This window comes from Sinorhizobium psoraleae, from assembly GCF_013283645.1.
GTDB classification, from domain to species: Bacteria; Pseudomonadota; Alphaproteobacteria; order Rhizobiales; family Rhizobiaceae; genus Sinorhizobium; species Sinorhizobium psoraleae.
On sequence record NZ_JABEKV010000001.1, the window covers coordinates 1,754,343 to 1,808,397 of the forward strand.

The 54,055-nt window shown below is 63.6% G+C and carries 57 protein-coding genes and 1 pseudogene; 19 read left to right on the top strand and 39 right to left on the bottom strand.

Features of this window, described 5'->3' with window-relative positions; genetic code table 11:
- Positions 1–280: 280 nt before the first annotated feature.
- Positions 281–943 (top strand): pentapeptide repeat-containing protein, encoded by a 663-nt coding sequence (locus tag ILFOPFJJ_RS08235; RefSeq protein ID WP_173510197.1) that lies wholly within the window; start codon positions 281–283, stop codon positions 941–943.
- Positions 944–1,325: 382 nt separating this feature from the next.
- On the top strand, positions 1,326–2,123 hold the full coding sequence (locus tag ILFOPFJJ_RS08240) for a DUF1194 domain-containing protein (protein ID WP_246299497.1): 798 nt from the start codon (positions 1,326–1,328) through the stop codon (positions 2,121–2,123).
- A gap of 150 nt (positions 2,124–2,273) precedes the next feature.
- Here ILFOPFJJ_RS08240 and ILFOPFJJ_RS08245 read toward each other — a convergent pair whose 3' ends face one another.
- A complete protein-coding gene (locus ILFOPFJJ_RS08245) occupies positions 2,274–3,725 on the bottom strand; it encodes an aminotransferase-like domain-containing protein (RefSeq protein WP_376741389.1) in 1,452 nt (483 codons plus the stop codon).
- A 198-nt stretch (positions 3,726–3,923) separates the two neighbouring features.
- On the opposite strand from ILFOPFJJ_RS08245, the gene ILFOPFJJ_RS08250 reads away from it, so the two are divergent.
- Positions 3,924–4,787 carry a DMT family transporter gene (locus ILFOPFJJ_RS08250; RefSeq protein ID WP_173510020.1) on the top strand — a complete coding sequence of 288 codons (864 nt, stop codon included), beginning with the start codon at positions 3,924–3,926 and terminating at the stop codon, positions 4,785–4,787.
- Between the two features lie 69 nt (positions 4,788–4,856).
- Positions 4,857–6,245: a M20 family metallopeptidase gene (locus tag ILFOPFJJ_RS08255; RefSeq protein WP_173510021.1), complete on the top strand. Its 1,389-nt coding sequence runs from the start codon at positions 4,857–4,859 to the stop codon at positions 6,243–6,245.
- A 122-nt stretch (positions 6,246–6,367) separates the two neighbouring features.
- Here the strand turns inward: ILFOPFJJ_RS08255 and ILFOPFJJ_RS08260 are convergent, their stop codons facing one another.
- The 3 genes from ILFOPFJJ_RS08260 to ILFOPFJJ_RS08270 all read right to left on the bottom strand — a co-directional run bounded on the left by ILFOPFJJ_RS08260 (position 6,368) and on the right by ILFOPFJJ_RS08270 (position 9,064).
- Positions 6,368–6,940, bottom strand: coding sequence for a dienelactone hydrolase family protein (locus ILFOPFJJ_RS08260; RefSeq protein ID WP_312032691.1), 573 nt, complete (start codon positions 6,938–6,940; stop codon positions 6,368–6,370).
- A 365-nt stretch (positions 6,941–7,305) separates the two neighbouring features.
- Positions 7,306–7,935: a TerC family protein gene (locus tag ILFOPFJJ_RS08265; RefSeq protein ID WP_173510023.1), complete on the bottom strand. Its 630-nt coding sequence runs from the start codon at positions 7,933–7,935 to the stop codon at positions 7,306–7,308.
- Positions 7,936–8,215: 280 nt separating this feature from the next.
- The gene (locus tag ILFOPFJJ_RS08270) at positions 8,216–9,064 is read right to left on the bottom strand and encodes a glycosyltransferase family 2 protein (RefSeq protein WP_173510024.1); all 849 of its coding nucleotides are present in this window, start codon (positions 9,062–9,064) and stop codon (positions 8,216–8,218) included.
- 140 nt (positions 9,065–9,204) lie between these two features.
- On the opposite strand from ILFOPFJJ_RS08270, the gene ILFOPFJJ_RS08275 reads away from it, so the two are divergent.
- From ILFOPFJJ_RS08275 to ILFOPFJJ_RS08285, 3 genes are all read left to right on the top strand, one after another.
- Entirely contained in the window at positions 9,205–9,942 is a 738-nt protein-coding gene (locus tag ILFOPFJJ_RS08275; protein ID WP_246299499.1) for a glycosyltransferase family 2 protein, read from the top strand.
- A 161-nt stretch (positions 9,943–10,103) separates the two neighbouring features.
- Positions 10,104–10,595, top strand: a complete 492-nt coding sequence (locus ILFOPFJJ_RS08280; RefSeq protein ID WP_173510025.1) for a hypothetical protein — start codon at positions 10,104–10,106, stop codon at positions 10,593–10,595.
- Between the two features lie 305 nt (positions 10,596–10,900).
- The gene (locus ILFOPFJJ_RS08285; protein ID WP_173510026.1) at positions 10,901–11,134 is read left to right on the top strand and encodes a hypothetical protein; all 234 of its coding nucleotides are present in this window, start codon (positions 10,901–10,903) and stop codon (positions 11,132–11,134) included.
- A gap of 251 nt (positions 11,135–11,385) precedes the next feature.
- Here the strand turns inward: ILFOPFJJ_RS08285 and ILFOPFJJ_RS34965 are convergent.
- Positions 11,386–11,586 (bottom strand): annotated as a pseudogene (locus ILFOPFJJ_RS34965) (DUF1194 domain-containing protein); the annotation flags it as partial.
- Between the two features lie 55 nt (positions 11,587–11,641).
- Positions 11,642–13,108 carry an MFS transporter gene (locus tag ILFOPFJJ_RS08295; RefSeq protein ID WP_246299500.1) on the bottom strand — a complete coding sequence of 489 codons (1,467 nt, stop codon included), beginning with the start codon at positions 13,106–13,108 and terminating at the stop codon, positions 11,642–11,644.
- Positions 13,109–13,239: 131 nt separating this feature from the next.
- Between ILFOPFJJ_RS08295 and ILFOPFJJ_RS08300 the strand changes: the two genes are divergently transcribed.
- Positions 13,240–14,142, top strand: a complete 903-nt coding sequence (locus ILFOPFJJ_RS08300; RefSeq protein ID WP_173510028.1) for a LysR family transcriptional regulator — start codon at positions 13,240–13,242, stop codon at positions 14,140–14,142.
- 45 nt (positions 14,143–14,187) lie between these two features.
- On the opposite strand, the gene ILFOPFJJ_RS08305 is transcribed toward ILFOPFJJ_RS08300, so the two are convergent.
- From ILFOPFJJ_RS08305 to ILFOPFJJ_RS08330, 6 genes are all read right to left on the bottom strand, one after another.
- A complete protein-coding gene (locus tag ILFOPFJJ_RS08305; RefSeq protein WP_173510029.1) occupies positions 14,188–14,406 on the bottom strand; it encodes a hypothetical protein in 219 nt (72 codons plus the stop codon).
- Between the two features lie 188 nt (positions 14,407–14,594).
- Entirely contained in the window at positions 14,595–15,386 is a 792-nt protein-coding gene (locus tag ILFOPFJJ_RS08310) for a phosphotransferase enzyme family protein (RefSeq protein ID WP_173510200.1), read from the bottom strand.
- Positions 15,387–15,573: 187 nt separating this feature from the next.
- Entirely contained in the window at positions 15,574–15,984 is a 411-nt protein-coding gene (locus tag ILFOPFJJ_RS08315; protein ID WP_246299502.1) for a hypothetical protein, read from the bottom strand.
- Between the two features lie 267 nt (positions 15,985–16,251).
- Positions 16,252–17,004, bottom strand: a complete 753-nt coding sequence (locus tag ILFOPFJJ_RS08320; RefSeq protein WP_173510030.1) for an SDR family NAD(P)-dependent oxidoreductase — start codon at positions 17,002–17,004, stop codon at positions 16,252–16,254.
- Positions 17,005–17,099: 95 nt separating this feature from the next.
- Positions 17,100–17,513: a cupin domain-containing protein gene (locus tag ILFOPFJJ_RS08325; protein WP_173510031.1), complete on the bottom strand. Its 414-nt coding sequence runs from the start codon at positions 17,511–17,513 to the stop codon at positions 17,100–17,102.
- A gap of 82 nt (positions 17,514–17,595) precedes the next feature.
- A complete protein-coding gene (locus ILFOPFJJ_RS08330; protein WP_173510032.1) occupies positions 17,596–18,348 on the bottom strand; it encodes an SDR family oxidoreductase in 753 nt (250 codons plus the stop codon).
- A gap of 599 nt (positions 18,349–18,947) precedes the next feature.
- Here ILFOPFJJ_RS08330 and ILFOPFJJ_RS08335 point away from each other — a divergent pair.
- On the top strand, positions 18,948–20,534 hold the full coding sequence (locus ILFOPFJJ_RS08335; protein ID WP_173510033.1) for a winged helix-turn-helix domain-containing tetratricopeptide repeat protein: 1,587 nt from the start codon (positions 18,948–18,950) through the stop codon (positions 20,532–20,534).
- A gap of 52 nt (positions 20,535–20,586) precedes the next feature.
- On the opposite strand, the gene ILFOPFJJ_RS08340 is transcribed toward ILFOPFJJ_RS08335, so the two are convergent.
- From ILFOPFJJ_RS08340 to ILFOPFJJ_RS08380, 9 genes are all read right to left on the bottom strand, one after another.
- A complete protein-coding gene (locus ILFOPFJJ_RS08340; protein ID WP_173510034.1) occupies positions 20,587–21,396 on the bottom strand; it encodes a DUF1194 domain-containing protein in 810 nt (269 codons plus the stop codon).
- Between the two features lie 197 nt (positions 21,397–21,593).
- Positions 21,594–22,844 carry a bifunctional alpha/beta hydrolase/OsmC family protein gene (locus ILFOPFJJ_RS08345; protein ID WP_173510035.1) on the bottom strand — a complete coding sequence of 417 codons (1,251 nt, stop codon included), beginning with the start codon at positions 22,842–22,844 and terminating at the stop codon, positions 21,594–21,596.
- A 125-nt stretch (positions 22,845–22,969) separates the two neighbouring features.
- On the bottom strand, positions 22,970–23,698 hold the full coding sequence (locus tag ILFOPFJJ_RS08350) for a hypothetical protein (RefSeq protein ID WP_173510036.1): 729 nt from the start codon (positions 23,696–23,698) through the stop codon (positions 22,970–22,972).
- A gap of 445 nt (positions 23,699–24,143) precedes the next feature.
- Complete coding sequence (msrA, locus tag ILFOPFJJ_RS08355) at positions 24,144–24,650, bottom strand: peptide-methionine (S)-S-oxide reductase MsrA (RefSeq protein WP_173510037.1); 507 nt, start codon at positions 24,648–24,650, stop codon at positions 24,144–24,146.
- On the bottom strand, positions 24,651–25,094 hold the full coding sequence (gene msrB, locus ILFOPFJJ_RS08360; protein WP_173510038.1) for a peptide-methionine (R)-S-oxide reductase MsrB: 444 nt from the start codon (positions 25,092–25,094) through the stop codon (positions 24,651–24,653).
- 107 nt (positions 25,095–25,201) lie between these two features.
- Positions 25,202–26,077: a LysR family transcriptional regulator gene (locus ILFOPFJJ_RS08365; protein ID WP_173510201.1), complete on the bottom strand. Its 876-nt coding sequence runs from the start codon at positions 26,075–26,077 to the stop codon at positions 25,202–25,204.
- Between the two features lie 196 nt (positions 26,078–26,273).
- The gene (trxB, locus tag ILFOPFJJ_RS08370; RefSeq protein ID WP_173510039.1) at positions 26,274–27,272 is read right to left on the bottom strand and encodes a thioredoxin-disulfide reductase; all 999 of its coding nucleotides are present in this window, start codon (positions 27,270–27,272) and stop codon (positions 26,274–26,276) included.
- Between the two features lie 55 nt (positions 27,273–27,327).
- Positions 27,328–27,483: a DUF1127 domain-containing protein gene (locus ILFOPFJJ_RS08375; protein ID WP_100674904.1), complete on the bottom strand. Its 156-nt coding sequence runs from the start codon at positions 27,481–27,483 to the stop codon at positions 27,328–27,330.
- Positions 27,484–27,541: 58 nt separating this feature from the next.
- Entirely contained in the window at positions 27,542–28,066 is a 525-nt protein-coding gene (locus ILFOPFJJ_RS08380) for a YkgB family protein (RefSeq protein ID WP_173510040.1), read from the bottom strand.
- 252 nt (positions 28,067–28,318) lie between these two features.
- On the opposite strand from ILFOPFJJ_RS08380, the gene ILFOPFJJ_RS08385 reads away from it, so the two are divergent.
- On the top strand, positions 28,319–28,933 hold the full coding sequence (locus ILFOPFJJ_RS08385; protein ID WP_173510041.1) for a TetR/AcrR family transcriptional regulator: 615 nt from the start codon (positions 28,319–28,321) through the stop codon (positions 28,931–28,933).
- Positions 28,934–29,010: 77 nt separating this feature from the next.
- Here ILFOPFJJ_RS08385 and pdhA read toward each other — a convergent pair whose 3' ends face one another.
- The 5 genes from pdhA to ILFOPFJJ_RS08410 all read right to left on the bottom strand — a co-directional run bounded on the left by pdhA (position 29,011) and on the right by ILFOPFJJ_RS08410 (position 32,505).
- Positions 29,011–29,979, bottom strand: a complete 969-nt coding sequence (gene pdhA / locus ILFOPFJJ_RS08390) for a pyruvate dehydrogenase (acetyl-transferring) E1 component subunit alpha (protein WP_173510042.1) — start codon at positions 29,977–29,979, stop codon at positions 29,011–29,013.
- Positions 29,980–30,034: 55 nt separating this feature from the next.
- Positions 30,035–30,229, bottom strand: a complete 195-nt coding sequence (locus ILFOPFJJ_RS08395) for a hypothetical protein (protein WP_173510043.1) — start codon at positions 30,227–30,229, stop codon at positions 30,035–30,037.
- A 124-nt stretch (positions 30,230–30,353) separates the two neighbouring features.
- The gene (locus ILFOPFJJ_RS08400; protein ID WP_173510044.1) at positions 30,354–31,265 is read right to left on the bottom strand and encodes an NAD-dependent epimerase/dehydratase family protein; all 912 of its coding nucleotides are present in this window, start codon (positions 31,263–31,265) and stop codon (positions 30,354–30,356) included.
- Positions 31,266–31,611: 346 nt separating this feature from the next.
- Positions 31,612–32,067, bottom strand: a complete 456-nt coding sequence (locus ILFOPFJJ_RS08405; RefSeq protein WP_173510045.1) for a carboxymuconolactone decarboxylase family protein — start codon at positions 32,065–32,067, stop codon at positions 31,612–31,614.
- Between the two features lie 15 nt (positions 32,068–32,082).
- The gene (locus ILFOPFJJ_RS08410) at positions 32,083–32,505 is read right to left on the bottom strand and encodes a cupin domain-containing protein (protein ID WP_173510046.1); all 423 of its coding nucleotides are present in this window, start codon (positions 32,503–32,505) and stop codon (positions 32,083–32,085) included.
- Between the two features lie 120 nt (positions 32,506–32,625).
- On the opposite strand from ILFOPFJJ_RS08410, the gene pdxR reads away from it, so the two are divergent.
- The gene (gene pdxR / locus ILFOPFJJ_RS08415; RefSeq protein WP_173510047.1) at positions 32,626–34,032 is read left to right on the top strand and encodes a MocR-like pyridoxine biosynthesis transcription factor PdxR; all 1,407 of its coding nucleotides are present in this window, start codon (positions 32,626–32,628) and stop codon (positions 34,030–34,032) included.
- 210 nt (positions 34,033–34,242) lie between these two features.
- Positions 34,243–34,896 carry a glutathione S-transferase family protein gene (locus tag ILFOPFJJ_RS08420; RefSeq protein WP_173510048.1) on the top strand — a complete coding sequence of 218 codons (654 nt, stop codon included), beginning with the start codon at positions 34,243–34,245 and terminating at the stop codon, positions 34,894–34,896.
- A gap of 57 nt (positions 34,897–34,953) precedes the next feature.
- Here ILFOPFJJ_RS08420 and ILFOPFJJ_RS08425 read toward each other — a convergent pair whose 3' ends face one another.
- Positions 34,954–35,514: a P-loop nucleotide/nucleoside kinase family protein gene (locus ILFOPFJJ_RS08425; protein WP_173510049.1), complete on the bottom strand. Its 561-nt coding sequence runs from the start codon at positions 35,512–35,514 to the stop codon at positions 34,954–34,956.
- Positions 35,515–35,800: 286 nt separating this feature from the next.
- Between ILFOPFJJ_RS08425 and ILFOPFJJ_RS08430 the strand changes: the two genes are divergently transcribed.
- The 4 genes from ILFOPFJJ_RS08430 (at position 35,801) to ILFOPFJJ_RS08445 (ending at position 40,623) form a co-directional block, all read left to right on the top strand.
- Entirely contained in the window at positions 35,801–36,913 is a 1,113-nt protein-coding gene (locus ILFOPFJJ_RS08430) for an acyltransferase family protein (RefSeq protein ID WP_173510050.1), read from the top strand.
- Between the two features lie 54 nt (positions 36,914–36,967).
- A complete protein-coding gene (locus tag ILFOPFJJ_RS35960; protein ID WP_312032685.1) occupies positions 36,968–37,387 on the top strand; it encodes a low affinity iron permease family protein in 420 nt (139 codons plus the stop codon).
- A gap of 301 nt (positions 37,388–37,688) precedes the next feature.
- The gene (locus tag ILFOPFJJ_RS08440) at positions 37,689–39,743 is read left to right on the top strand and encodes an SMc04171 family calcium-binding repeat protein (protein WP_173510051.1); all 2,055 of its coding nucleotides are present in this window, start codon (positions 37,689–37,691) and stop codon (positions 39,741–39,743) included.
- 490 nt (positions 39,744–40,233) lie between these two features.
- Positions 40,234–40,623, top strand: a complete 390-nt coding sequence (locus tag ILFOPFJJ_RS08445) for a YkvA family protein (protein WP_173510052.1) — start codon at positions 40,234–40,236, stop codon at positions 40,621–40,623.
- 92 nt (positions 40,624–40,715) lie between these two features.
- Here the strand turns inward: ILFOPFJJ_RS08445 and ILFOPFJJ_RS08450 are convergent, their stop codons facing one another.
- Positions 40,716–41,123, bottom strand: coding sequence for a RidA family protein (locus tag ILFOPFJJ_RS08450; RefSeq protein ID WP_173510053.1), 408 nt, complete (start codon positions 41,121–41,123; stop codon positions 40,716–40,718).
- Between the two features lie 246 nt (positions 41,124–41,369).
- Between ILFOPFJJ_RS08450 and ILFOPFJJ_RS08455 the strand changes: the two genes are divergently transcribed.
- Entirely contained in the window at positions 41,370–42,266 is an 897-nt protein-coding gene (locus tag ILFOPFJJ_RS08455; RefSeq protein WP_173510054.1) for a LysR family transcriptional regulator, read from the top strand.
- Positions 42,267–42,443: 177 nt separating this feature from the next.
- Here ILFOPFJJ_RS08455 and ILFOPFJJ_RS08460 read toward each other — a convergent pair whose 3' ends face one another.
- From ILFOPFJJ_RS08460 to ILFOPFJJ_RS08490, 8 genes are all read right to left on the bottom strand, one after another.
- A complete protein-coding gene (locus tag ILFOPFJJ_RS08460) occupies positions 42,444–43,514 on the bottom strand; it encodes a D-alanine--D-alanine ligase family protein (protein ID WP_173510055.1) in 1,071 nt (356 codons plus the stop codon).
- Positions 43,515–43,647: 133 nt separating this feature from the next.
- Positions 43,648–44,340, bottom strand: a complete 693-nt coding sequence (locus tag ILFOPFJJ_RS08465) for an SCO family protein (protein WP_173510056.1) — start codon at positions 44,338–44,340, stop codon at positions 43,648–43,650.
- Positions 44,341–44,342: 2 nt separating this feature from the next.
- Positions 44,343–44,828 (bottom strand): c-type cytochrome, encoded by a 486-nt coding sequence (locus tag ILFOPFJJ_RS08470; RefSeq protein ID WP_173510057.1) that lies wholly within the window; start codon positions 44,826–44,828, stop codon positions 44,343–44,345.
- Positions 44,825–44,950, bottom strand: coding sequence for a hypothetical protein (locus ILFOPFJJ_RS35965; RefSeq protein ID WP_282438575.1), 126 nt, complete (start codon positions 44,948–44,950; stop codon positions 44,825–44,827). Before ILFOPFJJ_RS35965 ends, ILFOPFJJ_RS08470 begins: the two co-directional genes overlap by 4 nt.
- Before the next feature lie 9 nt (positions 44,951–44,959).
- The gene (locus ILFOPFJJ_RS08475) at positions 44,960–45,400 is read right to left on the bottom strand and encodes a DUF411 domain-containing protein (RefSeq protein ID WP_173510058.1); all 441 of its coding nucleotides are present in this window, start codon (positions 45,398–45,400) and stop codon (positions 44,960–44,962) included.
- A gap of 19 nt (positions 45,401–45,419) precedes the next feature.
- Positions 45,420–46,919 (bottom strand): multicopper oxidase family protein, encoded by a 1,500-nt coding sequence (locus tag ILFOPFJJ_RS08480; protein ID WP_173510059.1) that lies wholly within the window; start codon positions 46,917–46,919, stop codon positions 45,420–45,422.
- Between the two features lie 220 nt (positions 46,920–47,139).
- Positions 47,140–47,553, bottom strand: coding sequence for a hypothetical protein (locus ILFOPFJJ_RS08485; protein ID WP_173510060.1), 414 nt, complete (start codon positions 47,551–47,553; stop codon positions 47,140–47,142).
- A gap of 166 nt (positions 47,554–47,719) precedes the next feature.
- The gene (locus ILFOPFJJ_RS08490; protein WP_173510061.1) at positions 47,720–48,670 is read right to left on the bottom strand and encodes a LysR family transcriptional regulator; all 951 of its coding nucleotides are present in this window, start codon (positions 48,668–48,670) and stop codon (positions 47,720–47,722) included.
- Positions 48,671–48,769: 99 nt separating this feature from the next.
- On the opposite strand from ILFOPFJJ_RS08490, the gene ILFOPFJJ_RS08495 reads away from it, so the two are divergent.
- Positions 48,770–49,657 (top strand): NmrA/HSCARG family protein, encoded by an 888-nt coding sequence (locus tag ILFOPFJJ_RS08495; protein ID WP_173510062.1) that lies wholly within the window; start codon positions 48,770–48,772, stop codon positions 49,655–49,657.
- A 397-nt stretch (positions 49,658–50,054) separates the two neighbouring features.
- Here the strand turns inward: ILFOPFJJ_RS08495 and ILFOPFJJ_RS08500 are convergent, their stop codons facing one another.
- Positions 50,055–50,894 (bottom strand): alpha/beta fold hydrolase, encoded by an 840-nt coding sequence (locus tag ILFOPFJJ_RS08500; protein WP_173510063.1) that lies wholly within the window; start codon positions 50,892–50,894, stop codon positions 50,055–50,057.
- Positions 50,895–51,026: 132 nt separating this feature from the next.
- Between ILFOPFJJ_RS08500 and ILFOPFJJ_RS08505 the strand changes: the two genes are divergently transcribed.
- On the top strand, positions 51,027–51,941 hold the full coding sequence (locus ILFOPFJJ_RS08505) for a LysR family transcriptional regulator (protein ID WP_173510064.1): 915 nt from the start codon (positions 51,027–51,029) through the stop codon (positions 51,939–51,941).
- Between the two features lie 459 nt (positions 51,942–52,400).
- Here the strand turns inward: ILFOPFJJ_RS08505 and ILFOPFJJ_RS08510 are convergent, their stop codons facing one another.
- Both ILFOPFJJ_RS08510 and ILFOPFJJ_RS08515 read right to left on the bottom strand, forming a co-directional pair.
- On the bottom strand, positions 52,401–52,943 hold the full coding sequence (locus ILFOPFJJ_RS08510) for an ATP-binding protein (protein ID WP_173510065.1): 543 nt from the start codon (positions 52,941–52,943) through the stop codon (positions 52,401–52,403).
- 35 nt (positions 52,944–52,978) lie between these two features.
- The gene (locus tag ILFOPFJJ_RS08515; RefSeq protein WP_446677092.1) at positions 52,979–54,022 is read right to left on the bottom strand and encodes a methyltransferase; all 1,044 of its coding nucleotides are present in this window, start codon (positions 54,020–54,022) and stop codon (positions 52,979–52,981) included.
- Positions 54,023–54,055 lie beyond the last annotated feature (33 nt).

Below are 54,055 nucleotides of genomic sequence, written 5' to 3' on the forward strand. Positions count from 1 at the left end.
CTCGGCGTGCCGCGAGCGCTCCCGGTATGCGTCCGGACGCGCGCACGGTCTTGACGAAGGCGATCATTGCGTGTCTTTTCTGTCGGGCAATGATCGGTGTAACGCCTTGAATTGCTGGAAAATTCTTTTTGTTACGAGGCGTTGGAGCAACAGGATGGACATCGCGGGCAAGACGTCGGGAGGCTCGACCGGTTTGATTTCGCGAGCAGGAGGAGCGGGCGATTCGACGACGGGCCGTGCATCGTCGCTCGTGCTTGGGGCGGCGGCGCTCGTCGTTGCAATGGCGGTCTCGACCTTCGCCGGCCATGCTCAGAATGCGGACTGCAAGAGCTCCACCGGACCGGAAACGGACTGGCATGATTGCAACAAGCGGCAGCTCATGCTCGGCGGCAGCGACCTGCAGGGGAGCAACCTTGCCAATACCGATTTCACGCTCACCGATCTCAGGCGGGCCATGCTTCGTTCGGCAAATCTCGAAAAGGCGACGCTGGTGCGCGCCTCGCTCGCCGGCGCCGTCGCGGACAAGGCGAATTTCACCAGGGTCGAGGCCTATCGCGGCAATTTTTCCGGCATTTCCGCCGAGGGCGCGTCCTTCGTCAGCTCCGAATTGCAGCGCACCGATTTCACGCGCGCGCGCCTGACAGGCGCCGATTTCGAGAAGGCCGAACTCGGCCGCGCCGATTTCACCGAGGCCGTGCTGACGGGCACCAAATTTTCGATGGCCAATCTCTCGCGCGCCAATCTCAGCGGCGCGATCTTCGAAGGGCCGATCGATTTCGACCGCGCCTTCCTGTTCCTGACCCGGATTGAAGGCCTCGACCTTTCGGCCGCGACCGGGCTTGAACAGGCGCAGATCGACCTCGCCTGCGGCGACGCATCGACCAAGCTCCCGGCCGGCCTTTCGGCGCCGGCCAAATGGCCTTGCCCGGCCGACGACGATTGAGGGGCATTGCCGGTCGTTGCCGAAGCCGCGACGTGGGTCGAGCGGGCTGTAGCGCCATCCACATTGTTGTTTGGCGCCGGGCCTTTCCTCTTGTTCGGTCATCCTCGGGCTTGATCCGAGAATCTCGCTCGCGGGCGTCGTCGGCTGGCCTGTGCTTGATCCTCGGGGCAAGCCCGTGGTGACTGTGGATGACGGAGAGTGACGGCGTCAGTTACGCTAATCGCGATTGCGGGGCCGTATCACGCTCAGCGTCGGAAGCGCGGAAATCGCCCTCTCGGCCGGACGGGCCGGCCTGTTGAGATCAATGCGTGCTTCCTGAAATTTGAGGATAATATCACATCGTAATCCAGCGTGGATTTGCGTCGCGCCAAGGTGACCTGCGATGATGAAACGCCGATGGCCGCTTGCTGCTGCTCTCTGCCTCCTCGGCGGAGCCGGGTCCGCCGACACCGTTGCCGTCGATCTCGAACTCGTCATCGCGGTCGACGTCTCCTACTCGATGGAAATGGAGGAGCTCCGCGTCCAGCGAGCCGGCTATGTGGAGGCGTTCCGCAGTCAGGAGGTGATCAAGGCACTGCGCGGCGGGCCGCGAGGCAGGATTGCCGTCACCTATGTCGAATGGGGTGGCAAGGCGGTTCAGGTCGTACCCTGGACGCTGCTCCACGACGCTGCGAGCGCGCGGGAATTCGCCGAGACCTTGCAGCGTCAGCCGCTGAGACGCATCGCCTTCACCTCGATCTCCAATACGCTCGCGGTCGGCCGGACGCTTTTCCGGGCCAGCCCCTTTCGCACGAACCGCCGCGTCATCGACATATCGGGTGACGGGCCTAACAATGCCGGAGCGCCGGCACCACTCGCGCGCAACAACACCATTGCCAAGGGGATCACCATCGACGGACTCCCGGTCATGCTGAGGAGCGCGCCGGATACGGCATCGATCGCGGATCTCGACGTTTATTACCGGGAGTGCGTTATCGGCGGTCCCGGGGCTTTCCTGTTGAAGGTGAAGCACATCGACGAGTTTGCCGCGGCGATCCTCGCCAAGCTCGTCATCGAGATTTCCGGGCTGAAGGTGAGCCGCTACGGGCCGGATGAGCCAAAGCCAAGTCCTGTCCAGTACGGGCAGCCCTATAATTGCTTCATCGGCGAGGAATTGCAGGAGCGCTCGATCGGCCGGTAGATCGCTTCATCACAGGACACGACGGCAGCTGAATGCTGCCTACTGCATGTTTCCTTAAATCGTAGCCGATTTAAGGATAAAAACATGCAGCAATTCAAAGTGCTACAGCGACCTTTGCGCGTCTGATAAGACGCACTTCAGTTCGTGTGCTCATGCTCGAACCAAAGAAACTCGCGACGTCCGCCTGTCGATCGCTCGTCCAAGCGTCTCAAACACGCGATCGTCCAGGCATTGCGAAACGTTGAACCGCATGAACTCCTGAGCCGACTGGGAAAGGCTGAAGGCGTTGCCGGGCGCGAGCACCACGTTCTCCGCCAGAGCCTCCCGGGCAATGTCGGCGGCGTCGAGCCCCGAGGGCAAGCGGCACCAGAGAAACATGCCGGACTGCGGCTCCAGCCAGGGTTCGATGCCGAGCTTTCTAAGCCTGGAGCCGGTTTCGGCCATTGCGCGTGAGAGCCGCGCGCGCAGCCCCTCCATGTGCTTGCGATAGCCGCCGTCCCTCAGCACGTTGTAGGTGAGCTCAGCCGACAGGCGTCCGCCGCCGAACGATGTCGCGATCTTGAGGTCCACCAGTCCGTCGATCCATTCCGGGCGCGCGGCGATGAAACCGCAGCGCGCCGAGGCCGACAGGGTCTTCGAGAAGCTGCCGATATGGACGACGCGGCTCAGACCATCGAACGCCGCCAGCCTTGGCGCGGGCGTGTGCTCGAAATCGGCAAAGATGTCGTCCTCGACGATGGTCAGGTCGAACTGGTCCGCAAGCTTCAAGACCCGATGGGCAACGACGGGAGATAGCACGGCGCCGGTCGGATTGTGGATGGCGGAATTGGTGATGTAGAGGCGCGGCCGGTGCTCGGCGACCACCTGGGCGAAAGCTTCGATGTCCGGCCCCGTCGGCGTATATGGCACGCTGACGATCCTGGCGCGGTGGGCGCGCAGCAGGGCGTGGAAGTTGAAGTAGCACGGGTCGTCGACAAGCACGGTATCGCCCGTTTCGAGAAAGAAACGGCACAGGAGATCGATCGCCTGCGTACCCGACTCCGTGAGCATGATCCAGTCGGGCGGCGCTTCGATGCCGCGCTCGATCATGCGCCGCGCGAGCAACTGGCGGAGCGGCGGAAAACCGAGCGGTGTCCCGTAGTCGGTAAGTGCGGCGTCGCCTGCCCGCGACAGGCCGCGCAGGCCTCTCCGCAATGCCGCCTCGGGCATCCATGAAGGAGGAAGCCAGCCGCAGCCGGGCTTGAGCGTCTGGTCGCTGCTTTCGAGCGATTGCCGGGAGATCCACAGCGGATCGATCGCGCGATCGAGCCGGGGGCCGATCTCGGCAAGGGCGAGGGGCGCCACCTGCCCGGAGACATAAAAGCCGGAGCCCGGCCTCGAAGCGATGACGCCTTCGGCGACCAGGCGTTCATAGGCGTCCACCACGGTCGAGGTCGAGACCTGCATGGTCGTGGCGAAGGCCCGGACCGAGGGCAGCTTGCCCCCCGGCGTCAGGCTGCGGTTGGCAATGCGTTGCCGGATGGCGTTCATCACCGCCGTGATGCGCGTTCCGCCGCCTGCACCCGTTGCTGTAGCGCCCATCCGTACTGCTCCCTGAAGCACAACAGTTTTGTCGAACTGTACTGGATTGTCTCTGGCGGCGCCAGAGCGCCACGCGTTCATATGAACGTGCAAAGGACGCTCTGGAACTTTGGGGCCAGAGCATCTCCTCTGCTTTCAATGCTTCCGCTTGAAAACAGAATGCTCCGGCGGCTTCAGCGGATACCGGCAAAAGAAGCAGGCCGGAAAAGGGAACGACCCATGGATAAGACGACGACCGGATGGATAAACGGCTTTCTCGGGGTGCTGATCTTCAGCGGCTCGCTGCCGGCGACGCGGGCAGCCGTGCTCGACTTCGACCCGGTGTTCCTGACCGTCGCCCGGGCCGCGATCGCCGGCCTCCTTGCCCTCTGCCTCCTGGTTGCCTTCAGGGAGAAGCGGCCCGCCGCCGACCAGTACCTCTCCCTGGCAGTCGTCTCGCTGGGTGTGGTCGTCGGGTTTCCCCTGCTGACCGCGCTGGCGCTCCAGCACGTGACGTCGGCACACTCGATCGTCTTCGTCGGAATGCTGCCGCTTGCAACGGCGGCCTTCGGCGTGCTTCGCGGCGGCGAACGTCCTCGTCCCGCCTTCTGGATGTTTTCCGTCACGGGGAGCCTGCTGGTCATCGGCTTTGCGCTCGCGCAGGGCCTCTCGGCGTCCCCTGTCGGCGACGCCCTCATGCTCGCCGCCATCGTGGTCTGCGGCTTGGGCTATGCCGAGGGCGCGAAGCTCTCGCGCACCCTTGGCGGCTGGCAGGTCATCTCCTGGGCGCTCGTCCTGTCCTTGCCCGTCATGCTCTCGATCGCGCTTTTCCTGATGCCGTCGTCGTTCGCGGAGGTGGGCGTGCCCGGCTGGGTCGCCCTCGGCTATGTTTCCCTCTTCAGCATGCTGATCGGCTTCATCTTCTGGTACCGCGGACTGGCACAGGGCGGCATCGCCGCCGTCGGGCAATTGCAGTTGCTGCAGCCGTTCTTCGGCTTGGCCCTGGCCGCGACCCTGCTCCACGAAGACGTGAGCCTGCTCATGCTCGCGGTCACGGTGGCAATTATCCTCTGCGTCGTCGGCGCACGAAAATTCGCGAAATGACAGGCGGCGAACAAGGCGCGCGCCGCCGCCATGCATTCCGGCTCGCCTCGTCCGGTGCTATGTTGTTGCATGACCCGCGATGCAGCCATAGCGAGAGCCGAGGCTCACTTCGATTCCGGTGCTTTCCGGGACGATCTGGCGCGCCGTGTCGCCCTGCCGACGGAGAGCCAGAATCCGGATCGCGCGCCAGTGCTGGCCGAGTACATCGAAACCGAGATCAAGCCGGCCTTCGAAGCACTCGGGTTCGCCTGCCAGACATTATCCGAGGGCAACTGGCCTTTTCTTTTTGCCGAACGCATCGAGGATCCGGCGAGGCCGACCGTGCTTGGCTACGGTCATGGCGATGTGGTTCGCGGTCTCGACGAGGGCTGGCATGAAGGTCTGTCGCCTTGGCGTATGACCGAACGCGAAGGCCGATGGTACGGACGCGGCGTCGCCGACAACAAGGGGCAGCATTCGATCAACATCGGTGCGATCAGGGCCGTGCTGGAGACGCGCGGCAGACTTGGCTTCAACGCCAAATACCTGATCGAAATGGGAGAAGAGAGGCTTTCGCCGGGCCTTCGCGAACTGGCGACCACCCACAAGGATTTGTTCCGATCCGACGTGCTGATTGCTTCGGATGGGCCGCGGCTCTCGGCCGCGCGGCCAACGGTCTTTTTGGGTTCGCGTGGCGCCATCAGCTTCGATGTCTGGATAGAGGCACGCGAGGGCGGCCACCATTCCGGCAACTGGGGCGGTCTTCTTTCCGATCCGGCAATACAGCTTGCCCATGCGCTTGCAAGCCTCACCGGGCCGACAGGCCAGATCCGGATTCCGGAATGGCTTCCGAAGTTCATCCCGGACGATGTTCGGCGCGTTCTCGCCGATTGCGAGATGGAGGCCAGCGCCGACGATCCCGAAATCGATCCCGACTGGGGTGAGCCCGGCCTGACGCCGGCGGAAAAACTGTTCGCGTGGTGCTCGTTCGCGATCCTCGCCTTCGAAGCCGGGAACCCGAAGACGCCCGTCGGCGCGATTCCGCCGCGAGCCTGGGCGCGCTGTCAGCTGCGGTTCGTCGTCGGCGTCGATGTCGAGGATGTCCTTCCGGCGCTCAGACGGCACTTCGACCGCCACGGCTTTTCCCATGTGCGGATCGCTCAAGCGAACGATGCGGTTTTTCACGCGACACGACTGGATCCCGGGCATCCATGGGTTAGCTGGACTGTGGAGTCGATTGTTCGCACGACAGGCAAGAGGCCCGCCATTCTGCCAAACCTCGGCGGATCCCTGCCGAACGACATCTTCGCCGATATCCTGGAACTTCCGACAGTGTGGGTCCCGCACTCCTATCCGGGGTGCTCCCAGCATGCGCCGAACGAGCATCTGCCGCTCGTGATCGCCCGTGAAGGTCTGGCGCTGATGGCAGGGATCTACTGGGATCTCGGCGAGCCCGGCGTGCCGGAAGCGCATCATTAGAGCAATTCCGAGAAGTGTGCGACGTTTCCGTCCGGAATTGCGTCAAATCAAGAGGCTGGATTTCGCCGTTTCAATGAAGCGAGCAGCAGGAGGACGAACCGAGTAGGCCCATCGCGCTCCCGTCAGAGAGCCGCGAGGAAGTTCGCGACGCGCGCCCAGGTGCGCTCCGCCGCCTCGGCGTCGTGGTCGGGCAGGCTCGGATCCGTGTAGATATGCCCGGCGCCGGGATAGCTGAACACGTCGGCGGCAATTCCCGCGCCCTCGGCGATCGCCCGCCAGGCCGCCACGTCCTCCGCCGGCTCGAAAACATCCGGGTCGGCAAGATGCACCTGCAGCGGCAGGCCGCGGCGCGCATCATGGGGTATCTGGGCAATGCTGTGGAGGAAGAGCACGCCGGCCGTCTCGGGCCGCTTCGCCCAGAGATGCGCGGCGACCGCGGCACCCATGGAAAATCCGCCAAGCACCGTCTCTGCTGGCAGATCCGCAGCCGCTCTCTCCGCGCGCTCGCAGAGCGTCGCCCAGCCGATCTCCTCCTTCAATTCGAAGCCCTGATCGATCGAGCTGGCGACCCGGCCCTCATAGAGATCGGGCGTGATGACCGTGTGGCCCGCCGTGCGCAAACGCGCCGCCGCATTCCGCTCGAGCGGGCGCAATCCATAGACGGAATGAAACAGGAGCACCGTCGCCATCGCTATACCCTCCGGTGTTGGCCGGCCGCAGGCTACAGCAATTCCAGGAAAAGTGTGCAACGGTTTTCCGTCCGGAATTGCGTCACTTCAAAGAACAATTCCAGGAGGTGTGTAACGGTTTTCCGGCCGGAAATGCGCCGGGCAATCTGAAAGGCACCCGCTCGATCATCATGCCGCCGACGCGGGTCTGGCTCCCCGCCATCCCGCGTGCCACCGCCATCTCGAGCTTGACCCAAGGATGACGGCAGGAGGGAAGGCCTGCGCGCGCCCCCGTTTTTGAGCCCCGAACCCGAACAGCGCCGCGCGCACGCGCCCGGACGGGTCTGCGTCCCGATGCAGCCGACGGGGCTGCATCGGGCACTTGCCGGAAATCAGCCCGCGATCGCCGCGACGGCCGGCGCGACGTGCGGCCAGACCTCGATCGATCCGCGGTAGATCATGTCGACCGCGACATAGAGGATGATCGCCAGACCGACATAGGCGATCCAGTGATAGCGGTTGAGCAGCTTGGCGATGAAGCCCGCTGCAACGCCCATCATCGCGATCGAAAGGACGAGGCCGATCACCAGCACCGTCGGATGCTCGCGGGCAGCACCCGCAACCGCGAGCACGTTGTCGAGCGACATGGAGATGTCGGCAACGACGATCTGGATCGCCGCCTGCGCGAAGGTCTTCTTGTGAACCTCTCCGGTCCCGTGGCCGGCGCCTTCGCCGACGCTGGCGCGCAACTCGCGCCACATCTTCCAGCAGACCCAGAGCAGGAGGATACCGCCGGCAAGCAGCAGGCCGATGATTTCGAGAAGCTGGACCGTAACGCTCGCCAGTGCGATACGAAGAACGGTCGCGGCGAGAATGCCGACGAGGATCGCCTTCTTGCGCTGCTCGGTCGGAAGCCCGGCGGCTGCAAGCCCGATGACGACGGCGTTATCCCCGGCAAGCACCAGGTCGATGACAATAACCTGCATAAGTGCCAGCAAGCCGGCAGACGTAAAAATTTCCATGATCCGATGATCCCCCACTGAGCAAAGCGGCTGGGCATCGCTAGCGGAAAAGCCACCGGCGGATCAAGTGGCGATGCCGGTTTGCTGCAAAAAAACTGGAGCGCGCCGACGCGGAGAGGGGGCTGGGGTCGGGCGGCCGCCGCGCAACGCCATTGCTGCGGCCCTTGAGGGGCCGAGACGGCGTCCTCGCCTCACCTCGTTCCCGTGCTCGTTACAGGAATCCAGCCGCGGCGCGTCGGTGCCGTGAATGACGCCCCATGCGACCGGGCGGTCGCAAGCGTCACGCCGGCGAGAACATCGCCGTGATCCTCTGCCTGAGCGCCCGCTTGTACATTCTGAACCACGGCGCCACGCGCTTGTTCGCGTGCTGCTCGAGCGCCTTCTTCAACACGATCTTCTCCCTGGCCGTGTAGTTCGTCTCGGCGATGATGCGGCGTGCGATCTCGACATATTTCCTTCGCGCCGCCAGCCGCTCCGCCGGCTGCAGGTGATAGCTCGCCTCACGCATGATCCGCTGCGTGAAGGTGGCCTCGGGCGCGAACGCCACCTGGCCGTTGATCATGGCCCGCATCGTGGTCAGGTGATCCGCGGCCCAGGCATAGGGATAGTCCCTGAGCACGGCGATATCCTCGATGACGGCATTGCGCCGCCACAGGCCGTAGAACCAGCTCGGATGGCAGCCGAGCAGGATCGCCTTCGCCCGCGACAGGCGATCGGAACCTTCGCTCACCGGCAGCGGGTAATCGGCCTCCCGTCCGGTCGACGTGTTGATCCGGTGGACCGGGGTCACGGCCAGCCGGGCATCGCCGTCGCGGTCGAGCGCATTCACGGTTGCCTCGAGATGGTTCTCGTCCGTCAGGTCGTCGTCTGCCCGCCACATGAAATAAGCGGCCTCGCCGAGGTGCAGCGCCTTCTTGAAGTTCTCCATCACCGGCACGTTGATGTTGCTGCGAACGTGGCGGAACCGTCGGTCCTTTCGCGCAAATTCGGCGCAGATCTCGCTGGTGCCGTCGGTCGAGGCGTTGTCGCAGATGATGACCTCGAAGTCCTCGAAGCTCTGCCCGCGCAGGCAATTCAGGCTTTCGGAAATTGTCTGGACACCGTTGTAGGTGGGGACGGCGATACTCACGCGAGCCATGTTTTCCCTGTTGCACGCTGTTGTTGAGGCGACTATATGAGCGGCGCCTGACCAGTTTCTGTTGTCAAGCCACACGCCGTGGATGACAAGCGTGTACACCCTCGGCCCCCTCAACCGCAAGACGATCATCGATGCCGAAAATCGACGTTTGCATTGTCGCCTCGCGGCGCCCCGATCTGTTGGCCGCCACGCTCGAAAGCCTGTCGAAGCGGATGCTCGATCACTTCGAGATCGAGAATGTCTACATGAACCTCGATCCGATCTTCGGGGATGAGGACGCGCATGCCGCCTGCCTCGATCTCGTCCGGCGCCGGTTTCCGGCAGCCATCGTTTTCGAGCCCGAAACGCCGAGCTTCGCCGGCGCCGTGCGGCGGCTCTGGTCGGCCACAAAGGCGGAGTTCGTCCTGCACCTCGAAGACGATTGGGTCGCGTTGACCGACATCGGCCCGGACGTTTTCACCGCCTTCCGGAATGCCTCGATCGCGCAGGTGTCTTTCCACACCGCCGAGCAGAAATGGGACATCGCGAAGAAGGGCCATTTTCACAAGCGCAACGAATATGTGCGACTGTTCGGTATCAAGATCCCGAAGTTCAGCGCCTTCCCGATCTTCACCACCTCGCCGTCGCTTCTCAGAGGCGAGTTCATGAGGGAGTGCGCGAGGTTGATGGACCCCGCGAAGGACCCGGAAAAGCAATTCTACTACGGCGTGAACCCGACCCTCGAAAAATACGTCCGCAACAAGAAAAGCTATATCTTCTCACCCGAAAAGCGCCCGGTCATCAAGGACATCGGCCGCGACTGGCAGAAGGAGAAGAAGATCAGGAAGGTCATCCGCGACGCCAATTCGGTCTGGGAAGCGGAGGGATAACGGTTCTTTCGCGATCCGAATCGCGGCTAGGCGCGGCCTCGACGCGCTTGGCCTCGCCAGCACCTTTGCACAATACCCGTCCGCCGGACCATCGTTGCCCGGCCACGCAACATCCCGCGCTCCGCGCTAAGTCTGGAGCACGCAGGAGAACGGTGTCCACGATGGAGGACGTCAGCGAAAGATCCTATGAACGGCTCACGCCGGAAGACCTCGAGGAGATCGCGGCCGTCGCCCTTCGCACGCTAGCCGCCATCTTCGATCGCGCGCCCGTCGCCGGCCTCTATCGCGATCGCCTGCTCCTTCTCGCCCTCGCCCAGGGCGGTGCGCTGCATTATCTCGACGGCGTGAACGGGCTCAAGGACATCGACGTCTGGGCATTCTTTGCGGCAGGCCCCGCGAGACGGTTCCCACACCGGAAGCGCTGGTGCGTCGATTTCGGCCCGTCCCGCTTCGGCCGGCACCCGGCCGACCTTGGCTATCGCGGCCGCCGCCTCGACCTCATGGGTCGGTCGATCGCGATTGCACCCGGCGAGCCGCCGCAGCAGGCGGTGCGGCATTGGCTCGCCATGCGGAGCCGTTCCCCGGTCGAACTTCGCAAGAAGCCGATGTTCTCATTGTTTCCGCAAGCGTTCTTCGGCGAACGGCTCAACTAAGCAATTCCAGGAAAAGTGCGTAGCGGTTTTCCGTCCGGAATTGCGTAGCACTTAACCCAGCAATTCCAGGAAAAGTGCGCAGCGGTTTTCCGTCAGGAATTGCGCAGCACTTAACTCAACAATTCCAGGAAAAGTGTGCAGCGGTTTTCCGTCCGGAATTGCGTGACAACATTACCGCCCGCTTCGCGAAACGCGATTGACTCCCGCCCCAAAGAGAACATAATAAGAACATCCATCGGCGATGCGGCCGCCAATCTGAAACTGTTGAAGAGAGAACTCCGTCTATGCACGGAGAAGGAGGATTCATGTCTGCCGCGGAGCGGTCCGATATCGAGGAATTCGACGAGTGGCTGGACGAAGTTGCGGCCGCGCTCGCCTGGCACGACGGCGACGCCGAAGCGACGATCCGCACGCTGCTCGCCGACTGTAAGCATCTGCGCGAGCAACTGGCGCTGGCCCAGATCGCCATGGGCATGGGCTTCACACGTGGCTGGTCGCCCTGCACGGAACGCTCGGCCGAGCTGGTGAGACGAGAGTGACGAGCACGGGAATAAGGATCGGAGGAGACCGACGAGGCGCTGCACACTACTGTCGTGTGAGCGAAGCGATGAAATGATCTACCGGCCGATCGAGCGCTCCTGCAGTTCCTCGCCGATGAAGCAATTATAGGTTGCCCGTACCGGACAGGACTTGGCTTTGGCTCATCCGGCCCGTAGCGGCTCACCTTCAGCCCTGAAATCTCGATGACGAGCTTGGCGAGGATCGCCGCGGCAAACTCGTCGATGTGCTTCACCTTCAACAGGAAAGCCCCGGGACCGCCGATAACGCACTCCCGGTAATAAACGTCGAGATCCGCGATCGATGCCGTATCCGGCGCGCTCCTCAGCATGACCGGGAGTCCGTCGATGGTGATCCCCTGGGCGATGGTGTAGTTGCGGGCGAGCGGTGCCGGAGCTCCGGCATTGTTGGGGCCGTCGCCCGATATGTCGATGACGCGGCGGTTCGCCCGGAATGGGCGCGCCCGGAAAAGCGTCCGGCCGAGCGGCTTACGTTACGTCACCCGGAACCGCAGTGCGGTTTGCGAAGGCGCGGCTGGTGACCGCGACGACGAGTGCGGCGACGATCAGGACTGCGGCGACGGCGAAGGTGATGCGCATGCCGGTGGCCACCGCCTCGGGGGTTGCCGCGGCGATCTCGCTTGCGCCTGAGGCGAGCGCGAAGACCGCTCCCATGAAGGAGGCGCCGGTGACGAGGCCGAGATTGCGCGAGAGGTTGAGCATGCCGGAGATGATGCCTCGCTCGCCCGATCCGATATCCTTCATCACGGCTGTGTTGTTGGCGGCCTGAAACAGCGCATAGCCGGCGGTCACGGTGACGATGGGCGCGATATAACCGGCAATGCCGAACCCGGCCGGAATGAGGGAGAGGAGGAAGGCGCCGGCGGCGATCGCGGCAAGCCCGGCGACGGTCATCGGCTGCGCGCCGAGCCGGTCGACCAGGCGGCCGGCGGGTACGCCCGCGAGTGCCGCAACGAGTGGGCCGGCTGACATGACGAGGCCGACGCGGGCCGCATCGAGCCCGAGCCCATGGGAGAGGTAGAACGGCCCGACCACCAGCGTCGCCATCATCACAGTCGAGACCAGCGCGCTCATCGCCAGGCCGGCGGAGAGCACCGGATCGCGGAACATCGTCAGCCGGAGCAGGGGCGAGGCGGTTCTCGCCTCGACGAACACGAAGAGGGCACCTGCGACGATCGCGACCAACAGGAAGCTCATGCTGAGCGGACCAAAGCTTCCGCGTCCGATCGTCATGGCGAGCGCATAGGCCGCAAGCGTCAGCGCCAGCAGCAACGTGCCGAGGGTGTCGAAGCCCGGCCGCGTGCCTTCACGCCGCTTGTGATCCACGGGGAGGGCGCGAAACGCGATGACGATCGTCAGAATGCCGAGCGGCACGCCGGCGAGGAAGATCGCCCGCCAGCCGAGACCGGAAATCAGGAGGCCGCCGAGCGAGGGGCCGAGGGCGGTGCCGATCGCGGACGTCGTTCCGAGCAGCCCCATGGCGCTGCCGGTCCTTGCCTTCGGCACCGTCTCGCCGACGAGCGCCATGGCAAGTGCCATCATGACCGCCGCGCCGAGACCCTGCGCCGCCCGCGCCGCGATCAGTATTGAAAGCGAGGGCGCGATGCCGCAAAGGGCGGAGGCTGCGGTAAAGAGCGCGATGCCGGAAAGCAGCAGCCGGCGACGGCCGACCATATCGCCGAGCCGCCCGACGCTGACGATGAGCGTGGTGATGGCGAGCAGATAGGCAAGCACGATCCACTGGACCTCCTGGAAGGAGGCGTCGAACGCCTCGGCCAGCGCCGGCAGGCCGACATTGGCGATGCTGGTGCCGAGCGAAGAGAGCAGCATCGAGAGGGAAAGGGCGGCAAGCGCCCAGCGAAAGGAGGGCGTCCGTTCGCCCGTTCCGGCGCCTGTTTCGGGGGGCGTCCCGGCTGGCCGTGTCGTGATCGACATCGCTGTGAACTCCATTTCCTGCGTTTGGGGGTTACGGAAAAGGTAGTCCTTCGCAAGGCATGGCGGAATGCGCATCATTTGCACTTCATTCGTGCGTTTGACGCCATGTCACCATGGGCTATAGTCGGCGCATGTCGAAACCTGACCTCAATCTTCTTGCCACCCTCGACGTGCTGCTGTCAGAAGGCAGCGTTGCCCGCGCGGCCAGGCGGCTGCGGCTCAGCCCATCGGCGATGAGCCGGGCGCTGGCGCGGCTGCGCGAGGTGACGGGCGATCCGCTGCTGGTCCGGGCAGGGCGCGGCCTTGTGCCGACGCCCCGCGCGCTCGAACTCGGCGAGCGGGTCGGCCGGCTCGTAGAGGAGGCGGAGGCGGTGCTGCGGCCGCAGGAAAAGCTCGACCTCGAACGGCTGGCCAGAACCTTCACGCTCAGGACCAGCGACGGTTTCGTGGAGAATTTCGGGCCGGACCTGATCGCCCGCGTCGGCCGGGAAGCGCCCGGCGTGCGGCTGCGTTTCGTGCCGAAACCGGACAGGGACAGCGGGCCGCTTCGCGAGGCGACCGTCGACCTCGAGACCGGCGTGGTGGGTGAGACGATCAGTCCTGAGGTGCGAACACAGGCGCTGTTCCGCGACCGGTTCGTCGGCGTGGTGCGGCTGGGGCACCCGCTTTGCGAGGGCGAGGTGACGCCCGCCCGCTATGCCGCCGGCCGGCATGTGCTCGTCTCGCGGCGCGGCCTCGACAAGGGGCCGCTCGACGAGGCGCTGGAGGCACTCGGGCTGGAGCGCGAGATCGTCACGATCGTCGGCGGCTTTGCCGCCGCACTCGCGCTCGCCCGCGCCACCGACCTGATCGCCAGCGTTCCCGAACGGCATACGGGAGCGCTCCGGGCCGGCATGCACAGTTTTCCAATGCCGGTCTTCGCGCGGGAGATCACGGTTTCCATGCTCTGGCACCCGCGGCTCGACGCCGACCCGGCGCATCGCTGGCTGCGCGCATGTGTGCGCGACGTTTGCGCGGGGCAGAGAGTGGATTGAGCGGCAGGCGATTTGGAGCACGGTCGCCGGGAGCGTTTCCCGTTCCTACCTGCGGAAAATGCCTTTGTAGTATGCGCCGTTTCTCGGCGGCGGCTTGTTCACCCCTTTGGCTCCGGGGTTGAATTTGCCGCTCCGGTGTCCGTCATTGATGCGCGTTGCCGATATGCCCTTGTAGTAGCTTCCCGCTGCAAATGCAGGAGAGGCGCCGGCGGCGATCGTTGCCGCGAAGAGGGCTGCTAGAGCCAGGTTGGCAGACTTGCTCATTTTTCATCCTCGGTTGACCCGCGCCACTTGCCCGTGCTGTCGTCGAGGCGCGTGGTGTCAGGTTGTGCGGCAAAACGATGGAGCCGCCAGAACCCTCCCGTTACACAGGCTACCCGGAAGTCGTGACGAATGGATGTAATGCCCGCGACGGCCTCCCCTCGCATCGGCACCGCCATGTCCGATCCGTCTCACTTCAACGCCTTCTCCAATGCCTCGCGGTTGCGGATGAGCCAGGCGACGCTGCGTGTCTGCCAGGCGATGCCCCAGACGCGCGGGGCGATTTCGGTTTCGGGCGTGATCTGCTGTTCAATCACCTCGTTCGCAGCGCTGTCGGCTGCGAACGCGATGATCCTGTAGCCGAGCCGGTGGCGCTCGCCGGCTGGTAGTGCGTAGCCGTCAGCGAAGATGCGCACCTGGCGCATGCGGCGCTTGGCATCGGGCAGGCCGTTCATCTCCGCGACGTCGTCGTCATAGAGTTGGGCGTTGTTCCAGGCGGCCATGGCGATCTCGGTCAGCCGGTCGACGGGACCGGCCGCCTCCCAGTCGATCAGCGCGACCGGCTTGCCGTTTCGCGAAACCACGTTCCAGGGGGCGGCATCGCAGTGCCCGACGATGTCCTGCGTGCCGACGTTCCGGCCAAACCAGGGGCGCCAGAGCGCATCTGCCGGAGGCCGAAAGGAGGCGGTCGCATCGTGCAGCCGACGCATGAGGCCGCCCAGCGCGTGAATAGCCTCGTCCGACCAGGGGGCCGGATTGATGACATCGCCTTCGATAAAGGTGAGGACTTCGCGGCCCTGCTCGTCAAAGCCGTCTCCGACGACGCGCGGCGCGCCGGCGAAGCCGGCATCCTCAAGATGGCGCAGCAGGGAATGGACCGAAGGAGCCCATGGGCCCGTCTCGCGGATGACGACCCCGCCTCGTCGGCTGACAACATTTCTCTCGCCGCCGGCGAGCGGCGTGGCATCGGCTTCCTTGGTCATCCCGCGGATGATAGCAGCCGTGCGGGTGAGGGGAAGGGCGGTTTCCGCCAATTCCCGTTGCGGCGGCGTGGAGACGCGATCGTCCGCTCAGCTCTCCCGCGCGAGTGACCAGATCCAGCCGGCGAAGGTGGCGACGAGGAAGGGATAGGCGAAGAAGGGGAGCGGCGAGGCGGTGGGCAGCACCTGTTCACCCGCGAAAATCCGTGCGGCGGTCACCAGGAAAAGGACGGCAGCGACGATGCCGAAGGCGCGGACCCATGTCGGGAAGTGCCTTGGTGACGAGGAGCGCGGTCGCCCAGAGGGCGATGCCGGCGCCGAAGGAGGGGACGCTGGCGCTCGGGCCTGCCGCCGTTCCGGACATGATGACGCCCTCGGCGATGGCAAAGACGAGAAAGCCGGCGGCGACGATCTCGCTTCCCATCCTGTGGAATTTCAAGGTGAGCAGGGCGGAGGCCATCACCAGCCCGCTGCCGTCGATCGCCCAGGCGAGCGCCTGCAGGTTCGGATCGCTTGTCATCGTGCCGGCCATGCCGAACACGCCGCCGAGCGCCAGGCCGATGGTCGCAAGCGCGTTTACCGGGTCCTTCAGGCCTGCCATGCTCTAAACCCCGAGCAGCGGTTTGTTCCAGGTGGAGAATAGGCACAAAGCGTAAATGGATGTCAGCCGCCACCCCGGCTGGAACCTCCCTTGCGGGTTTGATAAGACGCGCGGCACCGTGGGAGGCGCGGCCTGGCGAAAAGGTGTTGCGGGCAGCGGCCAGTGCCATGTGGCGCAGGCCGCTTCCCGTGCACCCTTCCAGAAATGATCCAACTGTTCGGAACGATGCAATTCCGGAGGAAAACGGTTGCACGCCTTGGAATTGCGCTAGGCGACCGACAGCCCGCCGTCGACGCTCAGGATCTGGCCGGTTGCCCAGGCCGTGCCCGGATCGGCGAACATGGCGATCCAGCGGGCAATGTCGTCCGGTTCGCCGCGTCTCTTCAGCGGGATCATGTCTTGCTCGTGCGACTTGACCTCGGCCGCCTGTTCTGCGGAAAGGCCCATCATGCCCGTGAGTGCGCCGGATTCGGTGGGGCCGGCGGAGATCGCGTTGACGCGGATGCCGTCCGGGGCGAGCTCAAGTGCCCAGCAGCGCGTGAGGTGCTCCAGCGCTGCCTTGCTGGCGGCATAGTGGGAAAGACCGGCCGCGGCCTTGTGGCCGTAGGTGCTGGAGATGTTGATAATCGCGCCTTTGCTCGCCCGGAGGAAGGGAAGGGCGGCAGCGGCAAGCAGGCTCGGGCCGGTGACGTTGACGGCGAATATCGCAGCGATGCGTTCCGCCGTTGCGTCGGAAAGGGGCATGATCGCGCCGGCGCCGGCATTGTTGACGAGCAGGTCGAGGCCGCCCCAGCGATCGGCCGCCGCGGCAATGGTGCGCGCCGCGTCATCGGCGTTGGCGACATCCGCGACGATGCCGCCGATGTTTTCGGACAAAGCGCAGACCGCGTCGATCGCGGACTGTCTTCTCCCGGTGATCAGAACTTTTGCGCCACGTCTCGCGAGTGAAAGCGCAGCAGCGCGGCCGATGCCGGAGCTTCCGCCGGTGACGATGGCGACCTTGTCTTGAAGTGAATCCATTTTTTCTGTCCTGGTTGAATGTCGACGGGACGCGGCAGTCCCGAAACGGCCGGGAGCCGCCGGGACTGTCGCGCTCGGTGAGCGGCTCCGGCGGCTCACTCCTTGATGGGCGTGGTGATTTCCTTTTCGTCGGTGTCGACGACAAACACCGCCAGCAGCCGCGCAGGCTCCGTGTCGCTGGCATTCGCGCTTACCTCATGATGAGAGCCTGGGTCTTCGTAGAAGTTTTCGCCGACGTGGTAGACCTTTTCCGGCGAGCCGTTGACGCTGCTGCGGATCGCGCCCTCGAGCACCGTCGCATAGATGAAGGCGGACTTGGGGTGCGTGTGGGCGGGTGATCCGCCGCCCGGCCCGTATTCGACGAGTACGCCCTTCATGCTCTTGCCAGGGACGTTAGGGAGCGCGTGGTCGAAGACGACCGTCACCTTGCCCGCGGGCCGGTCGCCTGCCGAAGCCGCGGAGATCGAGAGCGCTGCGAAGGCAGCGGCCGAGAGAAATCGTTTAAGCATGGCAATTCTCCTTCGAGGGGGGTCTGTCGTGAAGTTCCGGCCCGGTTCGGGGCTATTTTTTCTGATTTACCCATCGCCCGCCTCAGCGCGAGACTTGCTGGCCGAGCCAGTCCTCGAACCGGATCGCGCCCAGGCGCGGGCTCTTGCCGGGGGTCAGCGATTGATCGTCGAGAACGGAGCCGAAGTAGCGCGCGTGGACGTCCGGCGCGACCTTGCGCGTGTCCCGCGTTGCGCTGAGGAAGCGCCTGACCACTTCGTCGAGCGGCATGGCCTCGGGACCGGCAACTTCGACCGTGCCGTTGACGGGCGGCGCGACCGTGACATCGGCAAGCGCTGCCACCACGTCGTCGGACGCGATCGGCTGAAACAGCGCCGGCGACAGGCGGATTTCCTCGCCGACCGTGCCCGATTGGGCAATGCCGCCGACGAACTCGAAGAACTGCGTGGCACGCAGGATGGTGTAGGGAATGCAGGATGCCTTGATGAGATTTTCCTGCGCGACCTTCGCCCGGAAATAGCCGTTGTCGGGAAGCCGTTCGCTGCCGACGACCGACAGGGCAACGTGGTGACGGACGCCGGCGGCGGCTTCCGCAGCCAGGAGGTTCCGGCCCGACGTCTCGAAAAACTCAAGCACAGCCTTGTCTTCCCACACCGGTGCATTCGCCACGTCGACGACGATATCGGCGCCGTCGAGCGCTTCGGCCAATCCCTCGCGGGTGATGGTGTTCACGCCCGTGGTGGGTGCGGCTGCGAGCAGGTCGTGGCCGCGCTCGCGAAGGTTCTTCACAAGTTTCGATCCGATGAGGCCGGTGCCTCCGATGACGACGATCTTCATGGCTTCTCTCCCTTTCTCCCGACCGCAACCATTGCCGTCGATGTGCATGGAGAGTGCCTGCGCGTGTCGGGGAAGTCCTTGCGGCGGGCTTGAATTGAGCTTGAGGGAAGCTTGGTTATTCGTCCAAGGGTGCTTGCTGGCTGGGCACATTGCACGACAGCAGCGTACTGCTCCTCGTCACTTGCGTACGGCTAGGTTCTCCTCCCAACCTCATTCCTGTGCTTGTCACAGGAAACCAGCCACGGTGCGTCCGCGCCGTGAATGACTCCGTCTCGCGGCAATACAGATGCTGTCACAGTTGTAGTTTCGCTTCAGTTGCACGTACGATTCTCCCGCGCCCAAGGACTTGGGCGCGCTGGATTCCTGTGACGAGCACAGGAATGAGGGAGGATGGGGACGGCCGTGCGTTACGGCTCAGCTAATTTGATGAGGACGAAAAAGCATCTGCCGAACCCAATTACGTGCTGTCGCTCGATGGGCATCGGATGCTCTTGCCTTTGAAGCCGCGACTGAAACCGCTACACACTTTTCCTGGAGTCGCCCTAAGCATGCCTTGCCGTGCTATCAAGGGGCGGAAGCATTCGTCAGGGGATAGCGACGTGCCGTTCGTGTTTGGAGACTACGTGCTCGATCCGGAGCGCCGGGAATTGACTCTGCGCGGGCAAGTCGTGGCCGTTGGGCCGCAGGTCTTCGACCTGTTGCTGCATCTCGTCAGGAATCGCGACCGCGTCGTCAGCAAGGACGACCTGCTCCAGGCGGTTTGGGGTGGCCGGATCGTCTCGGAATCGACGATCACCAGCCACATCAACGCGGTTCGCAAGGCAATCGGCGACAGCGGCGAAGAGCAGCGGCTCGTCCGGACGGTCGCCCGCAAGGGCTTCCGCTTTGTCGGCGAGATCAGGGGAGAAGAGATCGGGGAAACGCGACAGCTCGTTGTTGAACAGGCGGCGCCGGAACGGAAGGAACCGTCGCCGGCCGCCCTCGTCCTTCCGGAGAAGCCCTCCATTACGGTCTTGCCGTTCCTCAATCTCAGCGGCGATCAGGAGCAGGACTATTTCGCCGACGGCGTGGTGGAGGACATCATCGCGGCCCTGTCGCGCATCCGCTGGCTGTTCGTCATCGCCCGCAATTCGAGCTTCACATACAAGGGCCGTGCGGTGGATGTGAAGGAAGTCGGCCGGGAGCTTGGCGTGCGCTACGTGCTGGAAGGCAGCGTGCGCAAGTCCGGCAACAAGCTGCGCATCACCGGACAGCTCATCGACGCCACGACCGGGACGCATCTCTGGGCAGAGCGCTTCGAAGGCACGCTCGACGACATCTTCGAACTGCAGGACCAGATGGCCGAAAGTGTTGTCGGTGCGATCGCGCCACAGCTCGAACAGGCGGAGATCGAACGCGCCAAGCGCAAGCCGACGGAAAACCTCGACGCCTACGACTATTACCTGCGCGGCATGGCGAAGCTGCACAGCGGAACCCGCGAAGCGATCGAGGCGGCGCTGCCCCTGTTCTACACGGCGACCGAACTCGATCCGGAATTCGCTTCGGCCTATGCCGCGGCGGCCTGGTGCCATTTCTGGCGTAAGGTGAATGGTTGGACAACCGACCGGGCCCGGGAGATCGCCGAGGGCGCGCGCCTTGCTCGGCTGGCGGTGGAACTTGGCCGGGACGATGCGGTGGCGCTGACAAGAGGCGGGCACGCGCTCGGCCATCTCGCGGGCGACCTCGACGGTGGCATCGCGCTCATCGACCGGGCACGGCTGCTCAATCCCAACCTCGCTCCCGCCTGGTTCCTCGGCGGCTTCCTGCGCGTTTTCCGTGGTGAAACGGAGAGCGCGATAGAGAATTTCGCCCATGCCGTTCGCCTGAGCCCGCTGGACCCGGAGATTTTCCGGATGCAGGCCGGGACGGCGCTCGCGCACTTCTTCGCCGGGCGCTTCGATTCCGCATCGGCCTGGGCCGAGAAGGCGCTGGGGAACCTCCCCAGCCTGCTGATCGCGGTCGCCGTGGTGGCGGCGAGCCACGCGCTTGCCGGGCGCAGCGACGAAGCCCGGCAGGCTATGCAGCGCCTGCGCGCGCTCGACCCGTCGCTCCGCGTCTCCAATCTCAAGGACTGGCTGCCGATCCATCGCCCGGAAGATCTCGCGCGCTTCGCGGACGGCCTGCGACTGGCCGGGCTGCCGGAGTGAACGCGCCGCGGGTTTCGCTCTTCTGGACCGTGATCGCCGAAATGCCTCCGATCTACCGATTCAGTTCCGGAAACACCCGCTCGATGAAGTTCGGATTGAGCTTCTCGCCGAACAGGCAATCGACCGGGGGTGTGGCAGCGGCTCGCCGCAGCCTCCAGGCAGGCGTGCGGCCGCTTACCTCCAGAAGCAGCTTCTGGCGAACGGCGATGGCAAAGTCCTCCGCCTCGTGTACGGGAATCATGAAGGAGCCCGGGCCGCCGATGACGCATTCCGAATAGTACTGATCAAGCGGAACGCCCGAATTGGAGGGCCTGATGAGGATCGCCAATCCGTTGATGACGATCCCGCGCTCCAGGGCGGCAGCACGGGCGGGCGCGACCGGCGGTCCGACGTTGTTATGGCCGTCGCCGGAAAGATCAAGGACGCGGCGCACACCGGAGTAGGCATTGGACTCGATCAGGTTCGTCCCGAACAGGATCGCGTTGGAGATCGAGGTGCCGCGCCGGGTGCCGACCGGACGGGCTTCGAGCCGGGCGGCGAAGGCTTCGGCGTCCTCGGCGTCGTCGATCACCTGCCAGGCCAGCACCGACGCTTCGTTCACCAGTCCCGCCCATTCAAAATAACCGATGGCAATACGCCCGAGGTAACCGCCCTTGATGGCATTGATGAAGTCCGGGTGTCTGAGTGCCTCCAGATAGCCGAGGCGCTGCACACGCGCCTCCTCCATGTCCATCGAGCCCGACATGTCGACCGCAAGCACGAGTTCCAGGTCGACATCCGAAGACGCCGCATCCGGAGGTGCGGCCGCCGCCTGCATCGGGATTCCAGTGAGAAACAGGATCAACGCCAACACGCGCAACATCGCATCAGCCCCCTCATCATGTCCTACAGCGCCGCGTCTTATCCGACGCGCGGCTACGATTTAAGGAAACATGCAGTAGCAAGAGAGTACCACAGGATCACCGGGTCGCGTTAGCCGCCCGCATGGTCCTTGAACGGAAACCACCTGCGATACCGTCCCGGGGAAAGGCGGCAATCAACCCGTCTCAGCGGCCGAAGCTATCGTTCCGTCGCCTGGGAGCCTGATTTCACAATGGTTTTTACCCTCGCCACGGCTTCGAGCGTGCGATGGACCGGGCATTTGCCGGCAATTTCGGCGATCTTGCCGCGAAGCTCTTCGGAGACCTCGCCATCGACGGAAATGACACGCTCGAAATGGTCGATCCTGGCGCCGCCGCTGCGTTCCGCTTCGGTGCACTCCTCGCAGTCCCTGGCATGGATCTTGGCATGCGAGACGTCTACGCCGATGCGCCCGAGCGTCAGCTTCTTGTGATCGGCGTAGAGGCGCAGCGTCATCGAGGTGCAGGCGCCGAGCGCGATCGACAGGAAGTCATAGGGCGAGGGTCCGGAATCGAGCCCGCCCACGTTTTCGGGTTCGTCGGCGAAAAGCCGATGGCCGCCTGCCTGAACCGCGTTCTGAAACTTGCCTTCGCCGGTTTCCATCACGCGGACATGTTCGACCGGCTCGGTTCCCTGCGGCGCGTCGGCGGCGAGATAACGCGTCATCCATCCCGAAATGACCCGTCCAGCGAAGGCCGCGTCTTCAGGGTCGGTGAGCAGGTGGTCGGCCTTGTCCAGCGAAACGAAGCTCTTGGGATGTTTGGCCGCGAGGAAGATTTCGTTGGCGTTCTCGATGCCCACCGTCTGGTCCAGCGGCGCGTGAAGGATGAGGAGCGGCTTTTTCAGGCTCGCGACAGCGTGCCTGATGCGCTGTGCACGCGCGTCCTCGACAAACTGCTTCCTGACAAGGAACTTGCGCCCGGCGAGGTCGACGTCGGCCGCGCCGTTTTTCTCGATCTCCTCGAGGCTCGTTCCGAAGTTCTTCAGCACATGGCCGACATCGGCCGGCGCGCCGATCGTGGCAACGGCGCGCACTTCCGGAATGTCCTTGGCGACGGCCAGGACCGCTGCGCCGCCGAGCGAGTGGCCGATCAGCAGCGACGGTGCCTGATAGTGTTGACGGAGATAGTCGGCGGCCGAAAGCAGGTCGGCGATATTGGAGGAGAAATTTGTCGAGGCGAATTCGCCCTCGCTCGATCCGAGGCCGGTGAAGTCGAAGCGCAGCACGGCAATCCCCTCGCGCGCAAGCTCCGCCGCGATGCGGCGCGCCGCCGCCAGATCCTTCGAACAGGTGAAGCAATGGGCAAAAAGCGCGTAGCCGCGCAAAGGCCCGTTGGGCAGGTCGAGGCGGGCGGCGAGCGTTGCACCGGAATGGCCGGCAAATTGAAGCCGTTGCGTGTTGAAAGTCATGGTGACGCTCCCTCGCTCAAGATCATTTTTTCATTGAAACGGTGAAATGATCTAACGCCTTGAAACTACGCAATTTCTGACGGAAAGCCGTTGCTGTACAGGACCGGCACCGCGGCAGCGTCATCTCAGAACAGCGCGTAATCCGACAGCTCGATCGTGACGGCGTTGAAATCGCGGTCGAGAGTGCGATCCGGCTTGAGTGTGAACACGCTGCGGCGGGTCGGGTACTTCAGCCCGTCAACGTCGACGTAATCAGATATAAAGTGCGCGGCCGGCGTGTCGGCCCACACATCAACCGTATAATCGTGACGGCGCAGCAGCCCATCCGAGCCGAAGTAGAAGCGCTGTTCTCGCGTGTGGCTGTGTACGCCTTCGGGAAACTGGACGGCTACGCCGCGGAGCGTCTCACCTTCGTTCTCGATCGGGGCAATGTCGCGAGCTTCATAGCCGGGCTCGCCGAAAACGAACGGCGTCGCATGATACGTCCACATGGCATAGCCGTTGAAGTAGGCGAGGTTCAGCGGGTCCCATTGTCCGTTGAAGCTGCGATCGAACGCTTCACGTCCGTTGTTTCGCTCGGCGATAACAGAGCCATCTCCGGCGGTGATCTCCACACGCTCGGGAGTCCAGGTCATCGTCCAATCCGGTTCTCCAAAGGGAGTAACTCGGGTCCACTGCCGGTGGAACTCGCTTGTTGCACGCCGCGGCACAGGGATCAAAGGAGCGCCTTTCAGCTCCCATAGCTTTCCACCGCTCAGTATCGTTGAGGCAATACCCTTGGACTTGCGCCAGCGGTCGTGCCCGCCATGCGCTTCCAGAGCCTCTTGCAGCAGCGGGTGCAACTTGCCATGCATCGATCTTCTCCTCAATTGGGATCGCGACGACTATTTGGGCGCTTGCAGGCGACGTACGTCCTCCGCGGCTTCCAACGTGGAATCCGCTCGGATATTGCAAGAGACGGCTCCTGAACGTGAACGGGCCGAGGATAGCACCTTTTGTGCCTCAAATCTTTTTTGGACGGACAGCACTTCAATCGCTTCGGCGATCTTGTTCGCCTTGGAAGTGCAGGCGCTCTCAATGAGCGACTTCATGACGGCTGGTGAAGGTCAAATGCACCGCGGGGGCTGCGCTGCATGATGTAGCGGCACACGCCGCCGAGATCTTTGGCGCCGGCCGATGCGATCTGATTGACATACCGTCGGCCGCTGAGGGAAGCGCGTTCAGCCTGAACGCGCTTCCTTGCTGCCTCGATGAGCAGCTATGACCGCGGCAACAAACGCCGCGGCCAGAGGCGGCCGGTTACTCGGCCGCCGACCGCCGGGGCAGCACCCAGTCGGGGCGCGGGAAGTGGCAGGTGTAGCCGCTGGGGTAGTTCTCCAGGTAATCCTGGTGCTCCGGCTCCGCCTCCCAGAAGTCTCCCACCGGCTCGACTTCGGTCACGACCTTGCCCGGCCACAGGCCCGAGGCCTCGACGTCTGCAATCGTGTCCTCGGCAACTCGCTTCTGCTCGTCGTCGACATAGTAGATAGCCGAGCGGTAGGAGGTGCCGATGTCGTTGCCCTGTCGGTTTTTCGTGGTCGGATCGTGGATCTGGAAGAAGAACTCCAGAATCCGCCTGTAGCTGATCTTCTCGGGATCGAAGACGATCTCGATGCCTTCGGCGTGGGTACCGTGATTGCGGTAGGTCGCATTCGGCACATCGCCGCCGGTGTAGCCCACGCGGGTGTCGATGACGCCGGGGAGCTTGCGGATCAAATCCTGCATCCCCCAGAAGCAGCCACCAGCCAAAACAGCTCTCTTGGTCATTCAGATATCCTCCACCTGGTTGATATAGGCGCCGTAGCCCTCGGCCTCCATTTCCTCGCGCGGAATGAAGCGCAGTGCGGCGGAATTGATGCAGTAACGCAGTCCGCCCCGGTCTTCAGGGCCGTCGGGAAACACATGGCCGAGATGGCTGTCGCCATGCACCGAGCGGACCTCGGTGCGGATCATGCCATGTGAGTTATCCCTGAGTTCGTTGACGTTTGCCGGTACGATCGGCTTGGTAAAGCTCGGCCAGCCGCAGCCGGAATCGAACTTGTCGGCCGAGGCGAACAGCGGTTCGCCGGAAACGATGTCGACATAGATTCCCGGCGTTTTGTTGTCGGTGTACTCCCCGGTGAAGGGGCGTTCGGTGCCGTTCTGCTGCGTTACCCGATACTGCTCGGGCGTAAGCTTGCTGACCGCTTCGTCGGTTTTTCTATAGGTCATTGCCCTTGTCTCCGTTGCTGGATTTGTTGCCTGAATATGGCGAGCCGTCATGCCGATTCCCAATATAGGGTGTGCATAGATTCCATAGCCGCGCGACAGGCGCCCGCTCATGACCAGTCGTGCCGGGCCGCCGACTGCGCGATCTTGCGGATCTCGAGCGGTGTGCCGGAACCGGAGACCGTCACAAATACCAGTTCGCGCTCCAGGGAAATCCCTTCGACCGGACGGGTAACGATGCCCTGCACGACGATGGACCGCTCGGGCATGATGCAGATCGCACGGCCCTCGGCGACCACCTGCTGGACCCAGTCCTCGCGGTCGGCACTGAAGCGCGGCTGCATGACCGCATCGTGGTCCATCAGGTGCTCGGTGATCTCGGTGTGGAACTCGCACGCGAGCCGATCGACATAGGGATAGGCGGCGATCGCCTCGGTGCTGACGACATCCTTGCCCGCCAGCGGATGGCTCTCCGCGCAGGCGAGGAGGAACCGCTCGCGAAAGAGCGGCACGACGTTGAGCTTGGGGTTGGGGCGCGGCGCCCGCGGCAGGATACAGGCGTGATACCTGCCGGAAAGCACTTCGTTCGCGCCTTCGCCGGCCAATAGCTGATGCATGTTGATCTTCACGGAAGGAAGCTCGCCAAGCGCGGCGTCAAAGAATGCGGCAAATGCAGCGGGGCCGATGGTCGGGGCAACGGCGATATCGAGAATACGGCGCCGGCCGAGCACCGTGCTTTCGGAATGCTCGCGCACGTTTCTAAGCGCGAGCTCAATCCGCATGAACTCGGCCTGGACGTCGCGGCCGAGCGCTGTCAGGCGGCTGTCCTTGCCGTCGCGATAGATCAGCGGACTGCCCAAGTCTTCCTCGAGGCGCTGGATTGCCCGCGTGAGACTGGGCTGCGAGACACCGCTTCGACGCGCGGCTTCGGTGAAGTTCAATGTTTCAGCCAGATTGAGAAAGTACCTGACCTGATTGATGTCCATGGATCGGTCTAGCTTGGGCTTGGATTGAACGGCGATGATCTCGGCAAGAGGAGACATTGGCAGCTACCGGACGACGGTTGTCACTCCGGTGTCGTTCGAATGCAAGGGCATCCGGAAGCACGGACCTTTGCAGATGAACTGCGGGCGGGTCCGCGCTTCCTCAGGAGGCCGGCGGGTCGTCGGTGATCCGCTACACTTACGCTCCAACCATTTCCGCTTCACGCGGCTCGACCACCCGGGCGACCGGCTCGGGTGAATGCTCGGCGAGGAATTTCTCGGCTTCCAGGGCCGCCATGCATCCCATGCCGGCGGCGCTGATGGCCTGACGGAATACCGGGTCGATGACATCGCCGGCGGCCAGCACCCCGGGGACAGTCGTTTTCGTCGACCAGGAGCCAACCTTGATGTAGCCGTCCGCATCCATGTCGAGCTGGCCGCGAAACAACGCCGTTGCCGGATCGTGACCGATCGCGACAAAAAGGCCGTGCGTGGATAGCTCCTTCACGTCGCCCGTCTTCACGTCACGGATCCGAACGCCGGTCACCGACTTCCTCGGCTCGTGCTCGCCGATAACCTCCGCGATGACGTGGTTCCAGATCACTTCGACGTTCGGTTTGGCCAGGAGACGGTCCTGCAGGATCGACTCCGCGCGGAACCGATCGCGGCGATGAACGACCGTGACCTTGGAGGCAAGGTTCGACAGGTAGAGCGCTTCCTGCACGGCTGTGTTGCCGCCGCCGACAACGACCACTTCCCTGTTTCGGTAGAAGAAGCCGTCGCAGGTCGCGCAGGCCGAGACGCCAAATCCATTGAATGTCTTCTCGGAGGGAAGGCCAAGCCAGCGGGCCTGGGCTCCCGTCGCGATGATGAGTGCATCGGCGATGTACGTGTCGCCGGAGTCACCCTTGAGACGGAACGGGCGCTCGGAGAGATCGACGGAGGTGATGATGTCGTACACCACCTCGGTGCCGACATTCTCCGCCTGCTGCCGCATCTGCTCCATGAGCCAGGGGCCTTGAACGGGTTCGGCAAATCCTGGGTAGTTCTCGACATCCGTCGTGATCGTGAGCTGGCCGCCTGCCTGCAGCCCGGTCACGAGGAGCGGTTTCAGGTTGGCGCGGGCAGCGTAGATGGCGGCGGTATAACCGGCCGGTCCGGCCCCGATGATCAGGACCCTGGCATGATGCGTGTTCATGAGGTGGTCTCCTTCTGCGTCACGTCTGGGGTCAGCCGTGACGCAGTCTCGGGGTTCATTGATCGTATTGCCTGCGTGCGATGACATCGATTTCGTTGCGGGAAATGCCGACATCCTCGAGCAAGTGGTCGTTCAATTGCGTGAACGCTCGAAGGGTCCGGCGATAGCGCCGGTGGGCGCGGATTTTAGACAGAACAGAGGTCAGATACATGGGATGTTCCTTTCGTTGAACCGACCGGCACGGCCGGTCTGGGAATGGTGGCTTTTGGTCAAGCGTTGGTTGAGCGGAGCGCCGCGAGCGAGTCGACGGCAATCCAGAGGGAGAGGGCGAGCAGGCCGATGTCCTTGAGCAGGAACTGACCGGCAGCGACCGAGATCGCCGGAAAGCCGAGCTCCGGAACGGTGACTCCCGGGGTCGTCACCATGAAGCTGAGCGTGGTCGCGAACAGCCCGGCCGAGAGCAAACCGCCGACGAGCGAGTAAACCGGGTTGACGAGCCGTGCCGCGATCAGGGCGCCGATGCTGAGTTCGAGGAAGCCGAGAAGGCTCGAGAAGTCCCTTACGCTGAAGAGGGAATAGCTCCAGCTCAACAGCGGACTGTTGCCGACAAGGCCGGTCAGCCCTTCCGCTTCATAAGCGGTGAACTTCATACCGCCGAACCAGCCATAGATCACGACCAGCGAGATATAGAGGCCCGCCGCGCTGACGGCCCGGCCGTGGTGCTCGGCCAGATCGAGGGAAGCGGCGCGAGCCTGTGCGCGCGGGTGGGCCGCGGCGCTAGGAACACGAGGCATTGTCTTCTCCTTGGGTTGTCCGCGGTGGGCGATCCGCCCGGCTGACGCGGAATAAACGATACTGATCTGTATCGAATGAAAGAAGAAGTATACCGATCTGTATCGTTTGGCAAGAGCGGGTTCTGAAGAGATTCCCGGCCTTGTTCCCTATGTAACTCTTCCTTTGTGGAGCGTCGTCAGAAAGCCCCTTGTATTTGCCTTGCGCCACCGCTAAGAAAAGATACAGATCTGTTACATATTGCGAGGACGATAATGCGCCGTTCGGAAATCCGGGACCACCTGCTCGACACCGCACTCCGGCTGTTCAACCAGCACGGCTATCACGCGACGGGCATCGACCTGATCATCGCCGAGGCGGGGGTGGCCAAGACGACGCTGTACCGGCACTTCGAAACCAAGGAAGACCTGATCCTGGCCGCGCTCGAACGGCGCGACGAAGAGGACCGCAGTGCCATGCGTGCCTTTGTCGAGCAGCATGCGAGCGATCCGGTCGAGCGCCTTCTGGCGACATTCGATTTCCTCGAGGCCTCGGTCCGCGACAAGCAGTTCCGCGGCTGCATCTTCGTGAGCGCGGCGGGGGAGCATAAGGACACGGTCAATCCCGTGTTCCGCGCTGCCGTGATGCACAAGCGCCTGGCAATCGCCTATTTTGAGGAACTCGCCCATGCGGCGCGGTTTGCGGAGCCGAAGCGGATCGCGGCCGAGATCAACCTGCTGCACGAGGGCGCGATGGCCGTCGCGCAGATGACCCGGATCGCCGAGCCTGCCCGGCAGGCCAAACGCATGGCAGGCCAGTTGCTCGCGGCCGAAGAGCGGGTTCCGTCAGCCCGGGGAGGGGATGCAGGACAGCGAACGCAGGCTTCCTGAGCTTGGTCCTCCCACCGGCGTTCGGCCTTGCAGGGTGGAGGCCCGAGAGCCTGTCGCGAGCATGACACCCCACGACGTCAGAGCAGGATTTCGGTATAAAGTTCCGACGGATCAGGCTCGGGATCATTCGTGGCAAAATCGGCCGCTGCGTTGACGGTCTCGCGCGTCTCGCTGTCCATCGCCTTCAGTTCGTCCTCGGACAGCTTCCATTTCTCCAGCAGACGCCGGCGTACCAGATCGATCGGATCCTGCTCCTCGCGAACGCGGGTCACCTCATCCTTCGAGCGATACTTTGCCGGATCCGACATGGAGTGTCCGCGGTAGCGGTAGGTATGCATCTCAAGGATGTACGGGCCCTTGCCGGTGCGGGCATGCTCGATTGCGCTTTGAGCGGCTGCGCAGATGGCGCGGACGTCCATGCCGTCCACCGGCTCGCCGGGAATGGCGAAAGACACGCCGCGTTTGGAAAAATCGGTTTGGGCCGAGGCGCGGCTCATCTCCGTGCCCATGGCATAGCGGTTGTTCTCGATCACATAGACAATCGGCAGCTTCCATAGCGCGGCCATGTTGAAGCTCTCGTAGACCTGGCCCTGGTTGGCAGCACCCTCGCCGAAATAGGTCAGGCAGACATTACCGTTTTCCCTGTAGCGGTTCGCAAAGGCAATGCCGGTGCCGAGCGACACCTGAGCGCCAACGATACCGTGGCCTCCATAGAAGTGCTTCTCCTTGGAGAACATGTGCATGGAGCCGCCCTTGCCCTTCGACAGGCCGCCGCGGCGCCCCGTCAACTCGGCCATGACGCCGTTCGGGTGCATGCCGCAGGCCAGCATGTGGCCGTGATCCCGGTATCCGGTGATCACCTGGTCGCCCTCTTTCGTCGCCATCTGCATGCCGACGACAATGGCTTCCTGGCCTATGTAGAGGTGGCAGAAGCCGCGGATGAGGCCCATGCCATAGAGCTGCCCGGCCTTCTCCTCGAATCTGCGGATCAGCAGCATCTCGCGATAGGCATGCAGCTCTTTATCCCTGCCGAATTTCGGTGCCATGGCTGTCTCCGATCGTGTGTCAATTCAGCATGCTCCGCCCAGGGGCCGAGGACAGTCAGATCCTGCGGGGCAGGTGTATTTGCGGCTCGATGAAACTTGCGACGCCGTGCCTGAAGCTCCCCGCCGGGCCATGTCCCTGTCGTGGAATTGCGACACGTCCGAGCTGGTAATTCTTGGCCATCGCGATCACGCCAGTCAGCGCGGAGGGATGGCTGGCGCCATGATAGTTCATTTTTCCGGAAGCGGGCATCTATGTTCCAACCCGGCCCGCGCCTTGGCAGTCTGAAAGCGTCGGCCCGATCTGGTCCGGCGCCGCTCAAATTGCTGCAGCGCCGTGCGTCTGAAAACGCGCGGCGCTGCGGGGTGGCAATGCATCAGGCACCCTTCCACAGAAGCGGCCGTGGCGCGAAGGCGAGTTTTTCCTTCGCCCGGCGGTTGGACGCTCCGGAGAGGCGGGTGTGGTAGTAGACCGCTTCCTCGCCGGCCGTCTTCAGCGCGTCCTCCACGCTCAGGCGCTTAGGCTCCGGCGCATCGACCCAGCGGGCGAAGGCCGGCAGCCATTCGGCGACGGGCAGGGGATCGTCGTCGACGACATTGTAGACACCCGGTTCGGCTGTCAGCGAGGCAACCGTCGCGGCGACGGCGTCGTCGATGTGCACGAACGACCAGACGCCGGTTCCTTCGCCGATGATCGCCGACTCTCCCTTGCGCGCCTGATCCGCGATGGCTCCCTCCGGTCGGTACCAGGTGCCGGGACCGTAGAAGAAGCCATAGCGCAGCACGACGCCCGCCAGCGACGGCGAGGCAAGCACCCGGTCCTCATAGGCGCCGACGGTGCGCGTGCTCTCGCCGATCTCGCCGGGCGCGTCGTATCTGAGCCTCGCGGCCTCGTCGGCGAGCTCACCTGCCGGGGCCTCCAGATAGAAGCCGCGGGACTGCATGATATAGCGGCGGACGCCGAGCTTTTCGGCCGCGGCGATGAGATTGGCGCCGCCCTCGCGGTGAAGGCGTGTATCGTTTGGCATCGACTTGATGATGTCGGCGGGGTTGGCCGGAAGCCAGGTGAGCTGGTCGATCACCACGTCCGGCGCCGCCGCTTCGATCGCTTTATGGACCGCCTCCGGGTCGAAGGCATCGGCGAAAGACGCCGCCGCCCCGAGTTCGCGCAGACGATCAGACCCACGGCCGGGACGCGTCATGCCGGTCACCTGATGGCCAAGCGTCGTGAGCGCCCGTACGAGCGGCAGGCCGACGGCGCCTGTGGCGCCTGCGATGAATATCTTCATTAGCCAACTCCTTGGTTCGAGGGCATTTCATGGTTTCGGCTGCACGGTGGCAGCCTAGTCAGTTGCGGTATAGCGGGCTCTCCCGTGACCCTCATTCCTGTGCTTGTCACAGGAATCCAGCCAGCCCAAGTCCTTGGGCTGAAGAGAGTCTTCCGCGCCGCAGACGCGGCGCTGCTGGATCCCTGTGACGAGCACAGGGATGAGGGCGGAGAAAGCACCCGTTACGCTACGGTCGCGTACCGTGAACCGTGAAGTCGCTCTAACTCGTTGAAACAACGTAATCCCTGGCAGAGAGCCGTAAGATACTTGTCCTGGGACCAGAGGCTTCCGATGGAGGTGCCCCGTCCTAACTTTCCAGTGCAGCCTGCGGCGTATTGCGGAAACTGATCGCCATTCGGTTGTAGGTGTTCATCAGGCCGATCGCGATCGTCAGATCGACGAGTTCGCGCTCGTCGAACACGGCCCGCGCGGCCTCGTAGGCTTCGTTCGGCACGTTGGTCTCGGCAACGCGCGTGACCGTTTCGGCCCAGGCGAGAGCGGCCCGCTCACGCTCGTCGAAGAGATTGCCGGCTTCGCGCCACGCCTGCACCAGCGCGATCTTCTCGATCTTCTGCCCTTTTTTCATGAGGTCGCGGGTATGCATGTCGAGGCAGTAGGCGCAGTTGTTGATCTGCGAGATACGAAGATAGACCAGATCGACCAGGACAGGAGGGAGGCTGCTCTGCATGATGTAGCCGTAGACCCCGCCCAAGGCTTTGACGCCGGCTGGTGCGATCTGGTTGTAGTCGAGACGCTTGCTCATGTGTTTTGTTCCCGGTCAGTCTTGCTTGATGGTGGTGGTCAGTTCCTTTTCGTCGCTGTCGGCGACGATGACGGCGAGCAGCTTTGCGGGCTTGGTCTTGCTTGCATTGCGGCTGACGAGATGGGCGGACGCCGGCGGCTCGTACCAGCTCTCGCCGGCGCGATAGGTCTGGGTCGGGCCGTCGTTTACCTTCGACTCGATTTCTCCGGAGAGGACGTAGGCGAAGATGAAGGCTGACTTTGCGTGGTTGTGCGGGAGCGAGGCCCCACCCGGCGCATAGTCGACGATGAGCGTGCTCAGCTTCTTGCCCGGGATGTTCGGTATCGCCTTTTCGAAGTGGGGCGTAACGGTTTCGCCAAGGTCATGCGCTGCGGCAGGAATTGCGGTGGCGATTGCGAGGGCGGCGGCGGCGGCGCCAATCAAAGATCGTATGGTCATGATGACGGTTCTCCTTTGCGTCTGGTCACGAAGGCGTTTTTGCCTTGCCTCCTAGAAATGCCGGTTTCCTGGTTCTAAAAAAAGCACCAAGAACCGGCAAAAATCGTGTACTACGGAAGCATGGACAAGCCGCTGCAGTTGGAACTCGATCGGTCCGCGAAGACGCCGCTGGCCGAGCAGATACGCAAGGGCATCAGCACCGCGATCGAAAGCGGCGTGCTCGCTCCCGGCGCGCGTCTGCCCTCCTGGCTCGATCTCGCGGCCCAGCTTGGCGTCGCCCGCGGAACGGTGCGCTCGGCCTACGAAAAACTCTCCGCCGCCCAGCTCATCGTCGCATCGCGCGCGGGCGGAACGCGCGTCGCGGATCAGCCGGCCGCCATTGCCCGGGTCGAGCAGCCGCCCGATCCCGGCTCGTTCATGGAGCGCTATATCGAGATGACGGCGGGCCCGGCGATCTTCCAGATGGGCGTGCCCGCGCAGGAGACCTTTCCCGCGACACTCTTTGCCAGGATCCGCGCGCAGGCCGTTCGCGCGGAATCGAGCGCGCCGGCCATCTATCCCGACCCTCGCGGCGAACCGGACCTGCGGCGGGAGATCGCCGCCTATCTTGCGGTCGCGCGCCGCATCGAGTGTTCGCCGTCCCAAGTCATCATGACCGGCGGATATGCGAGCGGGCTCGGACTGGCGCTGCGCGTGCTCGGCCTCGAGGGGCGGAAGGTCTGGATGGAGGAGCCGGGCTTCCCGTTCACCCGGCGCGGCCTGGAACTCGCGCGATTGTCGCCGGTGCCGATCCCCGTGGATATCGACGGCATCGATGTCGATCACGGCATCCGCCATGCCCCGGATGCGGCGCTGGTCGTCGTGACCCCGGGGCAGCAGGCGCCGCTCGGGCCCACCCTGTCGCTGGCCCGCAGGCTGCGCCTGCTCGACTGGGCCGCGCAGGCGGAGGCCTGGGTGATCGAAGACGATTATCTCAGCGAATTGCAGCTCGACGGCCGCGCCGCGCCGGCGCTCGCCTCGCTCGATCGCGCCGGCCGCGTCATTCACATCGGCTCCTTCAGCAAGACCATCAGCCCGGCGCTCCGGCTCGGCTTTCTGGTCGCACCGCCGACGCTCGCCTCCCGTTTTGCGGAAGTCGCGGCCTGTCTCGCGCCGGCCCCCGGTCCGGCGGTGCAGTTCGCAGCCGCCGAGTTCATGCGCGAAGGCCACTACATGCGCCATCTCAGGCGCACGAAGCGCGTCTATGCCGCCCAACGCGACGCCTTGCTGAAATGCCTTCCGCCGGCCGCCGGCGAGGTGACCGTCGCCGGCTTGGCCGTGCTGCTGCGCCTGCCGGATGGCGCGCCGGACCTTGCCATTGTCAGGGAAACGGGGGCGTTCGGAATGGCCCCGGCACCGCTCTCGGTCTGGTACGCGTCGCCGGCTTCCGCGCAATCCGGCCTGCTGCTGGGCCTTGCGACGGCCCCGCAAAGGCAGCTCGCGAGATCCTGCGACCGCCTGCTCGGGATCATAGGGCGGTTCACGTGACGGCGCGGGAGCATGGCGGAGCGCGACCGGCGCTGCTTCAAGGAGGTGAGCCTTCCAGCGCGACCGCCTTGCGGAGAAGGCTGACGCTCAGCAGCAGCAGGAACGTAATCTTGAGCTTATGTTTGAGCTGCAAGGACTATCTTGACCATGGGGTGTCGGAACCTCGTCCAGCCAGTCGTCTTAAAGACGGACAAGCCATGGAGAACAACGATGACGATTACGATTACCGCCTTTGAACGCTCGCCCGATCGCGGCCAGGGTCTGGCGCGTGACATGCGCGTTCGCTGGGCGCTCGAAGAAGCGGGCCAGCCTTACGACGTTCGTCTTCTTTCGTTCAAGGCGATGAAGGAACCCGCGCATCTCGCGCTTCAACCTTTCGGGCAGATTCCGACCTATGAAGAAGGCGATCTCGCGCTCTTCGAGTCGGGGGCGATCGTGTTCCATATCGCCGAGCGCCATCAAGGCCTGCTGCCAGACGATGCGAATGCCCGGGCGCGTGCGATCGCCTGGATGTTTGCCGCGCTCAACACGGTGGAGCCGCCGGTTTTCGACCGCGCCCTCTGCATGATCCTTGAGCGCGACAAGCCTTGGTACGAGCATCGCCTGCGGTACCTTGAAGACAGCATCCGCAATCGGCTGGACAAACTTTCCGCTCGCCTTGGCGATGCCGACTGGCTCGACGGTGCGTTCAGCGCCGGTGACCTGCTGATGGTGACGGTGCTGCTCAGGCTGAAAAAAGGATCGGGCATACTGGAGGAATATCCGAACCTCTCCGCCTATGTCGCCCGCGCGGAAGCACGGCCCGCATACAAGCGTGCTTTCGACGCTCAGTTGGCCGTTTTCACCGCCGCCTCGGCCGGCTGACAAGGGGCCTGCTCCGGGGCCGTGAGGCGACGAAGGCGTGCGTCTCCTTCGTAGCTGTCAAGTGACGGAACCGAAGCATCCGGGCGAAGACAGAACCTCTTGAATCCAGTCGCAGATCATTGCCGCACTCTGCTCGGACGCAATATCCGTGGTATCGAGCCGCAGCAGATGTTCAGCCCCGTCCTCCATCAAGGGCCCAAGCACTGCCGGCAATTCCCGCCAATCGGTCAGCTTGCCGAGAGGCTTGCGATCTTCGGAGGCTATCCTCTTGAGATGTTCCTCATCGGAGCAGGTGATCGTCACGGCAAAAAACCGGGAGCCGCGTCGGTTCGCGAGATCACGAATGATGCGCCAGTTTTCCTGTGCCCACTCTGAGCGCCCATAGGCGTTGGTCATGATTACGGGGACAGTGGGGGAAATTTCGGCGACCCTCTGGAAAGCGGCATCTCGCACGGCGCGGACCAGCGCGTAGAACTCCGGCGAGCGGAAATCTGCTAGCGAAAACGCGGGATTATAGATGGCGTGATTGTCCAGCAAGCGTCCATCTAGGCGTTCTGCAACGTGACGAGCAATGGTGAGTTTCCCGACACCGGGCCACCCGTTCAAATGAATGATCATCGCTCCTCCACTCGCGTTGTGCGGCAATAGATACCAGTACCTGCGAGCATTCGAATGACAGCTGCCACAGGAAGGGGCCTTCCTTCGCTACCGCCTGGTTTTCAGGGCCGATCCGCCAGCTTTATCCATCCGACCTAAGTCCGATGCGAGGTGACAAAGGTCTTACTCCCATTGCAAGAATGTACCGGCCGGTGACATAATCATAGGTTGAGGGCTGAGGAACGACGGCAGCCGATCTACTTGCTGCTTTCTTCACCGGCTGAAAATCTCTCGTAGGATGTTGCGCTTGACCGCCCTGAGCGCCAGTGTTTCTGCGGTTGAACTACACAACCCGCCCTTCACGAGCGAGCGCCTCGCCTATATCCACTATTTTCGTGCGGTAGCAATTCTTCAGATTCTCATTCTGCATGCATGTCGTGTCTTCATGATGCGGGGGTTCGATGAGCAAGTTCCTCCGTCGAACCTTTTCTTGATCATTAACGACATTCTTTTTCATGATGCAACGATGTATTTGGCACTAATTTCGGCAATAATTTTCTCAGCACGTCTCTCACGCAGACCAGCACTCTATTTTTACAAGCAACGACTCTGGAATATAGGCGTTCCGTATCTGGCGATGTCTATCTTCTTCTCGACGCTGATTTTCTTCCGATCAACGGACGTTGTCGGAATTCACGATTTTATCGTCTTCGCGAAGACGTTATCATACAACGTTCTTTGGGGCGAAGCTCAAAACACGTATTGGTATATTCCGGTCATTCTGATGCTCTGGGTGCTCAGTCCGATCCTTTACAAGTTGCTTGGCACTGCCGCGAGATACCCGATGTTGATTGCGGCCGTTGTCTTGCCGCTCTTTTTCTCACGGACAGGAACCAACATTACGGTCTCTATGTGCATCTTCTTCACCGGCACCTACATCATTGGCTTGTACATAGGTGAGGCACTCGAGGAACGTTTGGGCGCGATCGCCCGATATCTGCCGGTGTTCGGCGCCGTCGCGGCCGTTACGACGGTTTTGCTCTGGTTCCTGTATACATACGGGATCGATCAATGGGGGCCGACGTCGCTGCGGGAGAGCGTGCATTTCGTCCAAAAGCTCTCGCTTGGCGCTATCGTCCTGGTCTGGCTCTGGCGATCGTGCGAGGGTCTCCCGGTCGTGATTGCACGCCCCTTGGACACAATCGCTTCGACCGCCTTCGGACTGTATCTCCTGCACGGCTTCATTTATCGCAGATTTCTTAAAATCGCGTCCGCGGTTTTTACTTCACCCGATTCGATCTGGAATCTGATCGGCGGAGGAGCCATCATCTTCTGTCTCGGATTACTCAGCTGCCTGGCGATCATCTTCCTGTCACGCAGGCTGCTCGGCAAACATTCACGCTTATTGATCGGCACATGACGTGGCGGAACATCTGCAGCGCCACCGCCAAGCGCGCCCTGCCGCTTCCAACCAGTGACATTCAAGGCGGAGACCCGGCCGATCGCGCCGGCCGTCGTCGCAAGCGGGAACGATCTCTCGGAACCCAAAGCCGGCTTGGCCGTTTGGTTCTCCATGATAGAAGATCCGATACGGCGTTCGCTCAGCGCACTGGCGGCTGCGACCGCTCGTCCTCAAGCGTTTCTGGTCGTCATCGCCTACGGCGCGCTATGGCTGATCCTTGAGCCCGAGACCTTCGACTTGCATGGCCTCGCCACGCTTGTCGTTTGGGTCATGACGCTAATAATTCAGCGCGCCGAGCACGGCGACACCCAGGCGATCCACGCAAAACTGGACGGACTGATTCATTCCATCGAGCGGGCGCCGAACAGGCTCGCGGAGATCGACGACAAGGAACCCGAAGACATCGAAGACGAGAGGCAGAAGAACAGCTAGCCACTCGTGCGCCTTCTCCCGCAAGGCGGGTCACGGCCGCGCTGCGCGAGCGCGCCATCCACGGCATGCGTCCAGAACAAGCCGATCATTCACCGTTTCAAGGAAATGGTGAAGATCGCAAGTCCAGCATGCAGTTATATCTATCCACTCTAATATAATTTTCAGAGCAAATTGCAAGCAATAGCCAAATAAGTTCCGCGTTGCTAGGTGCGTCGCATATGTATACGTTCACAGGCGTGTCAAAGTTATAGTTGAATATTGAAATTATATTTGCACCAAGCAGGCTGCGGAGGATGACGACATGGCTAGGATCGCAGGCTCGTATTCCAATGACATTTTGCGAGGCTCCGACGAAACCGACTACATCTGGGCTCTGCCCGGTTGGGACGATATCGATGCGGGTGGCGGCGACGACTTTGTCGACGGCGGTGACGGACGCGATGTCCTGACGAGTTCGAGCGGCTACGACCGCCTCGACGGGGGTGCTGACGACGACCAGATCGTTCTCATCGGCACGGGTGGCGCCGTGACCGGAGGCGCCGGCTACGACGGGTTGATCATCGACCTCTCCATGACTTCCGACCGGCTGGAGTTCAACGGGGAGAGCGGTCACGGCATCATCGGATACGGCGGCGCGAACGAACGGCACATCTTCTTCCACGACACGGAGTGGCTGAGGCTCTCGGCGGGAAGCGCAAACGACCGCATCAAGGGCACGGCGGGCTGCGACACCATCTCGACCGGAGCCGGCGACGATGTCGTCGAAGGCGGAGCCGGGCGCGACATCATCACCAATACGGGCGGCCACGACCGCCTCGACGGCGGCGATGGAAACGACCGTTTCGTCCTCGTCGAAGCGGGCGGCACCGTCTTCGGCGGCAGCGGCGACGATGTGCTGGCGATCGATCTCTCCGCGAGCTCGGATCCGGTGGTGTTCAACGGCGAGAACGGCCACGCCATCCTCGGCTACCAGACGATCGACGAGCGGCATCTTTTCTTCCGGCACGACAGCGTCGAGCGCATCGAATTGACAACCGGGAGCGGAAACGACCGTATCCAGGGGAGCGTCCTTGGAGACGTCATCCGGACGCAAGCCGGCAACGACGTCGTCGACGCGGGGGCAGGGGACGACTTGATCGTCGACGGGCGCGGCGCCAACCGCCTTTTCGGCGGCGACGGCAACGACGGCATCACGACGACGCTCTATTCGGCCGAGATCGACGGCGGGCTCGGCGAGGACTGGATGCGGATCGAGGAGAGAGTGCGCACGAGCGACGCCACCATCGATTTCGCCGCTGGCCGCGCACACACGGGAATGGTGTTCCGCAGCATCGAGCAGGCGAGCGTTGCGCTCGGCAGCGGCAATGACACGGTGATCGCCGGCAATCTCGCCTATCTGGTCGTATACGCCGGCGCCGGCGAAGACCGCCTCGAGGGCGGGGCCGGTGGTGACTGGTTCAATGGTGAAGGCGGCAACGACCGCGTCGACGGCGGCGGAGGGAACGACACGATATCGACGGGCATCGGCAATGACGTGGCCTTCGGCGGCGACGGCAAGGACACGCTCGCCAGTGATGGCGGCAGCGACACCCTCGATGGCGGCGCCGGCGACGACTGGATCAGGGACGCCACGCCCGGCAGCGGCAGTCTGGGCGATGGATCTGTCATGCTCGGAGGCGCCGGCAACGACTCGTTCATCGCCTATTTCAGGGGAGAGGTCGATGGCGGCGAGGGGCGCGACCTGCTGCAGCTGAACCTTGGCGCGCTTGCGGACGCGACCGATTTCGACGCGATGCGCGGAGCCACGCAGACCGGATTGACCTTTGCCAATGTGGAGGATTTCAGCGTCTCGACCGGGATCAGGAGCGACGTTCTGCGGGGTGGAGACGGCAACGACGCCTTCCATGCGCTCGGCGGCAACGACCTTCTCGAAGGCCGGGGCGGGAACGATGAGCTGCGCGGCTACTCGGACAACGACCGGCTGTTCGGCGGCGATGGCGAGGATTTCCTCTCCGGCGGCCTCCACGATGACATGTTGAGCGGCGGCAATGGCGCCGACATATTGGTCGGCGGCAGCGGCGCGGACACGTTTCTCTGGTCTGCCGAAAGCCCGGGCCAGGGGGGTATCGACCGGATCCGCGACTTCGACATCAGGGGCGGCGACGTGATCGCGTTCTCTTCCGCCGCTGAGGACAATACCGGTATTCACGATTACGCCAGCTTCATCGCAGCCTCGACCGAGACGGACTCCGGCGTGTACGTCGCCTTCAACGGCTCCGACACCCACGGGCTTCTGATCGAAGGCGTTTCGCTTGCGGCGCTCTCCGCCAACGACGTGATTTTCGATTTCGTCTGAAACCGGTGGCCTGCCGACTGCATGTTTCCTCAAATCCTCACCGAAAACATACAGCAATTCAAAGTGCTACGGCGTCCTTTGCGCGTCTGATAAGACGCGCGGCGCTGTAGTACACGACAGCAGCGTAATTGCGTTTGGCGCACGCTGACCTCACCCTCCTCATTCCTGTGCTTGTCACAGGAATCCAGCGCGCCCAAGTCCTTGGGCGCGAGAGAATCGTGCGCGCGATTAAGGCGCAACCGCAACTCTGGCTGCTTCTGCGTTGCTGCGAGACGGAGTCATTCACGGCGCGGACGCGCCGTGGCTGGATTCCTGTGACAAGCACTGGAATGAGGAACGGAGAAGGCCTTGCCGTACCGCATCGGAGGAGGCGCAGTCCGCTACGGTCGTGTGCCGTGACCCGACGCGCGAAGGATGCTGTCGCACCTGGAATTGGTGCATGTCTTTGACCTAAATCGGCTAGGATCCAAGGAAACATGCGGGAGCGAACATGCAGTGGCTGGACAGGGCAAGGACATGGGCAAGGGGCATCAAGCGGGACGTCGTCGTCCTGTGGCTCGCGGCGCGTGACCGGCGTGTTCCCTGGTATGCGAAGCTCGCCGCCGGGGCGGTCGCGGCCTATGCCTTGTCGCCGATCGATCTGATACCGGACTTCATTCCGGTCTTTGGATATCTCGACGACCTCGTCATCGTCCCGCTCGGCATCATCGCCGTGATCAAGCTGATCCCGGCCGACGTTCTGGCTCAATTGCGCATCGAAGCAACGAAGCGCACGGAGCGTCCCGTCAGTCGAGGCGGGCTGATCGCGATCATCGCGATATGGGTTCTGCTCGCGGCCCTGCTCCTGTGGATGGTGATTGGCGCAACCGCCGTGCGCTAGATCATTTCATTGTTTCCTTGAATCAACGAAATGATCTAGCTCTTTGAAACGACGCAATTCCGGACGGAAAACCGCTGTCCGGAGGGCGCCGCTCACGAGGGCAGTCGAACGGTCATTTCCATCTCCAGCTGCAAGTCGGGCGCGGCGAGGGCGGCAACGCCGACGCCGGTCAGGCTCGGCTTTGCACCGGCAAACATGGCGGTGAGATGCGGCATCACCTCTTCGATCCGCCCGGGGGTCAAGTCCACCATGTAGACGCGCACCATGACGAGGTTTTCCGGCGACGCGCCGATGGCGTCGAGGGTCGCCTTCGCATTGGCGGCGACGAGTTCCGCCTGTTCCGCGAGGCTGTCCGGCGCCGGCTCGCCGCCTGGCCGCCAGGCAACCTGCCCGGAAATGAAGGCAAGCCGGCCCGGCTCCACGGTTGTGATCTGCGAATAGCCGAGGGCACCGGCATCGGGCAGGGTGGGCGGGTTCAAACGCGTAAGTGACTGTGCCATTTTCGTTTTCCTGTCGTTGTAAAAGCGCCCAGGCGGTGCCTTGAAGCTGCAACCGTCCGCCACGAGGCGCTGGTATCCATAGCCGGTTGATTGACGAATGGACGTCCATACAGAAGCGAAACGCGCGACGCAGCCTGCGCCGGGTTGCCGGTCCGAAGCCTTGAATCGCCTGCATCGACAGGTCGTATTATATCTGCGCTCGGCAGCATGAAGCCTCTGCCACGCCCGAGTCGCTGGAGTTGCATAATGCTGCGTGCGAATCTGAACGATATTCAGGTCTTCATGGCCGTCGTCGATGCAGGAAGCTTTGTTGCCGGAGGGCAGGCCATGGGCCTCTCGAGGTCGGCGGCGGGAAAGGCCGTCATCCGCCTGGAAGAAAGGCTCGGCGCACGCCTCCTCAACCGCACGACAAGAACGCTGAGCCTCACCGACGAAGGGCGGATGTTCTACGAGCGCGGGCTGGAGATCCTTGCCTCGATCGACGAAGCGGAGGCGAGCGTGGCCGGGCGCAGGGGCACGCCGCGAGGCGTCCTGCGGCTCACCGTTCCCGATGCCTTCGGGCGGCTGGTGGTCCTGCCGCTGATCAGGAAATATCTTCAGACCTGGCCCGAGATGCAGGTCGAGGTGAGCTTCACCGATCGCGTGGCCGACCTCGTCGAGGAAGGCTTCGACCTGGCGGTAAGGATCGGGGTCACGACCTCGGATACGCGGCTCGTCTCCCGCGTGGTCGCCCGGTACAGGGCCATGCTCTGTGCCTCGCCATCCTACATTACCGCGCGCGGCGAGCCCATGGACATGGATGATCTCGCCGCCCACGACTGCCTGATCTTCAGCAGCCGGAACCAAAGGCAAAGCTGGCGCTTTCGCGGGGAAGGCGGTGCCTGGGTCAAGGCGCCGGGTCGCAGCCGCCTGAGGCTCGACAGCGGAGAAGCGATCCGGGATGCCGCCATCGCAGGGCTCGGCATCGCGTTTCTGCCGGAGTTCCTGGTCGCGGAGGACTTGGCGGCGGGCCGCCTCCGGCAGGTCCTGTCCGACCTCGAGGCCGACGACGCGAAGATCGTGACGCTCTATCCCAACAAGCGCCTGCTGGAGCCCCGCGTCCGGCGCTTCATCGATCTCATGGTCGAAGAGCTTGGGACGTGATGCAAGCGAGGCTACAGCGCCGCGCGTCTTTTCAGACGCGCAAAGGACGCTGTAGCACTTTGAATTGCTGCATGTTCTTGTCCTTTAATCGGCTACGATTAAAGGCGACATGCAGTAGCGCTTTGAAACGACGCAATCACGGACGGAAAACCGTTACACACTTTTCCTGAAACTGCTCTAGCGACCGGCGCGCGCCAGCCCGTGTGCCACCAGCCGGTCGATGACCTCGGCATAGCCGACGCCGCTTGCCGCCATCGCCTTGGAATACATGCTGATATCGGTGAAACCGGGAATGGTGTTGAGCTCGTTGACGAGGAAGCGCATGTCCGGCGTCAGGAAGAAATCGACGCGCGCCATGCCGTCGCAGCCGACCGCCCGGAAGGCCTTTGCGGCCACCGCGCGGATATCGGCTTCGACCTTTTCCGGCAGCTCCGCTGGCACTTTCAGGGCGGCGCCATGCTCGTCGATATATTTGGCGTCGTAGCTGTAGAAACCGTGGCTTTCGGCCGGCACGATCTCGCCGGGGCGGGAAACGAAGAGGCCGCCTTCGGTATCTTCCAGCACGCTCAGCTCGATCTCGCGGCCCCGGATGAATTCCTCGGCGATGAGCTTGCCGTCGTGTTTGAAGCCCTCCTCAAGCGCCGCCGCGTAGTCCCGCTCGGTCGCGACCTTGCTCACGCCGACGGAGGAGCCCTGCCGGGCCGGCTTGACGAAAAGCGGAAGCCCGAGCGCGCGCTCGAGCTCGGCAAAGGCCGGCGCGGCGCCGTGATGGATCGTGACGGACCGCGCCGTTGGGACGCCTGCCTCGTTCAGGAGGCGCTTGGCGATGTCCTTGTCCAGCGCTGTGGCGGAACCGAGAATGCCGCAGCCGACGAGCGGCACGCGCGCCACCTCCGCAAGCCCCTGCACCGCGCCGTCCTCGCCATGGAGGCCGTGCAGCACCGGGAAGAGGATTGCGATCTCCGGCAGCGCATAAGGCGCGCCATCGGCGGGGATCGCCAGCATTCGCCCCTTGCCGCCCGGCACGAGGCAGACTTCCGTGCCGCCCGAAGGTTTTGCGAGCGTGCCATCCGTGAAGCTGCTCAACAGCCATTGTCCCTCGCGGGTGATGAAGACAGGAACGGCATCGTATTTTTCCGGCTCCAGCGCCCGCATGACATTGGTTGCCGAAAGCACCGAAACGTCATGCTCGGCGGAGCGTCCGCCAAAGAGCACGGCAATGCGCAGTCTGTTCGAGGAAACGGCCATGAAAGGCTCCAGGGAATCGGGTTTTGAACGCCTCCTGCATTTCCTCAAATCGCGACCGATTTAAGGAGATTGCGGCGATTTTCAAAGCGCTGTCCATCCCGCCTTCGATCGGCCTGTCGCTTGATCGTCGCGCCTATTGGAACAGCGACCTGAGCCTGCCCCACACGCCGGGCTCCAGCGATTTTGAAGGGTCGGCGAGGCCCTCGAGGTAGAGAACCATGTTCTGCGGGTCGAAGCGCAGGCCATGAAACTTGGCGGCGAAGCGTCCGCCCCGGTCGAGGACGTGGGTGACGATACCGTGCATCTGCTGCCCGTCCTCGACGGGCTCGAAGCGGAGATTGTAGGTTTCCGCCAGCTTGCGCGTCCTATCCTCCGGCTCGCCGGGCGTCGTGGTCAGGAACATCCAGTTGCGCGCATCCAGCCCATGCGCCGGACCATAGGCCCTCAGCACGTCAGGCGTATCCTTGGCGGGATCCGTCGTGATCGCCAGGAACTGCACCCGGTCCTTCATCGGCGTGGCGTTGATCTTCTTCTGGATGTCGGCGATCACCTCGGAATGAACAGGGCATATGTCGGTGCAACTCGCGAAGATGAAATAGAGCACCACGATCTTTTCGGAAAAGTCGGAAAGGCGAACCGCCTTGCCGTTTGCGTCGGCGAGCTCGAAAGGCGGTGCCGGCTTGTCGATCACCTGGAAGAACTTCTCCTCGCTGCCCATCAGCCTGTCGAGATCGGCGCCCGGATGGTGGGCGACGGCCGGCACGACAAGGGCCGCCAGCAGGAAAACCGTGAGAAGAAACGGGTTGGCGCGGCGCTGCGGGCGCATGATCACTCTCCTTGCTCGCGACGGGTCATTTCCGCCTGATACTGGCGCTCCTGTTCCGGCCAGGTGCTCTTGATGAAGGCGAGCACGGCGCGGATCTCGTCGTCGCTCATGACGGTTCCGAATCCCGGCATGTCGCTTTGGTAACCTCCGCCGACAACCGCCGCCGGTCCTTCCCGGGTAATGCGGAAGAGCACGCCGTCCGGATGATGCCAGGTGTGGCCGGATGCGTCGTGCGGCGGGGCGGGCATGCGGCCCGAAGGCAGCGGGCTTTTCCAGTCCCGCTGACCTTCGAGCTTGGCGCCGTGACAGGCGGCGCAGCGCTCGGCATAGAGCGCCTGGCCGAGCGCGATCGTGGCGGCCGAGGCATCGCCGCCTGCCGTCCGAGCGGCAAGAAAGGGCGGAGCGGCGAGAAAGGGCCAAGCCCCGGCGAGCCCCAGACCTGCCGCAGCCGCGCCGAGCGCAGCAAGAAGCACGGACGTCCTTCTCATTTGCCGCCGCCGAAGAACAGGTACTTGACGAGCGCCGCCGCCCCAAGGGCGAGCACGATGACGGCAAGCAGCCAGACCAGACCCATGCCGAACATCATCGTGCCGCCCATGCCGTCCATCATCGCGACCTCCTATTCGCTCGCGTAGACGCCGCCGACGCCGCCGGATTTTTTGATCTCCAGCATCTTGAAGGGGCCTTCCTTGGTGCCGCTCATGCCGGGCGAACCCATGGGCATGCCGGGGAGCGTCACGCCCTTGATGTCGGGCCGTTCGGTGAGCAGCTTGTTGACCGTGCCGATCGGCACGTGGCCGCTCACCGCATAGCCGTCGATCATGGAGAGGTGGCAGCCGTGGAACTCATCCGGAATGCCGGCCTCGCGGCTCATCGCGGCAAGGTCATGCGTCGGCTTGACGGTCACGTCGAAGCCATTCTCGCGCAGATAGTCGGCATAGCCTTCGCAGCACCCGCATTCCGGGGTTTTGTAAAGTGTCACGTCCTTTTCGCCGGCGAGCGCCGAGGTGGTGCTGAACAGGATCGAGGCGAGGACGACGGCTTTCAGAATCTTGGACATTGCTTTTCCTTTCAGATTGTCAGGCGACACGGAAGACAGCCATCATGCCGCCGGTCTGGTGTTCGAGAACGTGGCAGTGGAACATCCAGTCGCCGGGATTATCTGCGACGAAGGCGATCTCGGCCTTCTCGCGCGGCGAGAGGAGCACCGTGTCCTGCCATTCACGATGACGGGTGGCCTGGCCGTTGCGGGAAATCACCCGGAACGAATGACCGTGCAGGTGGATCGGATGATGCCACGCGGTGGCGTTGGTCATGGCGATCACGTGGCTCCTGTTCCGTTCGAGCGTCAGCATCGGCTTCATGACATGGCCGGTCTCGTCGGCGGCGACACCGTTGATGAACCAGGCGGCGCTGGAGTTCATCATCGCCATCATCCCTGCCGTCATCGAATGCGCGTGGCTCATCCTGCCGCCCGGCGCGCCCGGGCCCATCGTTTCACCGCCCATGGTTTCGCCCATCTCCTCAGCCACCATTTCCCCCATCATGCCGCCGCTGAAGAGGACCTCGTTGCGGGATGCCGCCTTGAGGTCCGGTTCCGGCAGCGGGTTGGCGGGCAGGGCGAGCGGCCAGTCCGGCGCGCGCTCCCTCAGGGGCGTACCGTCGTAGACCAGATCGACGAGCTTATATTCCAGCCCTTCATAGAACCGGTCCGTGACCGCGGCCCGGCTGCCGGCAGTGCCCGTCATGTCGAGGATCAGGTCGACACGCGTCGCCGGGCCGAGAACCACCAGCCCTTTCTCCGGCGCATGCGGCTCGACCGGCTGGCCGTCGAGCGCGATCACGATCGGCTCGTGGCCCGCGAAATCGAGGCTGAAGATGCGGGCGTTGGCGGTGTTGATCAGCCGCAGGCGGATGCGCTCGCCCTTCCTGACGGCAAAACGATCCGGCACGCGGCCATTGATTGTCACCGTGTTGCCGACGCGGCCATTGTGGTGGATGTCGTGCCGGTTGCCGAAATCCTCGCTGATTTCGCCGGACTTTGTCAGCCGCCAGTCGCCGAGCATCCAGGTCACATCACGATCGACGCGGGGCGGTTCCGGTTCCTCGACGATCAGCGGGCCGTAAAGCCCGCGCCCGACCTGCTCGGAGCTTTTCTGGTGCGGGTGATACCAGAAAGTGCCGGCATCGATCGCGTCGAACTCGTAGACGAAGCGTTCGCCCGCGCCGATCGGCTTCTGGGTGAGGTGCGGCACGCCATCCATCGCGTTCGGAAGGCGCAGGCCGTGCCAGTGGACCGTCGTTTCTTCGGCAAGGGCGTTGTCGACCGTGACGCGCAGCCGCTCGCCCTGGCGAAGGCGGATCTCCGGACCCGGAGCGGTGCCGTTGTACAACCAGGCGGCCGTCTCGCCGGGGGCCACGAGCCGGAGGCGCCCGGCGGCAGCCCGCAACGAGACGTCGCGCGTGGCGGCAGTAGCCGGCGAGGCCGGCAAAAGAGGAAGCATCGCGCCGGCCGCGCTTGCGGCCGCCGATGCGAGAAGGGCTCGACGCGTCAGCGCCGGAGCAGGATAGCGGGACATGGTTCAATCATCCTGAAAAGCCACTGCATGATTCCTTAAATCTGGATCGATTTCATGCAGCGATTCAAAGTGCTACAGCGAGCCTGGCGCGTCCGACTGGACGCGCGGCGCCGTAGTGGTGTTTCGCATGGCGCCAGAAGGCATCATGCGAGCCGCGATCACAGGCGGCGGACGGATCCGCCATACATGATTGTTGGCGCCGGCAACCGGGCGTGCCCGGCTAAAGGATGATGGTTCGAGGGGGAGGTGACTCGGGCGGGCCGATGAGGCCGGTCAATTCTTCTGCCGGCGAGGCGGTAACATCGGCTGCCACAAGGGGAAGCTCGAAGCCCGCGGCCGCGGGAACCGCGATGAAAGGCGCAAGACAGGCCTGAACGCAGAGCGAGGCCTTGCCGTCGTCACCGGGCGGACAGCCATCGCAGTCGCCCATATCTCCCGCGCCCATGTCTCCCGCGCCCATGTGCCCGGCGCCCATATCCCCGGTGCTCATGTGCCCGCTGTCCACGTTTCCGGCGGCCATCGCGGCGGGGGACATTGCAAACGACATGCGCGTCGCACTCGCCGCATGCGCAACAGTGCCCGCGGCAAATACCGCGAGCAGGACAATCGCAAGGATGCGGCCAAGTCTCTCCATGCCCTCATGCTATTCCGTTTTCGCGGCATGTCCAGTTACAGGCTGTCGCAGCCGGCCCGAAACCGCAGCCAGCCCGAAACCATTGGACGCTTTTGGGCGACATGCCTCTTTCATTGAAGCGCTGAAATGATCCAACTCTTGAACGACGCGTCCCGGACGGAAACCGCTACACACTTTTCCTGGAATTGCCGGGAGTGGATTCGGCCGCGGCCTTGTCAGCCTCGCCTGTTCCGGCGGCGCTCCATCGCTCCGCGGCAAGCTCGATGAACGCCTTGACCAGCGGCGAAAGGTGCCGACTGCTCGGATAGACGACATAGAGGCCGCCCGCCGGCGTCGTGTAGTCGTGAAGAACGCGGCGCAGCTGCCCGTCGTCGATAAGTCCCTCGGCCATCCTTTGGGGCACCTGGGCGATGCCGTAGCCGGCGATCGCGGCGGCAACCACCGCCTGCATTTCGTTGGCGGCGAAGCGTCCGGCCACGGTGACCGTTTGCTGGTCGTGCGGCCCGTCCAGCACCCAGTGGGCGCTGGCTGCCGACGGACCTGCGATGAGGCACTGATGGCGGGTGAGGTCCGCCGGTTCCTCCGGCACCCCGCATCGCGCGAGATAGTCCGGGCTGGCGCAGAGAAGCCTGTGCGTGGAGCCGAGCTTCCGGGCGATCAGCGTGGAGTCGGCGAGAATACCGGTGCGGAAGGCGAGGTCGATGCCGTTCTCGACCAGGTTGAGGTTATCGTCGGTCAGGCGCAGTTCGACCTTGGTTTTCGGATAGATCGCGAGAAAGTCGACCACGGCGCGGGTCAGGAAATGGCCGCCGAAGCCGACGGGAGCGGAAATGCGAATTGTGCCTGACGGCTCCGCCCTCGCTTCCGCGAGGCGCAGATTTGCTTCCTCTATCGTCCGCAGCGCCTGGCTGCTCTGCTCATAATAGAGGCGCCCGGCGTCGGTCATGTTGAGGCTGCGCGTCGTGCGCTGAATGAGACGGACCCCGACCTCGCGCTCGAGCGCGGCAATGCGGCGGCTCACGGTCGTCTTGGGCATGCCGAGCTGGCGCGCAGCAGCGGTGAAACTGCCGGCTTCGACGACGCAGGCGAACACCGCGATATCGTTGAGATCGAGCATTGTATCCAGCCACGGGACAAAGTTTCCCAATTATAGGCCATTATGGATCAATGTGGCAGGCCCTAACTTTGCTCCATCGAAAACAAAAGGAGCAGACACATGACCACCAAACGAAACGTTCTCGTTACCGGCGCGACCGGCCAGCAGGGAGGCGCCGTCGCGCAGGCACTGCTCGCCAGAGGACACCGCGTCAGGGCGTTGACGCGCAAGCCTGACAGCGATGCCGCGCGGCAGCTGGCGTCGGCGGGTGCGGATGTCGTGGCCGGCGATCTCGGCGATGCGGCCTCCATTGTGAGGGCCGCAGGCGGCGTCGATACCATGTTCCTGATGGGCAACAGCTACGAGGCCGGGACGGAGGAGGAGACCCGCCAGGGGATCATTGCCGCCGATGCTGCGAAGGCTGCCGGCGTCGGGCACCTGATCTATTCATCCGTTGCCGATGCCGACAAGAAGACGGGCATCCCGCACTTCGAAAGCAAGTACCTCGTCGAGAAGCATGTCGCCTGGCTCGGCATTCCCTACACGATCAGCGCGCCGGTCGCCTTCATGGAGAATATCGTCGCGCCGTGGTCGATCGGTGCGCTGCGCCAGGGCACGTATGCTTTTGCGCTACCCGCCAAACGCGCCCTCCAGCTGGTAGCCCTGGCGGACATCGGGGCTTTCGTCGCCGCCCTGGTCGAGCGGCGCGATGATGTGTTCGGCAAGCGTTTCGATATCGCCGGGGACGAGCTGTCCGGCGAGGAGCAGGCGAAAATCCTCTCGCAAGCCATCGGTCGCCCGATCGACTACCAGGAAATCCCGATCGCTGCGGCGCGCCAGCAGAGCGAGGACGCGGCGCTCATGTTCGAATGGTTTGACCGCGCCGGCTACGACGTCGATATCGCCGCCTTGCGCCGGGATTTTCCGGACGTCCGTTGGCACAGCTTTGCCGACTGGGCGCGCGCTTTCGACTGGAGTGTTCTTGACCGGACTCCGTCGGAAACCTGAGTTCCTCTGCGGCGATCGTCATTCCCGTGCTCGTCAGAGAGAGTGCGATCGAACGTGAAAGTCCTCTGCGCCGTGGACGCGGCGCTGCTGGACTCCTGTGACAAGCACAGGAGTGAGGGGGAGGGGGTTGCTCGGTGCCTGCCAGCCAGCAAACCAGGTACGAGAAAGGCCGCGCAATGATGCGGCCGCCCGTCCCGCCCGTCATCCCTGTGCTTGTCACAGGGACTCGGGGCCACGGCGCGTCGGCGCCGTGAATGACTCGGGTTTCGGGAAAGCGCAGGCGCGGGGGACTTGCTACCAGCGCGCCGGCGTTTCTTGCGCCCAAGGACTTGGGCGCGCTGGACTCCTGTGACAAGCACAGGAGTGAGGGGACCGCGCCAACTCATTCACTCCGTCGTCAGCCAAGAAGGTCCCGGATGGCGGCGGCGATTTCGGTCGCGTGGGTTTCCAGCGCGAAGTGGCCGGTGTCGAAGAACGTCACTTGTGCCTCCGGGATATCCCGCTTGAAGGCTTCGGCGCCGGGCGGCAGGAAGAAGGGGTCGTTGCGGCCCCAAGCGGCAAGGAAGCGCGGCTTGTGGGTGCGGAAATACTCCTGGAACACGGGATAGAGCGCGACATTGCTCTTGTAGTCGCCCATCAGGTCGAGCTGGACATCGGTCGCTCCGGGGCGGCCGAGGTAATGATCGTCGAGCGTGTAGCCGTCCGGCGAGACCTTCGCGGCGTCGGGCACGCCGTGCGTGTATTGAAAGCGCGTCATCTCCGGGCTCAGCATCATGCGAAGCGCCTGGCGATTGGCGTCCGACGGCTCCTGCCAGTAGGCGCGCAGCGGGTCCCAGCCGTCGCTCAGGCCCTCGGCATAGGCGTTGCCGTTCTGGGAGATGATCGCGGTGATCCGCTCCGGATGGCGGACGGCGAGACGAAATCCGGTCGGTGCCCCATAGTCGAAGACGTAGACGGCAAAGCGATCGAAGCCGACGAGCTCGGTGAAGCGCTCGATCGTCTCGGCGATCGAGTCGAAGCTGTTTACCTTCGGATCGTCCGATTGGCCGAATCCCGGCAGGTCGGGCGCGATGATGTGGTAGCGGTCGGCAAGCAGCGGGATCAGGTCCCGGAACATGTGGCTCGACGTCGGAAAGCCGTGCAGCAGCAGGAGCTTTTCAGCTCCGGCCAGGCCCGCCTCGCGGTAGAAGATCTTCAGTCCATCGACGTCGGTGCTTCGATAACGGATGTCGGTCATCATGCTTCTCCTGGATGGCTGCCGCCGGATTGCCCGGCGCCGTCGAGTTTCGATGGAGGCAAGATATAATCTTCCGTCATCCGCCATAATCGGCTACTTGCAAGAGATACTATTTTACTGGGTGAGATAATCGTGGACCGTTTCGAAGCCATGTCGATCCTCGTTGCGGCGGTGGAGGCGGGCAGTCTCACCGGCGCCGGCCGGCGGCTGAACATGCCGCTGCCGACCGTCAGCCGAAAGCTCGCCGAACTGGAGGATCACCTCGGAACCCGGCTTCTCACGCGCACGACGCGCAAGCTGACGCTGACCGATGCCGGCAACGACTACTTCCACTCCTGCAAGCGCATCCTAGAGGAGGTGGGCGATGCCGAGCGAAAGGCAGCGGGCGAGCAGAGCGCACCGAAGGGCGAGCTGGTGGTGACGGCGCCGATCGTCTTCGGCCGGCTGCATGTCCTGCCGATCGTCAGCGCGTTTCTCTCGATCTATCCGGATATCAATGTCCGGATGCTGCTTTCCGACCGCAACGTGCATCTGCTCGAAGACGATATCGATCTTGCCGTCCGCATCGGCCCGCTGCCCGACAGCTCGATGGTGGCGAAGCGTGTCGGTTCCGTGCGCCGCGTGGTTTGCGGAAGCCCCGGCTGTTTCGAGCGGCACGGGATTCCCGCAAGCCCGGCCGACCTTAAGCGCCTGCCATGCGTCACCTTCGACATGATGGCGTTGCCGAACGCATGGGCCTTCGGCAAAAGTCCGAACGCCCGGGAACTCAGCGTGGAGATCCGTCCGCGCCTCTGCGTCAACACCGCGGAGGCGGCGGTGGACGCCGCTATCGCCGGGATCGGCGTAACCCGCGTCCTCTCCTACCAGGCGGCCCGCGCGGTGAAAGAGGGCTTGCTGCAGGTGGTTTTGCAGGACTTCGAACCGTCACCGCTGCCGGTCTATATCCTCCATCAGGGTCAGGGCGAATTGCCGTTCAAGATGCGCCGCTTCCTCGACTTTGCCGCGCCGCGCTTGCGCGAGCGGCTGGAGGAAGCGGCGCTGTCGTGATGCGGGGGCGGCAGGGGCGCGTCGAGCAGCATTTGCAGTGCCCAGCCACCGCTCGACCTGCGCTCCGCACGCCGACATGACGATAGGCGCGATATCGCAGACGCGGCGGCGCGAAGGCCTGACGCGGTAAGCCTCTCTCGACCCTCATTCCTGTGCTTGTCACAGTTGCCAGCAGCGCCGCGTCGGCGGCGCTGAGGACTCCGCCGGAGCGCTTCGTACGTAAGCTCGGGTCCTTCGCCGGACAGTCGCCCGGTTCGCAGCTCTTCCTCCACGTCTCAAGCGCTGAAAACACGTTATTCACAGCGCCGACGCGCCGTGGCTGGATCCTGTGACGGGCACAGGAATGAGGGAGGGTGGGGTCCGGCACAGGAACAGGCGGGGATACAGCGTCCGCTGCGCGTCCGATAAGACGCACGGCGCTGTAGAGCGAACCCAAACTTTCCAGCCGTAATCGAAGCCTCAAGCTTGGGCCTTTTGAATCCACTCTGCAATTCTGGCCGCCGCGTCTGTCGGGGACAAACGCGTCACGTCGAGCTTCAGCAAGTTCGTCTCGTCGATACCTGCGAGGACTTTGCCATGTGCGTGGTTTCTCCTCGCCATTTCGGCATCGCGTGGCTTCCTCTTCGCAATTCGTCCGGCTGCCTCGATACGGCGAATATTCTCTTCAAGATCGCAGTGTATATGCACGACGAACAACGGACCCCGCTCGCGACCAAGGCGCACGATCCGTTGCCACTCCGCGTCGCCCCAATCGCTGCTTCCGGCAAGAACCGTCGTTAGCACGACCGGAATTTCGGTCGGGAGTTCCAGAATCAGGTCATGCGCGATTGCTTCGATCTTCTCGACCGTTTCGATGAACTCCGGCGATTTGAACTCCGCCAATGCGAAGGCGACGTTGTAGACACTATGGATATCCAGCAGGCGGCCCGAAATCTTCGATATGAGTTCTTGACCGATCGTGAGCTTCCCCACTCCGGGATAGCCGTTGAGGACAACGATCACCGATTGCTCCTTCTACAGCGCCGCGCGTCAGGTTCCTACTCGAAGAACACAAGGCTCGCGGGCGAGGGCGGCAGCGGTTTTGTGGTGGCGTCGGCAAAGCCGGCGCGGCGGGCCATCTCGGCAAGTTCCCTCTCGGTATAGGCCTCGCCCCTTGGGGTGGTGGCGAGCATTTCCCAGGCGAAGGAGGCCGGGAAGGGCGGCGAGACGCGATCCTCGTTCGGCACGAATTCCACCCCGACGACCCGGCCGCCGGGGGCGAGCGTGTTCCTGCATTTCTTGAGAAGCCCGGCGCAGGTTTCGATGTCGAAGTGATGCAGGAAGTTCGGCAGCAGGATGAGATCGTAGTCGCTGCCCCAGTCGACCTCGAAGGCGCTGCCGGGAATGGTGCGGTAGCGCCCGCCGACGCCGAATTGCCTGGCGTTCTGGCTCGCAAGTTCCAGGACGGCCGCCCAGTCGACGGCGACGATCTCTGCCTCGGGAAAGGTTTTCGCGATCTCGAGACCGAAAAGCCCGTGGCCGGCGGCGATGTCGAGCACCTTTCTCGGCTTTCTCGGCCATTCGGCCATCTCCGCTGCAAGCGCCATGGCGCTCGGCGCGACGAGCGGGCCGACGGCGCGGGCGAATTTCACCCAGACCGGATTGTCGGCCGAGATATTCGCGAGCCCGAGGGCGCCGCCGTTGCGCACGCAGGCCGCCGGATCGTCGAGGTGCAGCGAAAGCATCTCCGGTGCGGCAACGAATTCGATGGCTCCGCCGATATAGGCCGGCGAGTGGCGGACGAGGAAGGTGCGGCTCGATGGGGTCAGCCGATAGGTGTCAGCCTCCTTGATGAGAAAGCCGTTGACGACGAGATAGTCACAAAGCACGCGCACGCCGCGCTCGGAGGCCTTCGCCGCCGCTGCGAGCGAGGCCGCCGTGCCGCCGTCGCCGATCAGGGTGAAAAGATCGAGTTCGATCGCCGCCTTCATCGCGGCCGTCTTCCGGCACGCAAACATCACGTCCACAGCGAGATCGGGCGAGACTTCGCTGATGTCTGGGCCCATGTCTGTGCCCATGTCCGTTTCTACCGTCGATGCCATTGAGTTCTCCCCCTCGAGTTCGCGACCTGCAAG

Coding starts and splice junctions, on each gene's coding strand:
- msrB (WP_173510038.1), bottom strand. CDS start 25,094: ATGACCTATAGAAAAACCGACGAAGCGGTCAGCAAGCTTACGCCCGAG.
- ILFOPFJJ_RS08420 (WP_173510048.1), top strand. CDS start 34,243: ATGACGATTACGATTACCGCCTTTGAACGCTCGCCCGATCGCGGCCAG.
- ILFOPFJJ_RS08250 (WP_173510020.1), top strand. CDS start 3,924: ATGGATAAGACGACGACCGGATGGATAAACGGCTTTCTCGGGGTGCTG.
- ILFOPFJJ_RS08285 (WP_173510026.1), top strand. CDS start 10,901: ATGTCTGCCGCGGAGCGGTCCGATATCGAGGAATTCGACGAGTGGCTG.
- ILFOPFJJ_RS08470 (WP_173510057.1), bottom strand. CDS start 44,828: ATGAGAAGGACGTCCGTGCTTCTTGCTGCGCTCGGCGCGGCTGCGGCA.
- ILFOPFJJ_RS08375 (WP_100674904.1), bottom strand. CDS start 27,483: ATGTATCTGACCTCTGTTCTGTCTAAAATCCGCGCCCACCGGCGCTAT.
- ILFOPFJJ_RS08480 (WP_173510059.1), bottom strand. CDS start 46,919: ATGTCCCGCTATCCTGCTCCGGCGCTGACGCGTCGAGCCCTTCTCGCA.
- ILFOPFJJ_RS08405 (WP_173510045.1), bottom strand. CDS start 32,067: ATGAGCAAGCGTCTCGACTACAACCAGATCGCACCAGCCGGCGTCAAA.
- ILFOPFJJ_RS08515 (WP_446677092.1), bottom strand. CDS start 54,022: ATGGCATCGACGGTAGAAACGGACATGGGCACAGACATGGGCCCAGAC.
- ILFOPFJJ_RS08400 (WP_173510044.1), bottom strand. CDS start 31,265: ATGAAGATATTCATCGCAGGCGCCACAGGCGCCGTCGGCCTGCCGCTC.
- ILFOPFJJ_RS08325 (WP_173510031.1), bottom strand. CDS start 17,513: ATGCTTAAACGATTTCTCTCGGCCGCTGCCTTCGCAGCGCTCTCGATC.
- ILFOPFJJ_RS08240 (WP_246299497.1), top strand. CDS start 1,326: ATGATGAAACGCCGATGGCCGCTTGCTGCTGCTCTCTGCCTCCTCGGC.
- ILFOPFJJ_RS08445 (WP_173510052.1), top strand. CDS start 40,234: ATGCAGTGGCTGGACAGGGCAAGGACATGGGCAAGGGGCATCAAGCGG.
- ILFOPFJJ_RS08380 (WP_173510040.1), bottom strand. CDS start 28,066: ATGCCTCGTGTTCCTAGCGCCGCGGCCCACCCGCGCGCACAGGCTCGC.
- ILFOPFJJ_RS08485 (WP_173510060.1), bottom strand. CDS start 47,553: ATGGAGAGACTTGGCCGCATCCTTGCGATTGTCCTGCTCGCGGTATTT.
- ILFOPFJJ_RS08330 (WP_173510032.1), bottom strand. CDS start 18,348: ATGAAGATCGTCGTCATCGGAGGCACCGGCCTCATCGGATCGAAACTT.
- ILFOPFJJ_RS08500 (WP_173510063.1), bottom strand. CDS start 50,894: ATGACCGACATCCGTTATCGAAGCACCGACGTCGATGGACTGAAGATC.
- trxB (WP_173510039.1), bottom strand. CDS start 27,272: ATGAACACGCATCATGCCAGGGTCCTGATCATCGGGGCCGGACCGGCC.
- ILFOPFJJ_RS08275 (WP_246299499.1), top strand. CDS start 9,205: ATGCCGAAAATCGACGTTTGCATTGTCGCCTCGCGGCGCCCCGATCTG.
- ILFOPFJJ_RS08340 (WP_173510034.1), bottom strand. CDS start 21,396: ATGTTGCGCGTGTTGGCGTTGATCCTGTTTCTCACTGGAATCCCGATG.
- pdxR (WP_173510047.1), top strand. CDS start 32,626: ATGGACAAGCCGCTGCAGTTGGAACTCGATCGGTCCGCGAAGACGCCG.
- msrA (WP_173510037.1), bottom strand. CDS start 24,650: ATGACCAAGAGAGCTGTTTTGGCTGGTGGCTGCTTCTGGGGGATGCAG.
- ILFOPFJJ_RS08490 (WP_173510061.1), bottom strand. CDS start 48,670: ATGCTCGATCTCAACGATATCGCGGTGTTCGCCTGCGTCGTCGAAGCC.
- ILFOPFJJ_RS08345 (WP_173510035.1), bottom strand. CDS start 22,844: ATGACTTTCAACACGCAACGGCTTCAATTTGCCGGCCATTCCGGTGCA.
- ILFOPFJJ_RS08295 (WP_246299500.1), bottom strand. CDS start 13,108: ATGTCGATCACGACACGGCCAGCCGGGACGCCCCCCGAAACAGGCGCC.
- ILFOPFJJ_RS08305 (WP_173510029.1), bottom strand. CDS start 14,406: ATGAGCAAGTCTGCCAACCTGGCTCTAGCAGCCCTCTTCGCGGCAACG.
- ILFOPFJJ_RS08410 (WP_173510046.1), bottom strand. CDS start 32,505: ATGACCATACGATCTTTGATTGGCGCCGCCGCCGCCGCCCTCGCAATC.
- ILFOPFJJ_RS08315 (WP_246299502.1), bottom strand. CDS start 15,984: ATGGCAGGCCTGAAGGACCCGGTAAACGCGCTTGCGACCATCGGCCTG.
- ILFOPFJJ_RS08395 (WP_173510043.1), bottom strand. CDS start 30,229: ATGCCCGCTTCCGGAAAAATGAACTATCATGGCGCCAGCCATCCCTCC.
- ILFOPFJJ_RS35965 (WP_282438575.1), bottom strand. CDS start 44,950: ATGATGGACGGCATGGGCGGCACGATGATGTTCGGCATGGGTCTGGTC.
- ILFOPFJJ_RS08265 (WP_173510023.1), bottom strand. CDS start 7,935: ATGGAAATTTTTACGTCTGCCGGCTTGCTGGCACTTATGCAGGTTATT.
- ILFOPFJJ_RS08455 (WP_173510054.1), top strand. CDS start 41,370: ATGCTGCGTGCGAATCTGAACGATATTCAGGTCTTCATGGCCGTCGTC.
- ILFOPFJJ_RS08475 (WP_173510058.1), bottom strand. CDS start 45,400: ATGTCCAAGATTCTGAAAGCCGTCGTCCTCGCCTCGATCCTGTTCAGC.
- ILFOPFJJ_RS08300 (WP_173510028.1), top strand. CDS start 13,240: ATGTCGAAACCTGACCTCAATCTTCTTGCCACCCTCGACGTGCTGCTG.
- ILFOPFJJ_RS08385 (WP_173510041.1), top strand. CDS start 28,319: ATGCGCCGTTCGGAAATCCGGGACCACCTGCTCGACACCGCACTCCGG.
- ILFOPFJJ_RS08320 (WP_173510030.1), bottom strand. CDS start 17,004: ATGGATTCACTTCAAGACAAGGTCGCCATCGTCACCGGCGGAAGCTCC.
- ILFOPFJJ_RS08350 (WP_173510036.1), bottom strand. CDS start 23,698: ATGCATGGCAAGTTGCACCCGCTGCTGCAAGAGGCTCTGGAAGCGCAT.
- ILFOPFJJ_RS08440 (WP_173510051.1), top strand. CDS start 37,689: ATGGCTAGGATCGCAGGCTCGTATTCCAATGACATTTTGCGAGGCTCC.
- ILFOPFJJ_RS08425 (WP_173510049.1), bottom strand. CDS start 35,514: ATGATCATTCATTTGAACGGGTGGCCCGGTGTCGGGAAACTCACCATT.
- pdhA (WP_173510042.1), bottom strand. CDS start 29,979: ATGGCACCGAAATTCGGCAGGGATAAAGAGCTGCATGCCTATCGCGAG.
- ILFOPFJJ_RS08235 (WP_173510197.1), top strand. CDS start 281: ATGGCGGTCTCGACCTTCGCCGGCCATGCTCAGAATGCGGACTGCAAG.
- ILFOPFJJ_RS08280 (WP_173510025.1), top strand. CDS start 10,104: ATGGAGGACGTCAGCGAAAGATCCTATGAACGGCTCACGCCGGAAGAC.
- ILFOPFJJ_RS08255 (WP_173510021.1), top strand. CDS start 4,857: ATGACCCGCGATGCAGCCATAGCGAGAGCCGAGGCTCACTTCGATTCC.
- ILFOPFJJ_RS08365 (WP_173510201.1), bottom strand. CDS start 26,077: ATGGACATCAATCAGGTCAGGTACTTTCTCAATCTGGCTGAAACATTG.
- ILFOPFJJ_RS08460 (WP_173510055.1), bottom strand. CDS start 43,514: ATGGCCGTTTCCTCGAACAGACTGCGCATTGCCGTGCTCTTTGGCGGA.
- ILFOPFJJ_RS08495 (WP_173510062.1), top strand. CDS start 48,770: ATGACCACCAAACGAAACGTTCTCGTTACCGGCGCGACCGGCCAGCAG.
- ILFOPFJJ_RS08465 (WP_173510056.1), bottom strand. CDS start 44,340: ATGCGCCCGCAGCGCCGCGCCAACCCGTTTCTTCTCACGGTTTTCCTG.
- ILFOPFJJ_RS08450 (WP_173510053.1), bottom strand. CDS start 41,123: ATGGCACAGTCACTTACGCGTTTGAACCCGCCCACCCTGCCCGATGCC.
- ILFOPFJJ_RS08310 (WP_173510200.1), bottom strand. CDS start 15,386: ATGACCAAGGAAGCCGATGCCACGCCGCTCGCCGGCGGCGAGAGAAAT.